The organism is Pseudomonas sp. 10S5 (genome assembly GCF_035019745.1).
Taxonomy (GTDB): Bacteria; Pseudomonadota; Gammaproteobacteria; order Pseudomonadales; family Pseudomonadaceae; genus Aquipseudomonas.
In genome coordinates this window covers 1-46,102 of the sequence record NZ_JASJVL010000029.1, presented here as the reverse complement: position 1 = coordinate 46,102, position 46,102 = coordinate 1, and the positions used below count along the sequence as shown (strand labels likewise).

The window sequence follows — 46,102 nt, the reverse complement described above, 5'->3', positions numbered from 1 at the left end:
AACTGCGTTGAATATTTACCCATGAAAAACACCCCGGTAGTTGGATGGGTGTCCAACATTTGGGGCGCAGTTCAGAAATTCATAACCCCTGTGGGAGCCCACTTATTCGCGAAAGCGATTTATCAGGCCAACTGATCTGCCGTTGCCGGCACAATCAAAATCCCCGCCCGCAAGCCGTTCTTGACCATGGGATTAGGGAAGATGATTCGTGCACCCTGCTCTTCAACCACCCAGTGGCTGTCGGCCAGGTCATGGGCTAATACAAAACCCTGCTCCAACTCCGAAAAATTCTCGACGTCCGCAGGCAAATTAAGCTGAAACGCATCGCTGTGCTTGATGATTTCCCGCGCAACACTAAAGAGCTGCAACCCCGTCAACGAGACATCTTCGAGCGCTGGCTCTGTGCCTTCGATCAGCTCTGTCAGGCATATTTTCAGCGACGTCAGATTGACCTGCTGGTTATGCCCAAACGGCCGAGCCTTGCCGAGTTCCAACGTGAAGGACTCAGCATCCAATTTCTCGTAGGTGTAAGCACTGAACACGATGGACGATTTGTTTTGCAGCAATACGGCCTGCATACCGGCAGCCTGTAAGCGCGCCAATTCACGGCGTGAATGCTGGCGGCCTTCTTTCCAGGGGTAGAGCGCGAATTGTTCGATCTTCGAACCGCGAATCGCCGTGTGCAGGTCGTAATGCAGACGATATCGGTTCGGCAGACTGAAAAAGCTGGCGGCCAGACGCTCCAGCTCAAACGCGCGAAGCGCCTCGACGCCGCTGACTTGTTGATGTCGACCGTTAAATAGCCTGTTTACATCCTGCTCAATGTAGCGTTCACCCCGCCGCATGGCTTCAGGGTTACCGAACAGAAACAGAATACGCGCCCGAGGCTTCATATCACCGCGAGCAATTTCCCGAAGCAATTGATCCAGCAGCTCAATGGGCGCAGTTTCATTGCCATGAATACCGGCAGACAGCAGCAAATCCATGCCGTTGTCCGACGCGTCGGGCGGACGAACTTCAAGCGCCCCCTCACTGAGCCAACGCATGCGCACGCCATCGACCGTCAGTTGAGTTTTTTCCGCTGGTTCGCGACCGGCCAGCGTCAGTTCCAGCAGCTTGCCGAGAGCGAGCATAGTCGTGCACCTAATTGAGCAACGTCAAAGACGATTGTTTCAGTCGTGATTGCAGTCAGCACCGTGAACGTGTTCTTCGCCGTCGCCGACGTCTGCCGGCTCCATTTCCAATTGCAGGCTCACCAAATTAGTTGCCAGCGGACGCAGCAAGAGATTGGCGTATTCCGCATCGCCTTCTTCAACGTCCACGCCGATCAATAACTGACCACGGCCATCGTGCTGAATCCACAGCTCCTTGCCCTGCCACAGAACCGCAACGCGGGTACACGTAGTTTCCAGCTGGGTGCCGTCAGTGTCTTCCAAGATTAACTGTAGGGTGTCGCTCATGATTCAAGTGCTCTTTAAAAGAATTGAAAGTCAATTGAGTTGAAAAGGATAGACCGAACCCAGTTTAAGCAGCTGAGTCAATTCATCCAGTGCAGTACGGCACTCGACTAATAATGTTGGATCAGCAAGGTCGCTTTCGCTCATGCGGTCGCGGTAATGCTTTTCGACCCAGTGGGTCAAGGTGTCGTAAAGCGGCGCGGTCATGATAACGCCTTGATTCACAGCTGCCAGTTCGGTTTCGTTCAGGGCGACGCGTAAACGTAAGCATGCCGGACCGCCACCGTTCTGCATGCTTTGCTTAAGGTCGAAGACCTTCACTTCAGCTACCGGGCCTTCATCGGCCAGCAGGCGCTGCAAATATTGCCAGACACGCTCGTTGCTGCGGCACTCTTCGGGAACGATGAGCAACATCGATCCATCGGCACGCGACAGCAACTGACTGTTAAACAGGTAAGACCTCACGGCATCTTCTACCGCGACTTCAGCCCGTGGCACACAGATCGCCTGAAAACGGCCGCCGCGACGGCTAAGTTTATCGTGCAGCTCAGCCAGCATGTGCTCGGTATTGAGGAACGCGTCCTGGTGATAGAACAACACTTGGCCGTTACCCACGGCAATCACGTCGTTATGAAACACACCCTGATCGATCATCGCGGGATTTTGCTGAGCAAAAACGACACCTTCCTCGCTCAAGCCATGCAAACGCACCACTGCCTGCGAAGCTTCAAGGGTTTGTCGCGCCGGGTATTTTTGCGGCACAGGATAACGAGTATCGAACGCACTGCGCCCGAACACGAAAAACTCGACGCCGGGTTGTCCGTAATCATGGCAAAAACGCGTATGGTTTGCCGCGCCTTCATCGCCGAACTGCGCCACGGCAGGTAGCGCCGCGTGGTGCGCAAAGTGCTGCACATTAGCGAACATTGAGCCCAGTAATCGACTCGTTGTCGGATGCTCGATGCTGCGGTGATATTTGCAATTAAGATTAGCGGCGGTGAAATGCACACGACCATCGGCGGTGTCGGCACTTGGACTGACCGTCGCAGCATTGGCTACCCACATGCTCGATGCCGAGCAGCTGGCGACTAGCAAAGGCATGGCGTTTTTAGCCGCTTTTTCGATCACTTGGGCGTCATCGCCGGTAAATCCCAGGGCGCGCAACCCGGCCAGGTCCGGACGTTCTTGAGGTGCTAGAACGCCTTGGGCATAACCCATTTCCATCAGCGCTTTCATCTTTGCCAAGCCCTGCAGCGCCGCTTCTTTGGGATTGGAAGACTGCTGGCAGTTACTTTGCGACGCGACATTGCCGTAGGACAAGCCGCCGTAGTTATGGGTCGGGCCCACTAAACCGTCAAAATTGACTTCATAGGATTTCATCGGCAAGGCTCCGTGAATTTGTTTTTATGGCGACGCCCCCCTGTGGAAGCAGGCTTGCCCACTCCACAGTTATGTTGCGCATTACGAGAGCTTAATGCCCGGCGTCAATGTCCCGGGCAAACTGATCCGCGACGCTTCCAGTGATGCCACCGGATAGGAGCAATAATCGGCGGCGTAGTAGGCGCTGGCGCGGTGATTGCCCGAGGCGCCAATCCCGCCAAACGGAGCGCTGCTAGCGGCGCCGGTCAATTGCTTGTTCCAATTGACAATGCCTGCCCGACTTTCCAGCCAAAACTGCTGATAACGCGCTTCGGAGTCGGACAACAAACCGGCGGCCAGGCCAAATTCAGTGTTGTTGGCTTCGGCGATGGCCGCCGCAAAATCAGCGTAGCGGATCACTTGTAACAGCGGCCCGAACAGCTCCTCATCCACACGGTCAGTTACGTCACTGACGTCGAGTATCCCCGGCGTGAGCAATGCGGCATTCGCCTGCGGCTGAGTCATTTCCAACAACGCCACCGCCCCATTGGCCAAAAGTAACTCTTGGGCATCAAGCAACGCTCGCGCCGCACCCAATGAAATGACCGAACCCATGAACGGCGCCGGTTGCTTATCGAACTCACCGACCTCGATAGTCGCGGTCACTGCCACCAACCGCGCAAGCAATGCATCGCCCCACGCACCTTCGGGTACCAGCAATCGACGGGCGCAGGTACAGCGTTGCCCGGCAGAGATGAAGGCAGACTGAATTATCGTGTACACGGCTGCTTCAATGTCTTCGACGTGATCAACGATCAGCGGGTTGTTGCCACCCATTTCCAGCGCGAGGATCTTGTCTGGGTGCCCGGAAAATTGTTGGTGCAACACATTACCGGTGCGACTGGAACCGGTGAAAAACAAGCCGTCGATACCAGGGTTCGCCGCCAACGCTACACCGGTTTCCCGAGCGCCTTGCAGCAAGTTCAGTACCCCCTCGGGCAAACCGGCTTCGATCCAGCACTTGACTGTCAGTTCGGCAACTTTTGGCGTTAGTTCGCTGGGTTTGAATAGCACCGTGTTGCCCGCCAATAACGCGGGCACGATATGGCCATTGGGCAGGTGCCCAGGAAAATTGTACGGGCCAAATACGGCGACCACGCCATGGGGCTTGTGCCGCAGCACGGCGGTGGCGTCGCCCAGCGGACCGCTCTTCTCACCAGTTCGCTCGCGATAGCTCTGCACCGAAATCGCGATCTTGTTGATCATGCTGGTGACTTCGGTGGCCGATTCCCACAGCGGTTTACCGGTCTCTTCACCAATGCAGCGAGACAAGGCGTCGGCATGGGTTTTCAGGCTCGCGGCAAACGCTTCCAGTATCACGATGCGTTCCTCCAGCGAGCGCTTGGCCCAAGCCGGGAAAGCGTGCCGCGCGGCCTTGATCGCAGTATCAACTTGCTCAGTGCTGGCGCCTTGCCCAGACCAAACAACTGCCTGAGTGACCGGGTTCAACGACTCGAAAGATTCACCGTGCCCGGCGTGCCAGGCACCCGCGATATACAGCGTGCTCATCACACAGCCTCCCTTGCAGCGGACAACGGTACTGCTCGCACTTGATCGCCCGCACTCAGTTGCAAGCGTTTTGCGGTCATAGGGTCCACCACCAGCGTGCCTGCAGCGAACCGCGCCGGGGCGGCAGTGATGCGGCAGTCTTCACGTTTGCGGTTATGAATCAGAAACGGCGTCGCATCCTCCCCCGGCGTACCGATGGCCAGGACCAATGCCTGGCTGTCGTGTACGGCCCGAATCTTCGCGGTTTCGCACTCCACAGCAGGCCCGGCGTCGAATATGTCGACATAACCCTGATAGCTGAAGCCCTCGCTCTTGAGCATCGCCAACGCCGGTTCGGTGTCGGTGTGTACGCGGCCAATGATGTTGCGTGCGTCTTCGGAGAGGAAGCAGGTGTAAAGCGGAAACTTAGGCATCAGTTCGGCGATGAACGCTTTGTTGCCCACGCCTGTCAGGTAGTCGGCCTGGCTGAATTCCATCTTGAAGAAGTGCCGTCCCAAGCTTTCCCAGAAAGGTGAACGCCCGGCCTCGTTGGACATACCACGCATCTCGGCAATGATCTTGTTGCCGAACAATTTAGGGAATTCAGCAATGAACAGCAGCCGCGCTTTAGCCAACAGTCGACCGTTAACACCGGTGCGGCTGTCGCTACGCAAAAACAACGAGCACAGCTCGGAATTTCCGGTCAGGTCGTTGGCAAGGAAGAGCGTAGGAATTTCGCGGTAGATATTCAACTCTTGAGACGCACTGACTGTCAGACCTACTCGATAGTTGTACCAGGGTTCACGCAGGCCGACGGCGCCCGCGATCGCAGAAATACCTACCACGTGGCCATCATCGTCCTCCATAACAAACAGGTAGTCGGCGTCGGCGCGCTCGGCTTCGCCACGGAAGGTTTTCTCGGCCCAATTGATTCGGTGCGCCAAGCGCTGTTCATTGGCGGGCAGCGTGGTCAAGCCGGGGCCAGTGGTGTGCGCCAACTCGATCAACTTTGGTAAGTCACTGCTGCGTACGGGACGAACGATCATGCTTTCTCCTCAACCGGACTCCCTTGGAAGCCCGCGATTCTCGCTAAACCTGCAAACCAGACACCAACGGCGCGCCTGTTACACCGCCACAATACGCACGCTGGCGCCTTCACCCACGCCCAGTGCTTCGGCGGCTTCCAGACTCAGGTTGACCGGTTTGCCCGGTGCCCAATCGAGCTCCAACAGCACCGCGCGATAGTCCTGCAACTGTCCGTTAGCAACCAGATAAAGGCGTCCGCCTTTGCTCGTGTCACCGGTTTTAACCGTGTCCAATTTCACCGGGACCAAACGGCTCTGAGCAATCGAACGGATGCCCGACACTCGCGCGTGCAAGGTCGGGCCACCATCGAAAATATCAATATAATGGTCGGTCTCGAAACCTTCGCGCATCAGGATGTCGAAAGTGATCTGCGCTCGCGGATGCACTTGGCCCATAGCCTCCTGCGCAGCGTCGGGCAGCAACGGAACGTAAATCGGGTAATGCGGCATCAATTCGGCGAGAAAGGTCCGGCTTTTCAAACCACATAGACGCTCAGCCTCGGCGTAGTTCAGATCGAAAAAGTTACGTCCAATAGCGTCCCAGAAAGGGGAATCGCCGTGCTCATCGCTGTAACCGACGATTTCGGTCACCACCGAATCGGCAAAGCGCTCCGGATGGCTGGCAACGAACAACAGGCGCCCGCGAGAATTGAGCTCAGACCAATGAGTGCCGACCAGTTCCGGGATCACATAGAAACTGGCGAGCAGGCTGTTGCCTGTCAGGTCGTGACATTGCGACAGCACGTGAATTTTGTTGTGGATCTTAAGTTCGCGAGATGCGTGAACAAACGTTTCGTTACGAAAGCTATAAAAGGGTTCCGAATAGCCTGCCGACGCAACGATCCCTGAGCACCCCACAAGACGCCCGGAGTCATTGTCTTCGAGCACAAAAAAATAGCTTTCCTCTCCGTTGAAACTGACTTCAGCCGCGAACGACGCTTCCGAAGCGGCGATCTTGTCGGTCAAACGGTCGGCATCGTCCGGTAGGGAAGTGACACCAATCGGGCTGTCTGCGGCTAGACGTTGTACCTCGCCTAGATCAGCCATTTGCGCGGGGCGCATCACCAGCATGGTGTCACTCCTTACCAAAAATACAGGTCGGCGTCGCCGACACAGAAAAAAACCGGCGTTGGCAAAATGACCAACTCCGAGGGGCGTCTCTAAAAATCAATCAGCAACTCATCACGAGTGTGTCAGCTTGGCGATAGCGCGTTCAAAACGGCTTAGACCTTCATCAATATCAACTTCAGTTATCACCAGGCTTGGCGCGAAACGGATTACATCCGGACCCGCTTGCAGGACCATTACGCCTTCTTTTTCGGCAGCGTTAAAGATGTCTTTGGCTTTGCCTTTCCAGGCATCACTGAGCACACACCCAATCAATAAACCCAAGCCGCGCACTTGAGTGAAGACGCCGTATTGCTTGCCGATCTGTTCCAGACGCGCCTGGAAAAGAGCGCGTTTGGCTTTGACGCCCGCCAGTATTTGCGGAGTGTTAACGATATCGATCACCGCTTCTGCCACGGCGCAGGCCAGCGGGTTGCCGCCATACGTTGTGCCGTGGGTGCCGACAGTCAGGTGATTGGCCAACATTTCTGTGGTCAACATCGCTGCAATCGGAAAACCACCGCCCAAGCTCTTGGCGCTGGTGAGGATGTCGGGGACCACGCCGTAGTGCATATAGGCAAACAGCTCGCCTGAACGGCCCATGCCGGTCTGCACTTCGTCGAATATCAACAGCGCTTTGTGTGCATCGCACAGATCGCGCGCGCCTTGCAGATAAGCCAACTCACCCGGAATAACGCCGCTTTCACCTTGTACCGGTTCCAGCACCACGGCGCAGGTTTTGTCGGAAATGGCGGCTTTCAGCGCATTCAGGTCATTGAACGGTACGTGAGTGATACCGACGATTTTCGGACCGAAGCCATCGGAATACTTGGACTGGCCGCCGACGTTCACGGTGAACAAGGTACGGCCATGGAAGCTGTTGAGCGCGGCGATAATTTCGTATTTTTCCGGGCCATACAGGTCGTGAGAAACCCGACGCGCCAGCTTGAAAGCGGCTTCGTTGGCCTCAGCGCCCGAGTTACAGAAAAACGCACGTTCGGCAAAAGTGGCGTCGACCAACTTCTTCGCTAACCGCAGGGCCGGTTCGTTGGTGAAGACGTTAGAAACGTGCCACAAGGTATTGGCTTGCTCTGTCAGTGCACTGACCAATGCCGGATGGGCGTGGCCAAGCACGTTTACCGCGATGCCGCCGGCGAAATCGACCAGCTCGCGACCCGATTGATCCCAGACGCGGGAACCCGCACCGCGCACAGGGATAAAACCCGCAGGCGAATAATTGGGGACCATTACCTGGTCAAAATCGGTGCGTTGCACCTGAGCATGCTCAACGGACATCGGAGTCTCCTGAAGAGGTACGTCTGCCTGAAACTGGCAAACGATGGGAGGATTGTAAGGACTGATGTAGGTCCGACCTTGCCGCCAAGCGACAACTTGTTACAGCGCCAAACCGTGTTTATCAGCGGCTTTCGGCAATGCGACATATAGCGTCGGAAAAAGGTAGTTTAAACGTATTCATGGATGGTCTGACAGGCAGCCTTCACGCAGATAATAGGGGTATCACCCTCGCTCAGACGGCACCGACGACAATTCAAATGGGCTGCTACTGCGGCGTTGGTTGCGATCTTCGCGGGGCGTGGCGCCGAAGAAATTACGGTAAGCGCTGGAGAAATGCGGCCCGGAGGAAAAGCCGCAAGACAAACCGATCTGGATAATCGATTTACTGGTCTGCATCAGCATCTGCCGCGCCTTGTTCAAGCGCAGCTCCAAGTAGTACTGGCTCGGTACGCGGTTTAGGTACTGCTTGAAAATCCGCTCCAATTGTCGACGCGACACGCAAACGTGCTGGGCGATTTCGTCGGTGGTCAGCGGCTCTTCGATATTGGCTTCCATCAGCAACACGGCTTGAGTCAGCTTCGGATGGCTGGAGCCCAAACGGTTTTGCAACGGAATACGTTGGCGTTCGCCACCTTCCCGAATACGTTCCACCACCAATTCTTCCGACACTGCACCAGCCAGTTCTGCGCCGTGATCACGTGCCAGTAACGCTAACAAAAGATCCAATACCGACAAGCCACCACACGCGGTCAACCTGTCACGGTCCCAATCGAACAGATGGCTAGTGGCAATCACTTTTGGAAAGCGCTCGGCGAAATCGTCCTGCCAACGCCAATGCACCGCCGCCCGGTAACCGTCGAGCAAACCCAGCTGAGCCAGCGGATAGACTCCGGCAGACAAGCCGCCGATCACACAACCGGAACGCACCAGTTGTTTGAGCGACGCGCTCAATGCAGAAGTCATCGATGCTGGCGGCTCATCCGCCAGCAGAAACAGTTTTTGGCAACCTTCCAGACGCCCAGTCCAAGGCTCACCTGGCAATTGCCAAGCACCTTCCACAGGCGGTTCGGCCTGTAAAAAAAGTAATTCGTAAACGACTTCTGGATGAACGCGCTGTGCAACACGCAAGGCTTCCTCAGCCAGTGCCAGGGTTAAGGCTTTGGTGCTGGGCCAAATAAGGAAACCAATTCGATGGGCAGTCATAGCGTGCAGTCCGAAACGTATGGCGGTTGTGGGTCGAGCATCAGTACGCTCGATCTCTATCGGGTGGAGCCAAGTAGTGCGGTGACGCGGAGCATGACGTGTTCTGGAGTGAAAGGCATCGTCAAAAACGTGTCGATTATTTCAAACTACCAGACAGGAACTGCTGAAGACGCTCCGACGCAGGTTTGCTTAGCACCTCGCGAGGGTCGCCGCGCTCTTCGACCAAGCCCTTGTGCAAGAAAATCAGCTGGTTTGACACTTCGCGGGCAAATCCCATTTCGTGAGTAACCACCACCATGGTTCGCCCTTCTTGTGCCAGCGCTTGCATCACCTTCAGCACATCCCCGACCAGCTCAGGGTCAAGCGCCGAGGTCGGCTCATCAAACAGCATGACCTCAGGCTCCATCGCCAACGCCCGAGCAATCGCCACGCGCTGCTGCTCGCCACCGGACATATGCCCCGGATACGCGTGCTTACGGTGTGAAACACCGACTTTGGCCAAGTAATGCTCGGCCTTTTCCACGGCGTCTCGTTTCGACAGGCCCAGCACATGAATCGGCGCTTCGATAATGTTTTCCAAGGCGGTCATATGCGACCACAAATTGAAGTGCTGGAACACCATCGACAACCGCGAACGCATGCGTTGCAGTTGTTTCGGGTCAGCCGCTTTCAAGCCGCCCTCCTTGTTCGCCACCAGTTTCAGCTCTTCGTTGTTCAGGACGATTTTGCCGGCATGGGGCTGTTCGAGCAGGTTGATGCAACGCAAAAACGTGCTTTTACCCGAACCGCTGGAACCGATGATACTGATCACATCGCCAGCCTTGGCCGTCAGGGTCACGCCCTTTAGCACTTCATGACTGCCATAGCGTTTGTGCAAGTCGTGGACTTCAAGCTTGTTCATTGTTGGATTCTCAAAAAACGGTTCGCGATGGTCGTCATGGTCACGCCTTGCGCGGGGCGAGGTAGCCCAGCCAGTGACGCTCGGCCAACTTGAACAACCGCACCAAAATGAAGGTCAGGCACAAGTAGAACGCGCCAGCGGTGATGTACGCCTCGAACGGTAAATAGAACTGGGCATTGACCGTACGCGCTGCGCCAGTGATGTCGATCAGGGTCACGATGGACGCCAGGCTGGTGGTTTGCAGCATCATGATGACTTCGTTGCTGTACTGCGGCAGCGCCCGACGCAATGCCGAAGGCAGCAAGATTCGCCGGTACATTTTAGAGCGAGACATGCCCATGGCCCTGGCCGCTTCTATTTCCCCCGCTGGGGTTGACTTAAGGCTGCCCGCAATGATTTCAGCGGTATAGGCGCTGGTATTGATTGCGAATGCCAGGCACGCACAAAACGTCGCGCTGGACAACAAGGGCCAGAGAAAGCTGTCGCGCACGGCCTGAAACTGAGCCAGGCCGTAATAAACCAAAAACAGCTGCACCAGCATCGGCGTACCGCGAATCACATAGGTGTACAGCCACGCCGGAACGTTGACCCATGGGTTTTTCGATACCCGCATCAACCCCAGTGGCAATGCCGCCAGCAGGCCGAACGCCAGGGAAATCCCCAGTAACTTGAGGGTAATCAGCAAACCACCCACGTACAGCGGCAAGCTCTCCCAGACGACGTTGTAATCGAAGATCATAGGTCAGCCGCCTTAATGCCCACTGAATAGCGTTTTTCTAGGTGGCGCAGCACCAGCAACGACACGCTAGTGATCACCAGGTACATCCCGGCCACCGCAAGATAGAAGGTAAACGGTTGGCGAGTTGCATCTGCGGCCTGCTTGGCTTTGAACATCATGTCCTGCAGACCGACCACTGAAATAAGGGCCGTGGCCTTGGTCAAGACCAACCAGTTATTAGTGAACCCAGGGATTGCCAGACGAATCATCTGCGGCACCATAATCCTGAAAAACACCTTGAAGCTACTCATCCCATAGGCCATGCCGGCCTCGGCCTGGCCCTTGGGGATCGCCATGAACGCGCCGCGAAAGGTTTCTGACAGATAGGCGCCGAAGATAAAACCCAAGGTGCCAACGCCGGCCGCGAGGGGGTTCAAATCGATGTAATCGTCGAAACCCAGCAGCGGTGCGACCCGGTTTAGCAAGTCTTGGCCGCCGTAGAAAATCAGCAGGATCAGCACCAGGTCGGGAATTCCGCGAATCACGGTGGAGTACAGATCACCCAGGCTGGCAAGCCAACGTACCGGCGATAACCGCAACGACACCCCAATCAATCCGAGAACGATCGCCAAAGCCATGGACGCCAAGGCAAGTTGCAGCGTGAGCCATGCGCCATCGAGGATGACAGCCCCGTAGCCGTTCAACATGATTCAGGTCCTCCAAGCTCGAAGATGAACAATGGCGCAGGCCGGCAATTCAGCCACCTACGCCATTGCAATGGGTTACGCGAAGGGATTACTCGCCGTAGATATCGAAGTTGAAGTACTTGTCTTGAATCTGCTTGTATTTGCCGTTGGCGCGAATAGCGACGATGGCCGCGTTGATTTTGTCCAGATCAGCCTTGTCACCCTTGCGCACGGCGATACCAATGCCATCACCGAAATATTTTGCATCGGTGAAAGCCGGACCGGCGAAGGCATAACCCTTGCCTGCATCGGTATTGAGGAAGCCGTCTTGCAGCAGAGTGGCGTCAGCCAGGGTGCCATCGAGACGACCGGAAGCAACGTCCAGGTAAATTTCGTTCTGTGAGCCGTAGGGCACAATTTCAGCGCCCAACGGCTTCAAGACTTCCTGAGCGAAACGGTCGTGAATCGAACCGCGCTGCACGCCGATCTTCTTGCCTTTGAGTTCGATCAGATCCGCGCTGACCACGGCGCCGTCTTTCATCACCAGACGTGCTGGCGTGTTGTAGTACTTATTACTGAAATCCACCGATTTCTTGCGGTCCTCAGTGATAGACATCGAGGACAGGATGGCGTCGATTTTGCGCACTTTCAGCGCCGGAATCAGGCCGTCGAACTCTTGCTCTACCCACGTGCACTTGACCTTCATTTCCTCACACAGCGCATTGCCAATGTCGTAATCAAAACCCACGATGCTGCCGTCCGGAGCCTTGGACGCAAACGGTGGATACGCCGCTTCGATGCCAATTTTCATCGGCTTTTCATCAGCAAACGCCGGCTGCACCAACACGGACAGCGCCAAAGCGCCGAGAAGCATGAGTTTTTTCATTATTAGGGCTCCATCGGCGTGAACCGACTTAAGACAGGGGTGAGCCAGCGGCTCAATAGGCAAAGGAAATGAGGACAGCGGCGCCTTGGGCGATTGAGGGGCATTTTAGCGGGAGGTCCGAAGTCGATATTTCTTCAATGCGACAACTAATTACAGATGCACTGAAAAACCACCCTGAAATATTGACAGCTCAGAAAATTCGTGAAAAGCAAAAAAACAGTTAACCTTCTGACACAGCAAAGAGCGCGCCGTTTAGTCAGCCAAGGCTCTAATTCAAGGGTTATAACGTTTATATAGGGTTTTACCTGTAGGAAGATACTGCTTAGGGAGAGAGAAACGCTCCCTGTGACCCCGAAGAAATACTCGGCGGTTACACATTCGGTTACCCGCAAACATCCGGGTAACAATCGATAAATATCCTGTGGACGTACTTGCTGCACAACCGTCCAGCGTCCAAGACTGGGCGACCTCTACGAGAAAAAACGCCCCGCTCAGTAGTCACCGGGCAGGGCGTTTTTTATATGCCTGGAATCAGGCGTTCATGGTCTTGTGCGTGTCGATCAGGTGTTGCACCACGCCTGGGTCCGCCAGGGTGGAAATATCACCCAGGGAATCGTATTCGCCGGTGGCAATTTTGCGCAGAATTCGGCGCATGATTTTGCCCGAGCGAGTTTTCGGCAAGCCCGGTGCCCACTGGATAAAATCTGGCGAAGCAATCGGACCGATTTCCTTACGCACCCAGTTCCTCAATTCCAGACGCAGCGCATCACTAGGCTCTTCGCCACCGTTGAGCGTGACGTATACGTAAATGCCCTGCCCTTTGAGGTCGTGCGGCACGCCAACAACTGCGGCTTCGGCCACTTTAGGGTGAGCAACCATGGCGCTTTCGATTTCGGCGGTGCCCATGCGGTGCCCGGAAACGTTAAGTACGTCATCCACACGCCCAGTGATCCAGTAATAGCCATCCTCGTCGCGGCGTGCGCCGTCGCCCGTGAAGTACATGCCACGGAAGGTTTTGAAATAAGTGTCGACGAAGCGGTCATGGTCGCCGAACAAGGTACGGGCCTGGCCTGGCCAAGAATCAAGAATCACCAGATTGCCTTCGGCCGCACCGTCAATCAGATTGCCTAGATTATCGACAAGCGCCGGCACTACGCCGAAGAACGGTCGCGTCGCGGAACCTGGCTTAAGGGCAGTTGCGCCTGGCAGTGGGCTGATCAAAACACCACCCGTTTCGGTTTGCCACCAGGTATCGACAATCGGGCAGCGCTCTTTGCCGACAGTTTTGTAATACCAGTTCCAGGCTTCCGGATTGATCGGTTCACCCACCGAACCCAACAGGCGCAGGCTTGAACCGTCCGCACCTTCCACTGCTTTGGAGCCCTCGGCCATCATGGCGCGAATGGCGGTCGGTGCGGTGTACAGGATATTAACCTTGTGCTTGTCGATGATTTTCGACACGCGGGTAATGTCCGGGTAGTTCGGCACACCTTCAAACAGCAACGTGGTCGCGCCGTTGGCCAAAGGGCCATAAACAATATAGCTGTGACCCGTGACCCAACCCACGTCAGCGGTGCACCAGTAAACTTCACCCGGACGGTAATCGAATACCCGCTCGTGGGTCATCGCTGCGTACACCAGGTACCCGCCCGTGGTGTGCTGCACGCCTTTCGGCTTACCGGTAGAGCCCGAGGTGTAGAGAATAAACAGTGCTTCTTCAGCACCCATTTCTTTCGGCGCGCAATGGCTCGACGCAACCTTCATCAGGTCTTCGTACCAGATGTCACGGTGTTGGTGCCATGCGATATCACCGCCGGTGCGCTTGCACACGATGATCTTCTGAACGCTGGCGGTTTCCGGGTTGGTCAACGCCAGATCGACGTTGCTTTTCAGCGCTGTGCGCTTGCCACCACGCAGACCTTCGTCAGCGGTGATCACGATTTTCGATTTGCAGTCGATGATGCGGCCGGCCAATGCCTCCGGGGAGAAGCCGCCGAAGACTACCGAGTGAATAGCGCCGATGCGGGTACACGCCAACATGGCGACTACAGCTTCAGGAATCATCGGCATATAGATAGTCACAACGTCGCCGCGATGCACATCTTGGCCACGCAGGGCATTGGCGAACTTACAGACTTCTTCATGCAGCTGGCGGTAGGTGATGTTGCGGTGTTCCGAAGGATCGTCGCCTTCCCAGATGATTGCGATCTGATCGCCGCGCTCAGCCAAATGACGGTCAAGGCAGTTGTAGGAAACGTTCAGGGTGCCGTCAGCGAACCATTTGATATCGACATGGTGATCGTCGAAAGAGGTTTGCTTGACTACGGTGAAGGGCTTGATCCAATCAAGACGTTGAGCTTGCTCGCGCCAGAAACCATCGGGATTGACCACCGATTGCTGGTACATGGCCTTGTAGGTCGCCTCGTCGGTCAGCGTTGTCGCTAAAACCTCAGGGCGAACAGGATATAGGGAAGCCGCACTCATCTTTGGTACCTCGGTGGACAGTTGTTTTTATATGGGTCCAGTTGTATCGCGTTCGACCCCAGATAAGCCATTCGACGATGGTCTTACCGGGGCAGCGCTACACATTATCTTACGCGCTCAGTCGGTCCATGACAGCGCGGCCGCCGCCCGCGCCGGCGGCCACAACGGGACCAATAATCAACCGATATTATCGTTTTCGGCGATTGTTGCAGATTTGATCAATAGCTTTATCAGAACCCCTCGTATATGAAGTGGCATAACCCGCATAGAATCAATCTCGCCAACCGGCAACTGATTAACATGTAACGCCCCCACAAAGGCTTGTTAATCCACTTGTACACTTCGTGACACGCCTGGCTTCACAAGGGCCAGGCTTACCCTCACGTTTAATATAGGAAATTTAGTGATGAACGCTGCACTGCTAGTTCTGGCCATGAGTGGTTTTTGCGCATCAGCCTTTGCCGCCGAAACACCTGACGCAACAGCAAGTTCAAACCTTTCTGTTGAACAATATACTTACGCCACACACTTGGACGTTGCGAAAGTTATTTCCATGAGCCCTGCCTCCGACGCCTGCACAGTAGTACCCGCGCGAATGGACTACCTGGACTCTGCCGGTAAAGAACATGTGATTGAATACCGCGCCATGGGCAATGGCTGCATGCAAGGTTAATTAATCTGCTGCACAGCTAATCAACGCCTCGTGGGAGTTATCCCAACGGGGCGTAGTTTTATCCACGCCCTGAAGAATAACCACTCGCCTATTAACTTGATTACCTCAGTTCTCCCTCTCCGTTTTTTTCAACCACTAATTGATAACTGCGCAACTTATTCGCAATCGTAGTATGAGACACGCCCAATCGCTTACCTAACTGCCGACTACTCGGATGTTGTGCGTACAACTGTTCCAGCACAGCCTTTTCAAAGCGTCCGACAATGTCATCCAATCCCCCCTCCAGTGAAAAGCCCGCCAATGGCTGACGTGCCCCGTAATCGGGAAGTCGGATATGCTCGGCCTTAACCGTCCCGCCTTCGCACAGGGAAACCGCCTGAAACAGCGCGTTTCCCAGCTGACGCACATTGCCTGGCCAGTGGTAATGACTCAAACGCTCCATCGCCGCCGGGGAAAATTTTGGCAATGGACAGCCAATTTGACGACTGGCCTGATCAAGGAAGTGATCCACCAGCGTTGGTAAACCGTCCAGGCATTCTCGCAGCGGTGGAATGTGGAGCGACAATACATTGAGCCGGTGATAAAGGTCCTGACGAAACTCACCTCTGGCGCACAGCTCTGAAAGGTCGACTTGGGTAGCGCAAATTACCCGCACGTCCAAGTAAACCTCTTCATCGCTGCCAACCCGATGAAAACAGCCGTCCTGCAGGAAGCGCAGTAACTTCGCTTGTAAGCGCGGGCTCATCTCGCCCACGCCATCAAGGAACAACGTGCCGCCTGTCGTCAATTCAAGTAAACCGAGCTTGCCCTCGGCCCGTGCCCCTTCGAATGCGCCAGGGCCGTAACCGAATAATTCGGTCTCGGCCATGGATTCCGGCAGCCCGGCGCAATTAAGCGCCATCAGCGGTGACTGCCCGCGCGGGCTGGCCAAGTGACAAGCGCGTGCCAACAACTCTTTACCCGTACCGGTTTCGCCCTCGATCAACAACGGCGCATCCAATGGCGCCATGCGCCGCGCTTCACGAACCACGGCAGCCATGAACTTTGAGCTTTGGAAAATACTGTCGAAGCCACGTAATTCCTGCTTACGCACGTGGTAAATCCGCTCGCCCACACGATCCGCCCGGTGCAGGGTCAACACCGCGCCCGCCATTGCTTCGCTGTCATCGTGCTGGGATTGCAACGGCGCGATATCAGCCAGAAACACATCGCCGCAGACTTTGACCCGCAAACCGTTAATCCGAGATTTGTTGGCCCGAACCAGCTCCGGCAAATCAAAATCTTCGGCATAACGGGACAGCGCAATGCCGGGCACTTCGTCGACCCGCACACCTAACAATTGCGCAGCCGCCCGGTTGGCCGCGACGATAGAGCCGCTCATGTCGATGGATAACACCGGAAACTCCAAGGCGCCGAGCAGGGCATTGAGTTCCATGTGCCGACGTTCACTGGGCATCAATCCGACGCGCTTGACCCCAAACACACCGGCAATAGCTTCGAATTTGGGGCGCAGGGTCTGGAACTGAAGATTGATCAGGTTCGGGCAAAGCAGATAAATCGCGTCGCCGCGCTCACCTCCGACTTCCCCGAGGGCAACGTTGACACCGTATTCGACCAATAAGTTGAGAATGTCGCGAAGGATGCCAATTCGGTTTTGGCAGTGCACTTTGATGCGCATGAGCAGTAAGATCCTCGAAGGGGCGGCTTTTTTTGTTTAGGCGCGTTTAATCGTCAAGATTATGTGACAGCTGGCCACTAAATCCCGCCTCGTCCACCGCCGCCTTACGGCACAATCAAGACCTATCGTAAACTTTTCGTTACGAAAAGACATTTTAGCTTGGCGTTATCTGCTGATTTCTTGCCACAGCGAGCCTTCAAACGCGTTATTTCTAGGGCATCCATAACAAGAAGCTTCCCCCGAGGAGAACGGCATGACGCAGACCTCGTACGTGGCCCGCGAGCCCGACGCAAACGGCTTTATCGACTACCCGCCAGCCGAGCATGCGGTGTGGAACACATTGATCACTCGGCAAATGAAAGTGATTGAAGGGCGTGCCTGCCAGGAATACTTCGACGGCATCGAGCAACTGGGTTTACCCCATGATCGTATTCCACAACTGGCCGAGGTCAATAGCGTGCTAGCTGCCACCACGGGCTGGCAGGTCGCTCGAGTTCCTGCATTGATCCCCTTCCAAAAGTTCTTCGAATTACTGGCGAACAAACAGTTTCCGGTAGCGACCTTTATTCGCAGTGAGCAGGAGCTTGATTACCTGCAAGAGCCTGACATTTTCCATGAAGTGTTTGGCCATTGCCCGCTGCTGACCAATCCGTGGTTTGCTGAATTCACCCACACCTATGGCAAGCTCGGGTTAAGCGCAACCAAAGAACAGCGTGTTTATCTGGCGCGCCTGTATTGGATGACCATTGAGTTCGGGCTGGTAGATACGCCACAGGGCCAACGCATCTATGGGGGCGGGATTCTGTCCTCGCCTAAGGAAACGGTTTACAGCCTGTCTTCAGCACCGGAACATCAGGTGTTCGACGCATTAGAGGCGATGCGCACACCTTACCGAATTGATATTTTGCAACCGCTGTACTTCGTGCTGCCGAGTATGAAACGCCTGTTCGACCTCGCCCACGAAGACATCATGGAGCTGGTTCGACTGGGTATGCAGCTCGGCCTGCACGCTCCAAAATTTCCACCAAAAATCAAAGCTGCCTGATCAGGAATATTTTATGAGTACGCTCAATCAAGCCCACTGCGAAGCCTGTCACGCCAACGCGCCGCAAGTCAGTGATGACGAATTGCCCGTTCTGATCAAGCAGATCCCGGATTGGAACATCGAAGTACGCGACGCAGTGATGCAGCTGGAAAAGGTCTACGTGTTCAAAAATTTCAAGTTCGCGCTTGCGTTCACCAACGCGGTCGGCGAAATTGCCGAAGCCGAGGGTCATCACCCTGGCTTGCTCACCGAATGGGGCAAAGTGACCGTGACGTGGTGGAGCCACTCGATCAAAGGGCTGCACCGCAACGATTTCATTATGGCCGCCCGCACTGACGAAGTGGCCAAAGGTGCCGAGGGCCGCAAGTAATGCATTTCAACGATATCCAGCGCGTACCAGGCGATCCGATCTTGGGTCTGATCGAGGCGTATGCGACTGATTCGAACCCGAACAAATTCGACCTTGGCGTGGGCGTCTATAAAGACGCTGCGGGCCTGACGCCGATTCTGCGCTCGGTCAAACTGGCCGAGCAGCGTCTGGTGGATCAGCAAACCACCAAGACCTATATCGGTGGCCACGGCCAGTCGAATTTCGGCACGCTAATCAGTGAACTGGTACTGGGCAAGGAATCGCCGTTGATCGCGCAAAAGCGTGTCGGCGCCACACAAACCCCAGGCGGTACCGGCGCCCTGCGTCTGTGTGCGGATTTCATCGCCCGTTGTTTGCCGGGGCGCGGTATCTGGTTGAGCGATCCGACCTGGCCGATCCACGAATCAATCTTTGACGCGGCAGGGCTAAACGTCAGTCATTACCCGTATGTGGGCAGCGACAACCGCTTGAACGTCGAGGCAATGCTTGCCACGTTAAATCAGGTGCCACGTGGCGATGTGGTACTGCTGCACGCCTGCTGCCATAACCCGACAGGTTTTGATCTATCCCAAGACGATTGGCGGCAAGTGCTGGAAATTGTGCGCAGCCGCAACTTAATCCCGTTGATTGATTTCGCCTACCAAGGCTTCGGCGACGGCCTGGAGCAGGATGCGTGGTCAGTGCGATTGTTTGCCGACGCATTGCCGGAACTGCTGATTACCAGTTCGTGCTCAAAGAACTTTGGCCTGTATCGCGAGCGCACTGGCGCATTGATTGTGTGCACTGACACCGCAGAAAAGCTCTTGGATGTGCGCAGTCAATTGTCGTCCACTGCCCGCAACTTATGGTCCAATCCGCCGGATCACGGCGCGGCCATCGTCGCTGAAATCCTTGGCGACCCTGAGCTGAAAGGCCTGTGGATGGAGGAAGTGGAAGAGATGCGCGCGCGTATTGCGCAGCTCCGTGCAGGTCTGGTTGAGGCCTTGACGCCGCTGGGCCTGGGCGAACGTTTTGCGCACATTGGCGTGCAACGCGGGATGTTTTCCTACACCGGACTGAACGACGCTCAGGTGGCCAGATTGCGCTATGAACACAGCGTGTATTTGGTAAGCGCTGGACGTGCCAACATTGCCGGCATCGACGCCTCGCGCCTCGGCCTGTTAGCCCAGGCAATCGCCGACGTCTGTCACGACTGACAGGGGTTTGACCGTGTCATCCATCGCGCCCTTCAAGGGCGCGATTGCGTTATGCAAGCAAGGCAGTCTGTCGCCAAATGGCAAAAGAGTGGCAGATAAAGTCTGATTGTCATTTCCAGTGCTGTATCCTGCCCAAGCTTTACATAAGCACGGATCTTTCCAGCACCTTCAATCAGATCTTGCGCGGAGCGACGTCGATGCACGAAATACCGAACTTCCCTTACCCAAGCCTGCACGAACCACAACAACCCCCAAAGGCCCAACAAGCACCCGGCCGACCAGCCGAGTTGAAAGCCAATCCGGTCAAAGCTAAAGAAAGCCAAAGCGCTAAAAGCCGAGACTGACGGCAGTTGTTCAGACCGTATGCCAAACCAGTGTTTTGCGCCTGTTTGTATACGGTCTGTTATGCCCCCCCCCCCGCATTCGTGCGTATGCCTGAACAAAAAGTGAACTCTGAAATGGCCCACCTCAGCGACCCCACTGCCAACGTCGTGATGGAAACCACAGAAAAAATGGTCGAAATCTGGTCCCGCCTCAGCACCGAAAAACAGACGGCTTTACTCCAGCGCTTCGGCACCAAAGAAACTGCGCTCGCCGCACTGGTTACGACCCACCTGCTTAACCCCGCTAAAATCTGATCTGCTCTTTTTTCCGCTGGCATAAACCGGCAGTAACATTTTCCGTATTTTTTTAAGCCAATCTCCAGCAATGCCGAAACCACCGCTATCATAAGCAGCCTTGATCGCGCCTAGAGCTGAAACGCTTCTCTGCAACACGTTGCGCGTCACCACTTTTCGCTGAAACCGTGGATTTTTACCATGCCAGACTCCTCGCCCACCGCCGCAGAACGCCCGATGGCGGTCACGCTGCAGGTCGTTTCCATTGTCCTGTTTACCTTCATCGGCTACTTGAACATTGGTATTCCGTTGGCCGTCCTGCCGAGCTATGTCAACACCGACCTAGGCTTTGGCGCCGTGACTGCCGGGCTGGTGATCAGTGTCCAATACTTGGCGACGCTGCTCAGCCGCCCTTACGCCGGCCGGATCATCGACAACCGAGGCAGCAAGAAAGCCGTGCTCTATGGCTTGGCGGGTTGTGGGCTCAGCGGTGTATTCATGCTGGTGTCAGCTTGGCTGCACAGCGCGCCGATGCTCAGCTTGATCTGCTTGTTCATCGGGCGATTGGTGCTGGGCAGCGCTGAAAGCCTGGTGGGTTCCGGGTCGATTGGCTGGGGGATTGGCAAGGTTGGCGCGCTCAACACCGCCAAAGTGATCTCGTGGAACGGCATCGCCAGTTATGGTGCATTGGCAATTGGCGCGCCGCTTGGGGTGGTGTTGGTCCAGCAATTTGGCTTATGGAGCATGGGGTTCAGCATTATTTTACTGGCGGCTTTGGGCCTGAAACTGGCCTGGAACAAAGAGCCTGCACCCATCGTCCACGGTGAGCGCTTGCCATTTATGCACGTACTCGGCCGCGTGCTGCCCCATGGCACTGGGTTGGCATTAGGTTCGATTGGCTTCGGCACCATAGCCACATTCATCACGTTGTATTACGCCAGCCACAGTTGGCCGAATGCAGTGTTGTGTTTGAGCCTGTTTGGCGCCTGCTTCATCGGCGCGCGCTTGCTGTTCGGAAAATTCATCAACCGACTTGGTGGCTTCCGCGTGGCGATTGCTTGTCTTTCGGTCGAGACGCTCGGTTTGGTGCTGTTATGGGTCGCACCCACACCGACACTGGCCCTGGCGGGCGCTGCACTCACCGGCTTCGGATTTTCCCTGGTGTTTCCGGCATTAGGTGTTGAGGCAGTGAACCTGGTACCCGCTTCCAGCCGGGGTGCAGCGGTGGGTGCGTACTCGCTGTTCATCGACCTGTCACTGGGCATCACCGGCCCGGTCGCCGGGGCCATCGCCTCGGGCTTCGGCTTTGCTTCAATCTTCCTCTTCGCAGCCTTGGCGGCGCTGACCGGATTAATCCTCAGCGTTTACCTGTACCGGCAGGCGGTGCATCTTCGGGATTATAAGCCGTAGGCGTTGCGTCCATCTGTAGGAGCCAACGTGTTGGCGATGCAACAGGCGGCGCGGAGAGTCCGTCGCTGCGCCTCGCCAACAAGAGGAACACCACTGGCAGCACCGACGGTAGCGACCGTCCCTAAAAATTCCCGCCCTCGGCATATTTCACCTTTTTACACGCCTCAGTATTTCCCGCTGCGCACATATCTCGAACCTTCATGTACGAGGCGCCACCGCCGATAGAATTAAACAAGACCGAGCTTGGCAACTATACCCATCCCAATCATTACCAATAGAAGTAACCCGCTGGTCCAGTGCAACATGACAAGTTGCAGTCTTAGGTCAGCTGGGAAATTTTTCAAATCCTCGGCACTGGCCCCTCCATCGCGGAGGTGGACACGAGGCATGGTCATCAATCCCATAATTGCACCCAGAAGATGCAACCGCCCCCATGGACCTGCATGCAATAAAAAAGCTCGAATGGTAATAGTGGGGCAATTTTTCAGATGGTTTAACATCAGTTCGACTCTGTTATATGCAAGATACAACGCTATGCCAATGCAAGTGAATACGCCTACAAAACCGATCAAACTTATGTAGAGATAACCGTTTTCACCAGTACTAAGGCTCATTTACTTTTCTCGTAAATGAGTTCGCCCGCTTTTTCACCCGCCATTCCGAGGCCAATGCCAGCTTCAAAAGAGTTAACGACTTCGCGATTGAACTGGAGTCGCAGAATGCCGTCCGTAAGATGTGCATAGCCTGACAACATAGATTGAGATGACAACACCCCAGCCGTATGCTTTACATTCCAGATGTCATAACGATTCGGGTTCATGACTTGCCGCTCTGTTCGTTGGAATGGCCGATCTGATAGTCGGGGCCAATCGCCTCATAGGTGAGCGTCATGTATCCGTGCATAGTCATAAACCCAATTCCTTTTTCGATAGCTATTTAGGCTACTGAAAAACGGACCGAAGGACTGTAGGACGCTTCTGAAAATGCAGGTTGCTGGCACATTTTTGTGGCGCTAAGTGACCTCCAGCTAAAAATCTACCTTCCCACGCCCAGCCTTGATACTGCCGCGTAGCGTCTTGCCTTCCAAACGGCGTTTCTTTGAACCCAGGGTCGGCTTGGTTGGGCGGCGTTTCTTCTCGACTTTGGTTGCGTTGATGATCAACTCAGTCAAACGTTCCAACGCATCGGCGCGGTTTTGCTCTTGGGTTCGGTATTGCTGGGCCTTGAGCACAATCACGCCTTCGCTGGTGATACGACTGTCGCGCAACGCGAGCAAGCGCTCCTTGTAGAACGGCGGCAAGGACGAGGCGTTGATGTCGAAGCGCAAATGCACCGCGCTCGATACCTTGTTGACGTTTTGCCCTCCGGCACCTTGGGCGCGGATGGCCGTCAACTCGATCTCGGCATCGGCGAGCTGCACGTTATTGGAAATCACCAGCATATGAGCATTACATGGTCCTGAAGCGTTCAACGATCTGCAACGAACGAAGTTAAAACGTGGCGCATTGTACACCGCCGCACTCCACCGATTTATTGCAACCGCCTACATGGACCTGCCTCTAGTTCCTGACCGAATGGATGGGAAACGGTCCACACTCACTTCAAACAAATAGCTGACTGTATTTTGGCGCGAAATAAGTTTTGTTCATTCGGAACTGCATTCGGTCCCCGGCTGCCCGTCAAACCTGCACGCTTCAGCGCCTGTAAGTGACTCATTGGCGTTACACCATTCGAAAAATTTATTGCGCATAAAACATTCATAAACTAGTTTTTCTATTGTCTGCTGACCAATCATGGTTAGCGCGATTTTCGGCGGGGACATTTGGAACCAAGCAATTAAAGGCGATAAATGTGCCCGCCGCTTTCAATCAGTCAGCTTTCCAGCACGCCCTCCGGCAGATGCGGTTTGCTTCACCTACCACGCCTGGCTGCCCCTGCTCGCAACGGGATGGATCCATGGACCAGATCAGCGCAATCGAACATTTTTTGCACGACCTGAAACATCACCCGGCCGTCGAATACACGTTTAAACCACAAGTGCTCATCGGCTACACCGACGCCTATTCAGCGCTCGTCAGTAACATCATCGAAACCGCCCTGGAAGACGACTCTTTTCGCTTTAGTGCAATGAATTTGGATACTTCGTCCACGGACTCGCTGATAAGCGCGATCATAGAAAACGATCTGTACATGCTGCTTTATGACGCATCGATCCAGCCTGACCTGCACTCCAATGGCCTTGGATTCATTCAGGAGTTGAAGACTGTTATGAACGAAAATCCGAAGAAGTGGTTGCCGTTCAAAGATTACGGCCGATTTTTCTAGTGAGGTTGTGACACAGCTGTATGCCCCTGTCGCCCATAAAAAAAACGCCAACCTCTCGGTTAGCGTTTTTTTACATCTGCTGCTAAAGCCAGACGATTACTGCGGTTTGCGACGACCAAAGCCTGGACGCTGGCCAGAGCCTGCTGGCGGACCGTTGCGTTTGCCCGAAGGCTTGCCGTTGTCTACCAGAACAATGCCCGCACGCTGCTGTTTAGGCTTGGCTGGGCGCTTGCTCACGTCACTTGGACGTTCTGCGACTGGCGTGCCGCGGCTGTCCGAACGCCCGTTGGCTGGACGCGGAGTGCGAGGTGAATCACCACGCGGCGCACGCGGCGAACGCTCGGCCGAATCACTGCGCGGAGTACGCGGAGCGCTGGCACCGTCTTCACGCGGTTTGCGTGCAGGACGTTCAGCACCTTCGCTGCGGCCACGCAACGGACGATTAGTCTCGCCGCCTGCACCGGAACGCCCGGTGGCAGGACGCGGAGCACGACCCGACGAGTCGGAACGCGGGCCTGACGGACGCGTGTCACGGTTGCCTTCCGAACGAGGACGGTCGCGCTCGCTACCGGTCACTTGCGGCTGACGTGGCGCACGCTCACCAGTCGGTGCCGGAGCGCCCGGGTTGGCCGGACGCAAGGTACGAACGCGCTCGCCTTTGCCCAATGGGCGCGACGATTGACGCTGAAGACGCTCCATCTTGTCTTTGGTCTTGGCGTTCATTTGCGGCTGAGCAACCGGCGTCAGGCCCACTTCGGCGCTGAGGGTGTCGACTTCGTACTGGCTCATTTCGCGCCAGCGACCCATCGGCAGGTCGGAGTTGAGGAACACTGGACCGTAACGCACACGCTTCAAGCGGCTGACCACCAGGCCCTGGGATTCCCAGAGACGGCGGACTTCGCGGTTACGACCTTCCATCACGACGCAGTGGTACCAATGGTTGAAGCCTTCACCGCCCGGCGCTTGCTGAATGTCGGTGAAACGCGCCGGTCCATCTTCCAGCACTACACCGGTCTTGAGGCGCAGCAGCATGTTGTCATCGACTTCGCCACGCACACGGACCGCGTATTCACGGTCCATCTCGAAAGACGGGTGCATCAGGCGGTTGGCCAATTCACCGTCAGTGGTGAACATCAGCAAACCGGTGGTGTTGATGTCCAGACGACCGATGTTGACCCAGCGGCCCTCTTTCGGGCGCGGCAAGCGATCAAACACCGTCGGGCGACCTTCTGGGTCGTCACGGGTGCAAATTTCACCGTCTGGTTTGTTGTACATGATGACGCGACGTACCGATTCGGCCGTCTCTTCGCGTTTTATCACGCGGCCATCAACGCTGATGGCGTCATGCAGGTCGACGCGTTGACCGAGGGTCGCGTCTTTGCCATTGACCTTGATTCGGCCTTGGCTGATCCAGTCTTCGACGTCACGTCGTGAACCTACGCCAATACGTGCCAGAACCTTTTGCAGTTTTTCGCCTGCTGGGCCGTCTTCTTTGCTGTCAAGCGTGTCTTTGTCACTCATCTGGGCACCTCCCGGTGTGTCGATAACAGGTCGCGCTGAGAAATGGCGCGAGCTGATTGCTGAATCTGAAGCCTATGGCGATGTATGAAATCGCAAAAGGTCGCGAATCATACGCGCAAGGCGCCTACTGCGCACCAAAGACTAGTGCAATTGCGTAGACCTACCTCTTTTTCCGCCGACCGGCGGCCTTCATCTGGATCAAACGCTTCGCAGAATCGGCCAGCACCGTGCGCCTGTCAGCCTTGTCGAGCTTTTTCCAAGCCTTGATTTCATGTTTGCTGCGGCCACACCCCACGCAGATGTCATCATCGAACTTGCAGACACTGATGCAGGGATTTTTGCTGCTCATGGAAGAGTCCTGAAAAAGTGGAGCCTTGGGCATAGGGTGGAGCGAACCTGTTCGCGAAGCAGGCAACTCGGTCTATCTGAGCACCCCGGTGCTGCAGGAATCTCCGCGAACAAGTTCGTCCTACCGAAAATTTGCGAACTCCCTATGAGGGGTCTTTACCGACTTCGTCTGGCTCAGCGAGATCAATCCGCAATAAATCATCAAAGTCTGTCTTGAGACCCAACTCCATGGAGTCAAGTTCGACCAATAAACTGCGGAAGCTGGTTTCGTCCCTTGGCGGCCCTGGTTCAGCGTCCGGGTCGAGGCTGGCGTCGGCCAGGGCTTGCAGGCTGGCGGGTACTGGAGCGTCGTCGAAATCGAGCATGGGCTCAGGTTCTAGTTCGCGTAGTGCAGCCAAAGGCGGCAAGTCATCAAGGTTTTTCAGGTTGAAATGATCGAGGAACGCCTTGGTCGTAGCAAACATCGCGGGCCTGCCCGGCACTTCGCGGTAGCCGACGATCCTGATCCATTCGCGATCCAACAGGGTTTTGACGATGTGGCTGTTAACCGCTACGCCCCGCACGTCTTCGATTTCGCCACGGGTAATCGGTTGACGATAAGCAATCAGCGCAATGGTTTCCAGCATCGCCCGGGAATAACGCTGCGGTCGTTCTTCCCACAAGCGCCCCACCCACGGCGAATATTGCGCACGGATTTGCAAGCGATAGCCGGACGCAACTTCCTTGAGTTCAAATGCGCGGCCTTCACAAGATTTTTCCAGCAGCTGCAGCGCTTTTTTAAATATCGGCGGCTCCGGACGCTCGCCGTCCTCAAACAGCTCAAAGAGGCGCTCCAGCGCTTGTGGTTTTCCAGAGGCCAGCAAAAAGGCTTCGAGCAGGGTGACTAGCTCGCGGGGGTCGGTCAAGTTCATGCTTTGGCTCTTTGCTCGGTTATTCGGCTCTTGCGCGGACGTGAATCGCCGCGAAGGCCTCGTTTTGCACTAGATCGACCAAGGATTCTTTAACCAGCTCCAGAATCGCCATGAAGGTCACGACTACACCGAGGCGCCCTTCTTCGGCCTTAAACAGTTCGGAAAACGGCACGAAACCACCGCCTTTGAGGCGTTCAAGCACATCGCTCATGCGTTCACGGGTCGACAGCGCCTCACGACTCACCTGGTGACTTTCAAACATATCGCCTCGGTGCAGCACTTGCGCCATGGACATCAATAACTCTTCAAGGCTGACGTCTGGCAGCAGTCGCCGGGCCCGGGCTTCGGGCGCGTCCAGTTTAGGCACAACAACATCACGCCCAACCCGGCTTAAACCATCAATGCCTTCAGCCGCCGCCTTGAAGCGCTCGTACTGTTGCAGACGCCGGATCAACTCGGCCCGAGGATCATCTTCTTCGGCTTCAATCTCCGCAGAACGCGGCAGCAGCATGCGCGATTTGATTTCGGCCAACATAGCGGCCATTACCAGATACTCCGCCGCCAACTCCAGGCGCACAGTTTTCATCAGCTCGACATACCCCATGTATTGCCGAGTGATTTCGGCCACGGGGATGTCGAGAATATTAATGTTCTGTTTGCGAATCAGGTATAGCAGCAAGTCTAGCGGACCTTCGAACGCATCAAGAAACACTTCCAGCGCGTCCGGCGGAATATAGAGGTCTTGCGGCATGTGCATCACCGCCTGGCCGTAGACCATGGCGAATGGCAACTCTTGCTGAGCGCCTGCCTGGTTGTCCAGGATTGCCGGTTCCACGTTAGCCGCCGCTGCCATTCAGGCTTCAACCTCGAACGGTCGCGGGTCGCCGCAGCCCACGCGGATTATTTGTGCTTCGCCGTCTGCCAAATTAATCACGGTAGACGCCGAGATGCCACCGATACCGCCGTCAATGATCAAGTCAACCTGATGCTCCAGCAGTTGACGCATTTCGTAGGGGTCGCTCAACGGGACGGTCTCGCCGGGCATGATCAAGCTCACGCTCATCAACGGCTCGCCCAGTTCCACTAACAATGCCTGAGCGATGGGGTGGCTAGGCACCCGCAGGCCAATTGTCCGGCGCTTAGGATGCAGGATCAACCGCGGTACTTCGCGGGTGGCATTAAGAATAAACGTGTACGGCCCCGGCGTATGGATTCTAAGCGCGCGAAACGCTGCTGTATCTACTTTAGCGTAAGTACCGAGCTGCGATAAATCACAGCACATCAACGTGAAGTTGTGCTTATCGTCCAATTGGCGCAAACGACGGATGCGCTCAATAGCGCTTTTATCGCCGATCTGACAACCCAGCGCGTAGGACGAGTCCGTGGGATACACCACCAAACCGCCCGCCTTGATGATCTCAGCTGCTTGCTTTATCAGACGCGCCTGCGGGTTTTCCGGGTGCACCTGGAAAAATTGACTCACGGTATCTTCCTGTTCAGACGGCAGTAGGCTGGTCATGTTTGAATCGACACCAAAGTGGCGGTAAATCCTCGGGCAACGGGCGATAAATGCCAATCTCGGACCACGCGCCAGGGGCATGAAAGTCACTACCGGCAGTTACCAGCAGACCAAACTCACGAGCCAAAATAGCCAGACCGCCGACCTGTATTGCAGGCTGCAGGCCGTTGACTACCTCAATAGCGTGACCGCCGGCCTGAAGATAGTTGGCGACCAGTTTACGGCGTTTACTACGGGTGAAATCATAGTGCCAAGGGTGGGCCAGACTGACCCATGCGTTGGCTTCGCGCAGGGTCGCGACGGTCTCCTCCAGCGTTGGCCAATGTTGCTTGACGTCGCCCAGTTTGCCAGCGCCCAGCCATTTACGAAATGCCTCGGCGCGATCCTTGACGAAACCGGCCCTTACCATAAAGTCTGCGAAGTGCGGTCGAGCGGGCGCATTGCCGCTATCACCGAACTCTTTCTGGATGGATCGAGCCCCTTCCAAGGCTCCAGGCATACCTTTGATCGCCAATTTTCGGCTTATTTCCTCCGCACGCAACCAGCGGCCATGGTGCAAACGCTCAATAGCCGCGATCAATACGGGGGCCTGTATGTCGAAATCGTAGCCTAAAACGTGAATGGTGGCACCGCCCCAAGTGCAGGACAATTCGACACCATTAACCAACTGCATCCCCAGCGCAAGCGCCGCATTACGGGCTTCTTCGAGTCCTTCGAGGGTATCGTGATCGGTCAGGGCGAGCATCCGCACACCGTTTTCATAAGCACGCGCAACAAGAACCGCAGGCGCTAATGCGCCATCGGAAGCGGTGCTGTGGCAGTGCAGGTCAACATTCATAGGTAGCGCTTTCGCAGTCATTGATGTTTGTTATTATGCCGCCACATCCTGCATCTGGCTGCCATTGTGAAACAATTCATCGACTTCATTCCGCTGCTGCTGTTTTTTATCGTGTACAAAATCGAACCTCGTGCCGTCGACATCCTTGGCCATAGCATCATGGTGGGTGGAATTTTCAGCGCCACAGCGATGTTGATCATCAGTTCGATCGTTGTGTATGGCATTTTGTTCATCACTCAGCGTCGGCTGGAAAAAAGCCAATGGCTCACACTGCTTGCTTGCCTGGTGTTTGGCAGCTTGACCTTGGCGTTCCATAGCGAGGCCGTCCTTAAGTGGAAGGCACCAGTGGTCAACTGGGTATTTGCTCTGGCATTTTTCGGCAGTCATTTCATCGGTGATCGTCCGCTGATCCAACGCATAATGGGCCACGCACTGACCTTGCCGCAGGCGATCTGGACTCGATTGAATATCGCCTGGATCATTTTCTTCGTGTTCTGCGGCGCAGCTAACCTGTATGTGGCGTTTACTTATCAGGATTACTGGGTCGACTTCAAAGTGTTCGGCAGTCTTGGCCTGACCTTACTGTTTCTACTGGGTCAAGGGATATTCCTCGCCCGCCACCTGCACGACGCGGACCCTTCAACGCCTGAAACCAAGGAATGAATATGCTCTACGCAATCGTTGCGACCGACGTCGCTAATTCGCTGGAAAAAAGGCTGACTGCAAGACCTGATCATTTGGCGCGCCTGATTGCACTAAAAGATGAAGGCCGAATGGTACTGGCCGGCCCGCACCCGGCTATAGATAGCAACGATCCTGGCAGTGCCGGTTTCTCCGGCAGCTTGATCGTCGCCGAGTTCGAATCCCTAACAGCAGCGCAAACCTGGGCCGACGCTGATCCTTATGTCGCCGCTGGCGTATATGCCAATGTGGTGGTCAAGCCGTTCAAGCAAGTATTGCCTTAAACCACAGCGCCGACGCCGCGTTTACCAAGCGGCGCCAACCGATCAATTCGGTATTGCTCACGATTGCGCTCAACCTGCCGATAACCCGCCGACACTCAAAAAAAATATAGGCGTTCAGATGCGTTCAGGTTCGATGTGCTTGTTGTTGGTTCTATTGAGCGTTGGCATTAACGCCCAGGCTGAAGAAACCTCTACCCCCGCAGGGTCCATAGTGTTACCGCTAAGTACGGGTAACCGGATCGCCGATTTGCAACAGCGCCTCACGGCGAGCGAGCAACAACGCGAAAAATTGAGCCAACAAATTCAAAACACAAACACCGAACCTGAGAGTTCACAACTGAGTCGCCTGCGTCTCGAAAACCAACGCCTCACGTTGCAACTCAAAGAATCGCTGGCAGCTGCGCCGCTGCGCATGTTCACTGAGCAACAGCAATGGTTCGTTACTGGCGGCGGTGTGGCTATGATTGCCCTTCTTTGCGGTATTTTTGCCAGCGGCTGGCGCAGACAACGTCGGCAGTGGCTAAATTGAGTGAGTCATGAGCGAACTGTTACTAATTGATGATGACGAGGAGCTCTGTGAGCTTCTAAGCAGTTGGCTAAGCCAGGAAGGTTTTCACGTACATTTTTGCCACGATGGCAGCAGCGCCCGACGCGCACTCGCGAAACTACCGCCACCAGCGGCCGTCGTATTAGACGTGATGCTCCCTGATGGCAGCGGTCTGGAGTTGCTTAAACAATTACGTACTGATCACCCTGATTTGCCCGTACTGATGCTGTCAGCCCGCGGCGAACCGTTGGACCGTATTCTCGGCCTTGAACTGGGCGCCGACGACTACCTGGCAAAACCTTGTGACCCCAGAGAATTGACGGCCCGATTGCGGGCAGTCCTGCGCCGCAGTCACCCCACAGCGGCGTCAAGCCAGCTCGAACTGGGGGATCTTTGCTTCAGCCCGGTGCGCGGCGTGGTAACTATCGACGAACATGAGTTCACCCTGACTGTTTCAGAGAGCCGGTTGCTTGAGGCGTTGTTGCGTCAACCCGGCGAGCCGCTGGACAAGCAAGAGCTCGCCCAGCTGGCACTGGGTCGTAAGTTAACGCTGTATGACCGTAGCTTGGACATGCACGTCAGCAACCTGCGCAAAAAAATCGGCCCCCACGCCGACGGCCGTCCGAGAATCGTAGCCCTGCGCAGTCGCGGTTATTACTACAGCGCTTGAAACCCCTGCCGTCTGTAGCAGGTCTCTCAGCAAACCGGATGAAAATTTGTGTATTTTTAGGTTTCAGGGTGTCAGAACTAAGGCCTTCGCAAACGAACTCTGTCCACCGATTTGGCGATAGGCAGATTTTGCTACAGAGGCTGCCGAAGGCTCCGAAAACTCAGAAGAGCCTTTGCCGGTAATCGGCTGTAAAAAATCTCGTTTACAGCACGACTCAAGGGCGCAGTGGTCTCTAAAAGATGATTTTGCATCTTTACCCAAGCTTTACTGTCGCCTGACCGCCGTTGACCTTGCTCTCCCTACACTGGCCTCAACCGGCCTCGAGTCGAAAACGAGACAAGGAGATTCACTATGCGTAAGACTTTAATCGCTCTGCTGCTTGCTGCTGCTCTGCCAACCATTGCGATGGCCATGCCTCCTGTAGAGGGTGGTGGTCACGATGATGAAATGCGTCACCACAGCCCCTACAGCCAACTGAACCTGACCCACGATCAACGCCAACAAATCGGGCGAATAATGTTAGAGCAACGGCATAGCCGCAAAGAAATCACCGAGCGTTATCTACAAATGCTGCCACCTGCTCAGCAGAAGAGCATGCAGGATGAGTTGGATGCCAAGCACCTCAAAGCCCAGAGCGACGTTCGGGTGCTGCTAAAGCCTGACCAGCAAAAACAGTTCGACGTGATCCAGCAACAGGAGGCTCAACGTCGGGCCGACCACACCGAATTCCAGGATTGGAAAGCGCAAAAGTCTCAGGAATCTAAATAGACACTGGCTTGGCCCGCCCGACACATGACAATGCGTCGGGTTTTATCGTCCTGAGGAATCTACGTGCGTTCATTGTTTTGGCGAGTTCTGGCGAGTTTCTGGTTAGCTATAGCCTTGGTAGCAGGGCTGTCGATTTTGCTCGGGCACATGCTTAATCAGGACGCTTGGATCCTTAGTCGGCACCCGGGAATTGCCAAGTTGGCGCAGAACTGGACAGAGCTGTATGACGAAAAGGGTCAAGAAACTGCGCAGGAATATCTGCAACAACGGAAACGGCGTTACCACATTGACGTTCAAGTGCTCAACGAAAGCGGTGAGGCGATGGTACGCGGCACATTCCCACCGCGTGCAGCAGCACTTGAAGCTCGCCAGCATAATGACCCCAAGCAATTGCCGTGGCGTCGTTTGACCACCGAGTACACCAGCACAAAAAGCGGCGAAACCTATTTGTTTATTTATCGCATCCCGCACCCGGAGCTGAACGCCTGGCACCGCAATAGCCTGATTTGGCCCCTTAGTGCCCTAGGTATTGCGCTGGTGGTACTGACACTTTTCAGTTTATTGGTCACGTTATCCATCACTCGTCCGCTCAGCCGATTGCGCGGCGCAGTGCATGATTTGGGACAGACCACTTATCAACAAAACAGCTTGGCGCAACTGGCAAACCGCCGCGACGAATTCGGCGTGTTGGCCACAGACTTCAACCGTATGGGCGCCCGCCTGCAAGCATTGATTGGCAGCCAGCGGCAACTACTGCGCGACGTCTCACACGAGTTACGCTCACCCTTGGCGCGCCTGCGCATCGCATTGGCCTTGGCTGAGCGCGCAGAACCAGCCGAGCGCGAGAAGCTCTGGCCGCGATTGGCTCGCGAATGCGACCGGCTGGAAGCATTGATCAGCGAAATATTGGTGCTGGCGCGTCTGGACGCCGATTTTGGAGAGGCCGAACCAGTCGACTTGGGCGAGATGCTGCACCATTTGCAAAGCGATGCACTGCTCAATGCCGCAGATCAGCAGATACAGGTTAGCGCTCGCAATGACGTTGAGCTGCAAGGTTGGCCGGACATGCTTGAGCGCGCACTGGACAACCTGTTACGTAACGCCCTGCGCTTTAATCCTGTGGGAGAAACTATCGAGCTTCTGGCACAGCGTGAGGGTGATAGGTTGCTCATCAGCGTGCGTGACCATGGCCCCGGAGTATCGTCCGAATTTTTACCGCAACTGGGCGAACCCTTCTACCGAGCTCCCGGTCAGACGACGCCTGGCTACGGCTTGGGCCTGGCCATCGCCAAACGCGCAGCAGAACGTCACGGCGGCAACCTAATACTGACCAACCACCCTGAAGGCGGCTTTGTGGCGAGTATCGATTTGCCGTTGGAACCTATTATTGCCGGTGTTTCTTCAGGCGCGCAGCAATCACAATACGTGTAGCAATCGCATTTGCTACAACGCACCCCACTGACTTACAAAATCAGCGGTATCGCGCTTAGGCGCGGTGCGCGGTTCGTTTTGCGGAGTACCCAGGTAGAGAAATGCAACGACCTCCTCGCCAGATTCCAACCCCAGTCCTTTTGCGACATGCGTTGAATAGGCCAACTCACCGGTGCGCCAGACAGCACCCACTCCCAGAGCGAACGCAGCATTCAGAATTGCGTGGGCAGCACAGGCTGCGGTGATCAGTTGTTCTTGCTTGGGCACTTTAAAGTGTTCCTGCAACCTGGCAATAACAACGACCACCAACGGCGCGCGTAGCGGGCTGAGGCGCGCTTTTTCCAAAACCTGAGCGTTCGGTTCAGCGCCACTGAGTTGCAGCGCCTGTGCCAGCAAATCCCCCATCTGCTGTCGGGCATGTCCTTCAACAGTCAAAAAACGAAACGGTCGCAACTGGCCGTGATCGGGTGCACGCAAAGCCGCAGCAAACAATAGTTCTCGCTGAGCGGCGTCGGGTGCCGGATCAATCAGCCGTGGGACTGATACGCGGTTTAGCAAAGCGTCGAGCGCCTCCATCGGGTTTCTCCTGAAAAAATGATCGGCCATTCTAGATGGCGGACGTAGCTTCTAACGAGCGAGCAGCGGATTTAATTACCACCTCTTATATCCGGGCGCGGTACTCGCCCGGAGTTGTGTCAAACCAACGACGAAAGGCACGGAAGAAGTTGCTGGGATCGGCAAAGCCAAGCAAATAGGCGATTTCCAACAGGGTCATTTGCGGCTGCGCCAGATATTGCTCGGCCAGTTCGCGGCGAGTGTCATCGAGCAATATCTGAAAGCTGGTGCCCTCCTCCTGTAACCGTCGCTGCAACGTGCGCTGGGACAAATGTAAACGATGCGCGACCATCTCACGCTTAGGCTCGCCTTGCGGCAGCAACCGACAAAGCGCTTGCCGAACCTGGTGAGTGACACGGCTTTCAGAAAACCGGGCCAAGTATTCACCGGCAAAACGATCATGCAATTGCGCCATGGCCTCATTGGCCGTAGGTAGTGGCGCCTCCATGTCGGCACGATCAAACACGAGAGCGTCGTAGGGAGCATTGAATGTCATCGGCGCATGGAATGCTTGCCTGTACGGCTCCATATTCTTGGGTGGGTCTCCCTGAATCAAAACCCGACGCGGTTGAAGCGTCCGCCCGGTGAGCCAACTGCAAAACGCCAAGGCCGACGCCATCGAAGCTTCTGCGCTTTGCCGGGTGGGCGGAAGGTGGTCGCCATGCACGGTCAAGATCAGCGCATAGCCTTCAGCCAGCAGACGAAAACTTAAGTCAGCACTTTCAGCAATGATTCGCTGGTACCTTACCAGCCGCGCAAATCCGTCCTTGAGCGTTTGACTCGACATCAGTGCATAACCCGCAACGCTGAAGGAGCCTGGACGCACGACTTTGGCCATGTTTAATCCAATCGCTGGATTACCTGACAGCGCAACCGCTCGCTGCCAAAGCCGGGTCAGCGAGTCCTGGGGAAAGCGTGCATCAGGGTTATCGAGCTCGGTGTAATCCAGCTCGAGCTCTTTGAACAGCGCACGGCAATCCAGACCATCCAGTTCCAATGACCTGACGATACCCGTGGCCCAACTGGCAGAAGTCGTTCTTTCGCTCATGATTTCTTATTCGAAGTAAGCCGCGCCCTGCAGCCAGTGCGGCCAAGGATACGCTTGAGCCTTAAACAAGTACCATGAGATGTTGCTGAGAAAGATACGTTTTTAGGGCCCCGCAGGCCTTCCACGGCGCGCTGGGCCAGCAAAGCGTCCTTGACGGCCACTGTCGGAAAACTTGCAACGCCTAGACTGGACCCTGTCCACTTCTAATAATGACAGGACCGACAATGAACACTCAGGCACGCTTCACCCACATGCAAGACGGCACTCAAGAAGACTGGATGGTTATTGCCAAGGACTTTGCCGCTTATGCCAAGCAACTTCCGGGACGAATCCTGACTCACCTTAGGCTGCTGGATGGAGACTTTGGCGGTTTCCCGGTCGACCGACTGACCCATTCACTGCAAACTGCCACCCGGGCATACCAAGATGGTCGCGATGAGGAATACGTTGTCTGCGCGCTGCTCCACGACATCGGCGATACGCTAGGTTCCTATAACCACCCGGACATCGCGGCGGCTATTCTCAAGCCCTTTGTCAGCGCGGAAAATCTGTGGATGGTCGAGAAGCACGGGATCTTTCAAGGCTATTATTTCTTCCACCACCTAGGCATGGATCGGCTGTTGCGCGAACAATTCAAAGATCACCCGCAGTACCAGCGGACCATCGAATTTTGCGCCAATTACGATGCCGCGGCCTTCGATCCGGACTATAAAACCCTGCCATTAAGCTTTTTCGAACCCATGCTGGAGCGGGTATTCGCCTTCCCCAAAAATTCGATCTATACATCCGCAGTCGAAGAAAACGCTGCATCGGCATAAGTTTAATCAGGCTAGCTGACTAATCTTGCACGCGATCGTTATGCCCAAGGTCGCGTTGCGGGTCGATTTGATCGCGAACGCGTTGCTTGAGCACTTTGGCATCGGGAAAGCCCCCATCGGCCTTGCGCTCCCAAATCTGCACACTGTTGCAGGTAATGCTGAACGCCCCATTTGTCGCCGGCTCCAGAGAAACCCTGCTCAGATCATCGGAAAAAGTACTGAGCAGCTCTTGAGCGAGCCAAGCAGCGCGCAGCAGCCAATGGCACTGCGTGCAATAGGTGATGACAATTTCAGATTTGGCAATGGGCATACGTAGCCTCAGCTGATTCTCGCTAACAAATTTTGGGCTGTGCGTTGGTGTTCTTCGTCACCGCCCTTGATTACTTCCTGCAGCAGTGCACGCGCATCGTCCAACTCGCCGTCATCAATCAGCACTTGCGCCTGGTTGAGTTTGCTCAGGGGCTCATCATTGGCGAGGTCCAGCAAATCAAACTCTTTGGAATCATTGATGAAGCCGTCAAGAAAATCGTCATCCAGCGAATCGTTATTGGATTGAATATTCGGTTCCGGCTCAGCGAAATCGCTAAGAAACAGCTCATTGGGTATTTCGAGAACCTCTGGAAACTCGGTCAGATTGGATGAAAACTCAGGTTCTATTTCCACTGCGTCATCCGTTACCGATTTACTGCGCATGGCGGGCGGGGGTTCGAACGGATCGACAAGATCCCAACCCGCATCCATCGACAAGTCATCCAGATTCAAATGAAATTCATCAACGGGCTGGGCGATTGGAACAGGTGTTTGAGGCTCAATGAAGCGAGAGTCCGATTGCGGGGCTGCCAGCCCCGGCTTCAACACGATCTCTGCTGGCACCTCGGGTAACGGTACTTCAGTCAGCTCGGGCTTGATGAAAAACTGAGGATAGCGCGCACGAACCTCTTGTACGGAATCGGCACTTACACCGTCATCGAGCAAGGCATGCTCTTCCAGAGCAAAACCATCGACGTCACCTTGCTCCGCCAACAACTCCAGAATTCTCAGCCGCAGATCAGTACGTTGCGGCTGCTTTAGCGATGCTTCACGCAAAATACCTAACGCCTCAGAGAACCGGCCATATGCGATATAAATGCTAGCCCCGTCCAATGCATCAGTTGCGACACCCGCAAGGCGCTGGTTTGAAGCGCTTGATGCAACGAGAGCAGGCGCGACGGGAACGACCGTTACTGCGGGCGACTCGACTACTCGCGCAGTCATGGGTGATGGCGTTGTCGGATCGGGTGTCACGTATGCCGCTTGCGCAGGCGGCAGACTTTGCAGTCGCTTGCGCCGGACAGCGTAAGCCAGCCCTAGCAGAAGAAGCAGCAATAACAAGGCGCCAATCAGCAAGGGGATGCTGATGAATGAATTATCTTCGGGGGCAGTCCTTGAAGGCGACGTCCCTACAACGGGCACAGCAGCACTCGGTGCAACCGGCTTGGCTTTGAGTTCAGCCAGCGCAGTTTGCAAGTCGTTTACTTGCTTGTCTTTACCGGTAATCTGATTCTGAAGGCCCTGCAGTTCAACTTTAAGATCTCCCACAGATTTAGTCAGTTGCTGGTTCTCAATGACATCGGCGGCCAACAGTTCAGCAGTTTTCTGTTCTGCACTGACAATGGGTTCCGATGCCGAGCTGTCGGCGGCCGGCAGTGCAGTAGAAGGCGAGACAGGCCCTTCGGGCGAGCGGGCTAACACCACCGTATCCGGCAGCAACAAGCTTTGTCCGATTTTCAGGCGCGTGCCGCTGCCGTTCGAAAACGCCTGAGGGTTAAGCGCTTGTATGCCGCGGGAAAGGTCATTTGCAGAGGATTTACTGCCTGAATCGTGAAACCGTCGGGCAATGGCGCCCAGATTGTCACCGCTAACGACTGTGTAGTGATTACCCTGCACTGCTTGCGGAGGCGCGACTGGCATGCGCGCTTCTACAGGGTTATTGCCTTTAGGCTCAATCCATCGGCCCCGTGATGCAGTCCGGCCCTGAGATGATTCGGGAGGATCGATCAACAGCGTGTAAGCGTGTACAAGATCGCCATTGGGACGTGCCAATCGCACCAGAAAAATCAAATAAGGTTCGATAACCGGCTTTCTCGACACCACGTGCACGACACCATGGCTGCCATTGATAACCGTCGTAAAGTGCAGATCATTCAAAAAGAACAGTCGGTCGACACCCGCTCGGCTAAAGGCATCTTGCGATGCAAGGCCTACATGGATGTCGTCGGCTGTAAGACCAGCGGTTTCAAGCAGTTCTATGTCGGCGTTAAAGGGTTGATCCAACGCCGAATGCAATGTGATCTCACCCAGCCCCAGGGCTGAGGCCAAGGCCGAATATAACAACGAAATGGCGGCAGCAGCCAAACACCAACGACGCACTAACCGCCGCGACGGACGATTAACCCATGCGAGCGCAACCTGAGAACTCTTCAGCATGAAAATCCCTATAGAAACCAACGCTCGCTTCGCGGCACACTCAACCTCTACACATAGATGGCGCAAGTGTGAAGGCAATTTCCGCGCAATACGCTCACGCGTGAAACAATGCCCAAGCTTATAAGAATCACCCCATCGGTGAATACTCGACGCTCAAGATTTCTCGAGGTTTGAGAGAATTTTTGCGTGAACTTGCATGCAAATGCGCAGTTCCTCCTCGTCAACACCCTCAAACAACTCTTTGCGCAACGCCGTAGCAATTGTTTCAATTTTTTCGATCAAGGGACGGGCCGTATCACTCAGCAGGATTTTTTTTGCTCGACGATCTTCAACCACAGCTTGGCGGCGAACCAGCCCTTGGGTTTCCAGGCTGTCCAGCAAGCGCGCGAGAGTCGGCCCTTCTACGCCGACACTTTGCGCCAGCTCGCGCTGAGTCGGCGGTTCATCAAAGCGTGCGAGGTGCAACAACACCAACCAGCGTGCTTGCGACAATCCAAGATCGGCCAAGCGTCGGTCAAGCTCGGCACGCCAGCCGCGGGACATGTGCGCCAATTGCATTCCGAAGCGATGTTGATCAGTTAAGGGCATAGAAAACTCATGATTAAAGGCTTGTACTAATTATTAGTCAGCTAACCATGACATTCGGATGGAGGCAAGTGGCCCGCTTGTAGCGAATCGTCGCAGGACTGGGTAACGCCTACAGTTCATCGTTGTTAAGTTCAGATAAGTTAGACTTCGAATTCAGATTGCAACGCGGCTCGTACGCAATACAACACGCCTTCCGGTACACGTCCGGTGAACTGTGCCGCCACGGCGGATACCGGAGGCAACTCCCCTTCGCCGTCAAGAAACGCGTCCTGCACTTCACTAAGCAAGTCCTCGGGAAGGTCCAATGCCTGTTCCAGCGACAACTGCTGTTTACCGATAGCCTCTGCCAACATCGTATAGACATTCTTTTCCGAGCATTGCAACTGACCAGCAATTTGCAGCGGGGTCATACCCGCCCGCGCCAGGCTAATCAGTTCATGACGCAGGTCAGCGACTACTCTCGGGGCCTCGGCTGCGCCCCCTAGCACTTCGAGAAACGCCTCACCGTAACGCTCCAATTTACGCGCACCTACGCCGCTGACTTGGGCCATTTCTGACATCGAACCAGGTTTGCTGCGAAGCATTTCAAGCAGCGTCGAATCCGGAAAAATCACGTAAGGAGGTACGCCATGCTCTTCGGCCAATTTGCGCCGCAAGGCACGAAGCGCTTCCCACTGTTCTCGCTCTTCGCCACGGACCAATTGGCTCGCCGGGCTGCCAGAACCGCTTTTCGGGGCGGTTTGTGGTTTCAGATCACGACGTAGTTCCAGCGTAACCTCGCCGCGCAACAGCGGCCGACAAGTGTCGCTCAAGCGCAGGCCGCCATAGCCTTCCAGGTCAATATCAGCTAACCCACGAGCCACCAACTGGCGAAACAGCGAACGCCACTCGCTTTCGGCGCGCGCCTTGCCAACGCCAAACACCGCCAAGTGCTGATGGCCAAAGCTTTTCACTTTGTCATTGTCGCGGCCCAGCAGCACGTCTACTAAATGACCGACTCCATAGCGCTGGCCGGTACGGTAGATCGCAGATAAAGCCTGGCGCGCCGGCTCGGTGGCATCCCAGGTTTGCACACCATCAACGCAGTTATCGCAGTGGCCGCAAGGTTTAGGCATGTCTTCGTCGAAATACGCCAATAACGTTTGGCGACGGCAGCGGGTTTCTTCACAGAGAGACAACATGGCGTCGAGTTTGTGTTGCTCAAGGCGTTTATGACGCTCGTCACCTTCAGAGTTTTGCAGCATCTGCTTGAGCATCAAAACATCTTGCAGACCGTAGGCCATCCAGGCATCGGCAGGTAAACCATCGCGACCTGAACGGCCGGTCTCCTGGTAATAGGCTTCCAGTGATTTGGGCAAGTCCATGTGTGCGACGAAACGCACGTTGGGCTTGTCGATGCCCATACCAAAGGCGATTGTGGCGACCATGATCAAGCCTTCCTCATTGAGGAAACGCTTTTGGTTAGCAGCGCGGATTTCATTGGGCAAGCCCGCGTGATAGGGCAACGCCGGGTATTTGTTTTCGCAAAGGAACGCCGCGACTTCATCGACCTTTTTACGCGACAGGCAATAAACGATACCGGCATCGCTGCGTCGCTCGGACAGGAACGCCAACAGTTGTTTGCGCGGCTGTTCCTTGGGCACGATGCGATAAAAGATATTTGGACGATCAAAGCTGGACAAGAACCGCTCAGCCTTCTGCAAATGCAGTCGTTCGACAATCTCTTCTCGGGTCCGTTTATCAGCCGTGGCAGTCAGCGCAATGCGCGGTACGTCCGGGAAGAGTTCAGCGAGTTGCCCCAGCTTCAGGTATTCGGGGCGAAAATCGTGGCCCCATTGCGATACGCAGTGGGCTTCGTCGATGGCGAACAAGGCAATTTGCAGATTCTGTAGAAACGCCAGCATCCGTGGCTGGACAAGCCGTTCAGGTGCCAGATAAAGCATCTTGATTTCGCCCAAACGAATTCGATTGGCCAAATCACGTTGCTGCTCGGCGTTTAGCGTGGAGTTCAGAGCTGCCGCCGAAACGCCCAATTCTTCAAGTGTTGCCACTTGATCATCCATCAACGCAATCAGCGGTGAAACCACCACGGCCAAACCGTTTCGCAACAGCCCAGGCACTTGGAAACACAAGGACTTGCCGCCACCGGTGGGCATTAATACCAAGGCATCGCCGCCGTTAGCAACGCGCTCAATAATGGCACCCTGACGACCACGGAAACTGTCGTAGCCGAAGATGTCTTTAAGTACGCGTTGAGCCTGTTCGAGCATAAAAACCCCACAAATCGCAGAAACAATCCTGCTACAGCCGGTTGCGACCCTTGGCAGCATCGCAAAGCGCGGGATTATACCCGAGGGTTTCCAAGCTAGGGACGGCAGCCACATCAGCGGTTGAAATTAACCCTGTTACCGCTTCTAACACCTGACTTGCTGGCGCGCAGGCCGTACACAGCCTAGAATTCAGCATCGTTTATTCCCAAGGTAGTCTTTCAATGTCCTTCGCTGAGCAACTAACCCGCCTGCAAGTTTTCCTCGACGCCGACGAGCTGCACGACGAAGCGTTGGACTACGTGGCCGCCCACGGCTACCTGACCGCGCTGTCGATCTGTGCTGAAGCGGTGCCGAGCCGTGAATGGATCGACACACTGTTCTCTGAGGTGCCGCATTACACCGACGACGCTCAGCGCGAAGAAATCGAAACCACGTTGATTCAGTTGCAAGCGCACATCGCGCGCCAGCTGGCTTCGGACGAAGAGTTCGAGCTGCCCTGTGACTTGGATCTGGGCGATGACCCCGACGATTCCGAGCTGCGCGGCTGGTGTATCGGATTCATGGAAGGCGTGTTTCTGCGCGAAAACGCCTGGTTTGAAAGCGCTGAAGAAGAAGTCAGCGAAATGCTGCTACCCATAATGGTCGGATCGGGCTTGTTCGATGAACAACCCGAGTTTGAGGACATTGCAAAAGATTCGAACCTGATGGACGACATGATCGTGCAAATTCCAGAGGCACTCACTGCGCTGTACCTGCTATGTCAGGCACCAGACGAGAAGCCTGCTCCAGCGATCCTCAAACCTCGCCATCACTGATAAAACAAAGCTCGCCAGTTCAAATTGGCTCTACAGGAGATGCACCCCTCTGTAGAACCAATTTGTGGCGAAGCCGCAGATCGAATCACGACAGATCCGTGGGATAGAATTCATTCTCGAAGCAAACGGCGCGGTGTGCCAGACACACCGCGCCGTTAACGTTTTCCCGCCTTAACTCACACCGTATCCACTTTCAACGAATGGTCAGTGATCATCCCGGTAATGATCGAGGCTGCGTCATGGCCGCCTGCAACCATTCCGCCCGCCCCAGGCGTAACGCCGTAGTGGCTTGCCAGATCGACCCCGGCCAAGTCGATGGTTTGAGTGGGGGCCTGGCCAACGATGGAATTGATCTCAATGGTGGTGACTACACTTGCGCCGGCGCCACTGACTTTAAAGTGCAAGTAGTCATCCAGTGAGGCCGCGCTCGAATTTTCACCCTGCAACAGTTGTGACAAATCAAGCTTATCGACGCCGATACTGAAGTCCGTCACCAAGTCATGGCCAAAGTTTCCTTGCTCCCATTTGAAGGTGTCGTTGCCGCTGCCACCCGTCAACGTGTTGTTACCCAGTCCACCGATCAATATGTCATCACCGCCCCCACCGTTGAGAATATCGTCGCCCAACCCGCCATTGATGATGTTGCTGCCACTGTCCCCTATCAGCGTGTCGTTGAAGTGCGAGCCTATAAGGTTGTCGATGTTGGCCAGCGTGTCAGTCCCGGCACCGAGGGTGTTCTGCGCAGTTATTATGCTCAAGTCAACGTGTACCCCCGCTGTAGCGTTAGCGTAGCTGGCAGTGTTGTTGCCAGCGCCGCCGTCGAGCAAATCGTTACCCGGTCCGCTGATTAAAATATCATTGCCGTTGTCACCAAACAGCTCGCTATTGCCGCTACCCGCCTGAAGCACGTCATTGCCATCACCACCATGTAGATGAACGCTGCCCGGGCCACCGATCAAAACGTCATTATGGTTGGTGCCTTGCAACGTGTTGCCCGCCTGGTAATGAAGGGTCACATCGGCAACGCTGGTTCCACCGTGGCCGTCATTGGCGGTGTAGGTGCCGTGCGAATCGGACGTTAGGTCTTGCGCGCCGGAGTAATTAACCGTCATCTGCAGTTGATAGCTTTCAGCTGCCGTTGCGCTTGCAGCAGAACCGCTGGTGTTAACGATGTTGGTCACATGCAAGTGATACACACCATCGTCAGTGGCCGTGAAGGAATGACCATTGGCAACCGTGGAGAACACACCATTGATGTCCTGCCACTGCATTGAAACGTGAGTTTCATCCTGGGAATTATGCAGGGTCACAGTTTCGCCTTTGTGCAAGGTCACGTTGTAGAGATCTTGTGCGTTAGCGGCCACAGCATTGGCCGCACCTAAATAGCCGTTAAGCACCACCAACGCGGTAAGCGCACCTGCGCTGTTAAAGAAGTCACTACGCTCTACGGTTTTCAACTCATTAGCGCTGCTGTTGCTGGTACCACCAAAATTAATGGGATTGGCGTTAAGCGCGGTGAAATCGGCGCCTTTTGCCGCCCAACCTGTTGTGAAGGTAGTGGGCGATGCCGTCAGCTTATCGCCATTGGGATCAGTGTCGTTGGCCAGCAGCAACGCTGCAGGCACCGTGATGGTAGGCGACAAAATGTTAGTGATGACGTTATCAGCCACCGCCACGGGAGGGGCATTAGGGTTAACGTTAACCAGCAGATTGGCACCTGCCAGGTCGCCATCGTTGTCGCTCGCCACAAAGCCAAACGTTTCCGTCAGTGCCGTAGTGCCAACTTTTGGAGGGGTATAAGTATATTCGCCGTTGTCCATGTCAACGACCAAGGTGCCTCCATTGTGACTAGCGACCGTAATGCTATTGGTGGTTGTGTCGAACGTGCCGTGGCTGGCACCCACCACGCTAACCCCCCCTTGTCCATGGTTGGCTTTGGAATCGTAGGAATAGGATGTCCCATCGACGACGATCGTTTTGATAAACCCGCCGTCCGCGCCAAAGGTACCTCCGGTCATCAGGCTACCGGTAATGGGCACGCCCTGCACCGTGCCGCTCAGCACCGCATCGAGTGCGCTCAGGTCGGTGACCAGCACCGCATTGGTGTCGGTGTGAGTACTACCGTCATATGCCAAAGGGTCGAGGTAAGTGTTGCTGATGCCTGAGCCGAGGCCAATTGCGTAGGCCTTGATGTCGTTGGCGTCAAGGAAGGCCTTCCAACTGATTTCATCGGCAGTGCCAATGTTTTCGTTATGGGTCGGGTTACCGTCAGACAGAAAGTAGGCAACATTTTGCGCTCCAACTATTGCACCGTCGGTAGCGAACGCTTGCTTGGCCACCGCGACCGCTGCGTCGTAGTTAGTTTCGCCACCGGCAGTCAGCGTGCTGATGATCGCTTTAGCTGTGGCGATATCAACCCAAACTGGTGTTTTATCGGTGGCACCGTTGCTAAAGGTCACAATCTGAACCCTTACATCGCCCAGCTCCTGATACCTGTCGAACAACGCGCTGATCGCCTGCTTCTCCAAGGCCAGACGAGACAAGCCAGAGACGCCCGACGCATCGGCCATGCTGCCGGATACATCAATCACTAGCAGCAGGTTTGAATCAACACCCACTACTGGCGAAGTGCGCTCACTACAAACCACCGTTGGTACGTCGTCAACAATGTTGATCGTTAAGGAATTAGTCGCCGTATTGCCCGAGGCATCCGTGGCTCTATAGGTGAAGATGTCGTGCTCGACGTTTGCCCCATCGTTAGCAATGGGTGACGTTTTCGGTGCCGAAGTCAGCGTGTAGGTATAGGTGCCATCGCCGTTGAGGTGAATCTCTCCATATTGACTCACCAAGGTTCCGTTATTGCTGCCCACCAAGCTGTAGTTGACTGTGCCCGCAGCGCCTGACACCGAACCCACCAAGGTGCCCGAAGCAGTTTCCGCAGGCGAATCGGGCATGCTGCCAACCACCGTGCCAGGCGCGAGGTCGTGGCCACTTTGGGTCAAATCCAAAGCATTTTCAAACACGGTGACGCCTTGAGCGCAAACGGCTTTAAGGCAGGAGTCAGTCACATTAATGGAGATAGTCGTGGTACTGACATCACCGTCCGCATCGCGAATTGAATAAGTGAACACATCATGTGCGCCTGAACGACCCACCGAGTCAGGATTGCTGTGATAGGTCGCATTGCCTGATGCGTCCAATACTAACGTGCCGTAAATCCCGACTACGGAGGCGCCCAAGCTTCCGTATGCGGCCTGTGAAGTATCACCACCGGCCCGCACGCCCACCACTGCGCCTCCCGCGCCAGGACCGTCAGCTCCGATGACGTCATTGGTCAACACGTTGCCGTGCACCGTGCCGCCCTCCACTACGCCGACTTTATCAGCATGCGCAGTGGGCACATCGTCAACCACATTGACATCAATCACACCCGAAGCCGAACTGCCTTCACCGTCGTTGGCGACCACCGTAAAGTGTTCGCTGATACTGTTGGCGCCGTCACCGTCAGCTTGCAATGCGTTGTGTTGGAGGGTGTAGCTGTAACTGACCACGCCGGTTTCGGCGTTATACCCGGTGACTGTCAACAAACTGCCGATCACCGTCGAAACAGACGCTGGGAAGCCTTGAATCTCGCCGCCGCTAATAACGTCAATCCCACCTACGTTAAGGCTTTGCAAGCCGTCCGGAGCATGCACCACGAATTCACCGTGCTGAGTCAGCGCCGCCGAATTAGGGCTGGAACCGTTACTGAGGTTTTTCTCATAGACAGTCAGCTCGCCGCCACAAACTTCCAGACCGTTGAGCGTTACCGGGTCATCGTTGTTGTGAACCTGCAACACCAGATTTGCCTGGCTGGTGTCGCCGTCCGCATCCTTGAGGGTGTAGGTGAACGTATCAGTGCCATTGCCTCCATCATGCAG

Annotated in this window: 47 protein-coding genes; 16 read left to right on the top strand and 31 right to left on the bottom strand. The window is 55.3% G+C overall.

Annotation, left to right across the window (positions count from 1 at the left end):
• Positions 1-122: 122 nt before the first annotated feature.
• From astE to acs, 13 genes are all read right to left on the bottom strand, one after another.
• Positions 123-1,133, bottom strand: a complete 1,011-nt coding sequence (astE, locus tag QN378_RS22470) for a succinylglutamate desuccinylase (RefSeq protein ID WP_322204674.1) — start codon at positions 1,131-1,133, stop codon at positions 123-125.
• Between the two features lie 39 nt (positions 1,134-1,172).
• Positions 1,173-1,460 (bottom strand): topoisomerase II, encoded by a 288-nt coding sequence (locus tag QN378_RS22465; protein WP_322204675.1) that lies wholly within the window; start codon positions 1,458-1,460, stop codon positions 1,173-1,175.
• Positions 1,461-1,490: 30 nt separating this feature from the next.
• The gene (gene astB, locus QN378_RS22460) at positions 1,491-2,837 is read right to left on the bottom strand and encodes an N-succinylarginine dihydrolase (protein ID WP_323551046.1); all 1,347 of its coding nucleotides are present in this window, start codon (positions 2,835-2,837) and stop codon (positions 1,491-1,493) included.
• A gap of 81 nt (positions 2,838-2,918) precedes the next feature.
• Positions 2,919-4,388, bottom strand: coding sequence for a succinylglutamate-semialdehyde dehydrogenase (gene astD / locus QN378_RS22455; RefSeq protein ID WP_322204677.1), 1,470 nt, complete (start codon positions 4,386-4,388; stop codon positions 2,919-2,921).
• A complete protein-coding gene (gene astA / locus QN378_RS22450) occupies positions 4,385-5,410 on the bottom strand; it encodes an arginine N-succinyltransferase (RefSeq protein ID WP_323551047.1) in 1,026 nt (341 codons plus the stop codon). The genes astD and astA overlap by 4 nt, the downstream gene beginning before the upstream one ends.
• A gap of 78 nt (positions 5,411-5,488) precedes the next feature.
• Positions 5,489-6,520, bottom strand: coding sequence for an arginine/ornithine succinyltransferase subunit alpha (gene aruF / locus QN378_RS22445; RefSeq protein WP_322204679.1), 1,032 nt, complete (start codon positions 6,518-6,520; stop codon positions 5,489-5,491).
• Between the two features lie 111 nt (positions 6,521-6,631).
• Positions 6,632-7,852 (bottom strand): aspartate aminotransferase family protein, encoded by a 1,221-nt coding sequence (locus QN378_RS22440; RefSeq protein WP_322204680.1) that lies wholly within the window; start codon positions 7,850-7,852, stop codon positions 6,632-6,634.
• Positions 7,853-8,074: 222 nt separating this feature from the next.
• Positions 8,075-9,055 (bottom strand): transcriptional regulator ArgR, encoded by a 981-nt coding sequence (gene argR, locus QN378_RS22435; protein ID WP_322204681.1) that lies wholly within the window; start codon positions 9,053-9,055, stop codon positions 8,075-8,077.
• 136 nt (positions 9,056-9,191) lie between these two features.
• Positions 9,192-9,956, bottom strand: coding sequence for an ABC transporter ATP-binding protein (locus QN378_RS22430; protein WP_322204682.1), 765 nt, complete (start codon positions 9,954-9,956; stop codon positions 9,192-9,194).
• A 40-nt stretch (positions 9,957-9,996) separates the two neighbouring features.
• Entirely contained in the window at positions 9,997-10,695 is a 699-nt protein-coding gene (locus QN378_RS22425) for an ABC transporter permease (protein WP_322204683.1), read from the bottom strand.
• Positions 10,692-11,381, bottom strand: coding sequence for an ABC transporter permease (locus tag QN378_RS22420; protein ID WP_322204684.1), 690 nt, complete (start codon positions 11,379-11,381; stop codon positions 10,692-10,694). Before QN378_RS22420 ends, QN378_RS22425 begins: the two co-directional genes overlap by 4 nt.
• An 88-nt stretch (positions 11,382-11,469) precedes the next feature.
• Positions 11,470-12,246 (bottom strand): ABC transporter substrate-binding protein, encoded by a 777-nt coding sequence (locus QN378_RS22415; RefSeq protein WP_322204685.1) that lies wholly within the window; start codon positions 12,244-12,246, stop codon positions 11,470-11,472.
• Between the two features lie 531 nt (positions 12,247-12,777).
• Positions 12,778-14,730, bottom strand: a complete 1,953-nt coding sequence (acs, locus tag QN378_RS22410) for an acetate--CoA ligase (RefSeq protein ID WP_322204686.1) — start codon at positions 14,728-14,730, stop codon at positions 12,778-12,780.
• Between the two features lie 406 nt (positions 14,731-15,136).
• Between acs and QN378_RS22405 the strand changes: the two genes are divergently transcribed.
• On the top strand, positions 15,137-15,403 hold the full coding sequence (locus QN378_RS22405; protein WP_323550953.1) for a DUF2790 domain-containing protein: 267 nt from the start codon (positions 15,137-15,139) through the stop codon (positions 15,401-15,403).
• Positions 15,404-15,503: 100 nt separating this feature from the next.
• Here QN378_RS22405 and QN378_RS22400 read toward each other — a convergent pair whose 3' ends face one another.
• Positions 15,504-17,081: a sigma-54-dependent transcriptional regulator gene (locus QN378_RS22400; RefSeq protein WP_322204688.1), complete on the bottom strand. Its 1,578-nt coding sequence runs from the start codon at positions 17,079-17,081 to the stop codon at positions 15,504-15,506.
• Positions 17,082-17,334: 253 nt separating this feature from the next.
• Between QN378_RS22400 and phhA the strand changes: the two genes are divergently transcribed.
• From phhA to QN378_RS22375, 5 genes are all read left to right on the top strand, one after another.
• The gene (gene phhA / locus QN378_RS22395) at positions 17,335-18,126 is read left to right on the top strand and encodes a phenylalanine 4-monooxygenase (RefSeq protein WP_323550954.1); all 792 of its coding nucleotides are present in this window, start codon (positions 17,335-17,337) and stop codon (positions 18,124-18,126) included.
• A 13-nt stretch (positions 18,127-18,139) separates the two neighbouring features.
• Positions 18,140-18,496: a 4a-hydroxytetrahydrobiopterin dehydratase gene (locus QN378_RS22390; protein WP_322204690.1), complete on the top strand. Its 357-nt coding sequence runs from the start codon at positions 18,140-18,142 to the stop codon at positions 18,494-18,496.
• Positions 18,496-19,692 carry an amino acid aminotransferase gene (locus QN378_RS22385; RefSeq protein WP_323550955.1) on the top strand — a complete coding sequence of 399 codons (1,197 nt, stop codon included), beginning with the start codon at positions 18,496-18,498 and terminating at the stop codon, positions 19,690-19,692. Before QN378_RS22390 ends, QN378_RS22385 begins: the two co-directional genes overlap by 1 nt.
• 197 nt (positions 19,693-19,889) lie before the next feature.
• Complete coding sequence (locus tag QN378_RS22380) at positions 19,890-20,036, top strand: hypothetical protein (RefSeq protein WP_322204692.1); 147 nt, start codon at positions 19,890-19,892, stop codon at positions 20,034-20,036.
• Positions 20,037-20,150: 114 nt separating this feature from the next.
• Entirely contained in the window at positions 20,151-20,330 is a 180-nt protein-coding gene (locus tag QN378_RS22375) for a hypothetical protein (protein ID WP_322206895.1), read from the top strand.
• On the opposite strand, the gene QN378_RS22370 is transcribed toward QN378_RS22375, so the two are convergent.
• The gene (locus QN378_RS22370; RefSeq protein WP_323550960.1) at positions 20,250-20,480 is read right to left on the bottom strand and encodes a hypothetical protein; all 231 of its coding nucleotides are present in this window, start codon (positions 20,478-20,480) and stop codon (positions 20,250-20,252) included. The genes QN378_RS22375 and QN378_RS22370 overlap by 81 nt on opposite strands.
• Before the next feature lie 30 nt (positions 20,481-20,510).
• On the opposite strand from QN378_RS22370, the gene QN378_RS22365 reads away from it, so the two are divergent.
• Positions 20,511-21,719, top strand: a complete 1,209-nt coding sequence (locus tag QN378_RS22365; protein WP_322204693.1) for an MFS transporter — start codon at positions 20,511-20,513, stop codon at positions 21,717-21,719.
• 227 nt (positions 21,720-21,946) lie between these two features.
• Here QN378_RS22365 and QN378_RS22360 read toward each other — a convergent pair whose 3' ends face one another.
• The 3 genes from QN378_RS22360 to arfB form a co-directional block, all read right to left on the bottom strand.
• Positions 21,947-22,333 (bottom strand): hypothetical protein, encoded by a 387-nt coding sequence (locus tag QN378_RS22360; protein WP_323550956.1) that lies wholly within the window; start codon positions 22,331-22,333, stop codon positions 21,947-21,949.
• Positions 22,330-22,539, bottom strand: a complete 210-nt coding sequence (locus QN378_RS22355) for a hypothetical protein (protein WP_322204694.1) — start codon at positions 22,537-22,539, stop codon at positions 22,330-22,332. The genes QN378_RS22360 and QN378_RS22355 overlap by 4 nt, the downstream gene beginning before the upstream one ends.
• Before the next feature lie 207 nt (positions 22,540-22,746).
• Entirely contained in the window at positions 22,747-23,160 is a 414-nt protein-coding gene (gene arfB, locus QN378_RS22350) for an alternative ribosome rescue aminoacyl-tRNA hydrolase ArfB (RefSeq protein ID WP_322204695.1), read from the bottom strand.
• A 515-nt stretch (positions 23,161-23,675) separates the two neighbouring features.
• Between arfB and QN378_RS22345 the strand changes: the two genes are divergently transcribed.
• Positions 23,676-24,044 (top strand): hypothetical protein, encoded by a 369-nt coding sequence (locus tag QN378_RS22345; RefSeq protein ID WP_322204696.1) that lies wholly within the window; start codon positions 23,676-23,678, stop codon positions 24,042-24,044.
• A 96-nt stretch (positions 24,045-24,140) separates the two neighbouring features.
• On the opposite strand, the gene rluB is transcribed toward QN378_RS22345, so the two are convergent.
• The 6 genes from rluB to QN378_RS22315 all read right to left on the bottom strand — a co-directional run bounded on the left by rluB (position 24,141) and on the right by QN378_RS22315 (position 29,181).
• Positions 24,141-25,565, bottom strand: coding sequence for a 23S rRNA pseudouridine(2605) synthase RluB (gene rluB, locus QN378_RS22340; RefSeq protein WP_323550957.1), 1,425 nt, complete (start codon positions 25,563-25,565; stop codon positions 24,141-24,143).
• 160 nt (positions 25,566-25,725) lie between these two features.
• Positions 25,726-25,914: a DUF1289 domain-containing protein gene (locus QN378_RS22335; RefSeq protein WP_322204698.1), complete on the bottom strand. Its 189-nt coding sequence runs from the start codon at positions 25,912-25,914 to the stop codon at positions 25,726-25,728.
• A 142-nt stretch (positions 25,915-26,056) separates the two neighbouring features.
• Positions 26,057-26,824, bottom strand: coding sequence for an SMC-Scp complex subunit ScpB (scpB, locus tag QN378_RS22330; protein WP_322204699.1), 768 nt, complete (start codon positions 26,822-26,824; stop codon positions 26,057-26,059).
• 19 nt (positions 26,825-26,843) lie between these two features.
• Positions 26,844-27,542, bottom strand: coding sequence for a ScpA family protein (locus QN378_RS22325; RefSeq protein WP_322206896.1), 699 nt, complete (start codon positions 27,540-27,542; stop codon positions 26,844-26,846).
• Between the two features lie 135 nt (positions 27,543-27,677).
• Entirely contained in the window at positions 27,678-28,307 is a 630-nt protein-coding gene (locus tag QN378_RS22320) for an L-threonylcarbamoyladenylate synthase (RefSeq protein ID WP_322204700.1), read from the bottom strand.
• Positions 28,308-28,320: 13 nt separating this feature from the next.
• Entirely contained in the window at positions 28,321-29,181 is an 861-nt protein-coding gene (locus QN378_RS22315) for a PHP domain-containing protein (protein ID WP_323550958.1), read from the bottom strand.
• Positions 29,182-29,247: 66 nt separating this feature from the next.
• Here QN378_RS22315 and QN378_RS22310 point away from each other — a divergent pair, with 66 nt between their 5' ends.
• From QN378_RS22310 to QN378_RS22285, 6 genes are all read left to right on the top strand, one after another.
• Positions 29,248-29,844: a septation protein A gene (locus tag QN378_RS22310; protein WP_322204702.1), complete on the top strand. Its 597-nt coding sequence runs from the start codon at positions 29,248-29,250 to the stop codon at positions 29,842-29,844.
• Positions 29,845-29,846: 2 nt separating this feature from the next.
• Positions 29,847-30,146, top strand: a complete 300-nt coding sequence (locus QN378_RS22305; RefSeq protein WP_322204703.1) for a YciI family protein — start codon at positions 29,847-29,849, stop codon at positions 30,144-30,146.
• Positions 30,147-30,264: 118 nt separating this feature from the next.
• Positions 30,265-30,675, top strand: coding sequence for a translation initiation factor 2 (locus QN378_RS22300; protein ID WP_322206897.1), 411 nt, complete (start codon positions 30,265-30,267; stop codon positions 30,673-30,675).
• Between the two features lie 7 nt (positions 30,676-30,682).
• On the top strand, positions 30,683-31,363 hold the full coding sequence (locus QN378_RS22295) for a response regulator transcription factor (protein WP_322204704.1): 681 nt from the start codon (positions 30,683-30,685) through the stop codon (positions 31,361-31,363).
• A 351-nt stretch (positions 31,364-31,714) separates the two neighbouring features.
• Complete coding sequence (locus tag QN378_RS22290) at positions 31,715-32,131, top strand: LTXXQ domain protein (protein ID WP_322204705.1); 417 nt, start codon at positions 31,715-31,717, stop codon at positions 32,129-32,131.
• 63 nt (positions 32,132-32,194) lie between these two features.
• Positions 32,195-33,562, top strand: a complete 1,368-nt coding sequence (locus QN378_RS22285; RefSeq protein ID WP_322204706.1) for a HAMP domain-containing sensor histidine kinase — start codon at positions 32,195-32,197, stop codon at positions 33,560-33,562.
• Positions 33,563-33,574: 12 nt separating this feature from the next.
• Here the strand turns inward: QN378_RS22285 and QN378_RS22280 are convergent, their stop codons facing one another.
• A complete protein-coding gene (locus tag QN378_RS22280; RefSeq protein ID WP_322204707.1) occupies positions 33,575-34,138 on the bottom strand; it encodes a nitroreductase family protein in 564 nt (187 codons plus the stop codon).
• 85 nt (positions 34,139-34,223) lie between these two features.
• Complete coding sequence (locus tag QN378_RS22275; protein WP_322204708.1) at positions 34,224-35,225, bottom strand: AraC family transcriptional regulator; 1,002 nt, start codon at positions 35,223-35,225, stop codon at positions 34,224-34,226.
• A gap of 224 nt (positions 35,226-35,449) precedes the next feature.
• Here QN378_RS22275 and QN378_RS22270 point away from each other — a divergent pair, with 224 nt between their 5' ends.
• Positions 35,450-36,043, top strand: a complete 594-nt coding sequence (locus QN378_RS22270) for an HD domain-containing protein (RefSeq protein WP_322204709.1) — start codon at positions 35,450-35,452, stop codon at positions 36,041-36,043.
• A 19-nt stretch (positions 36,044-36,062) separates the two neighbouring features.
• Here QN378_RS22270 and QN378_RS22265 read toward each other — a convergent pair whose 3' ends face one another.
• From QN378_RS22265 to recQ, 4 genes are all read right to left on the bottom strand, one after another.
• Positions 36,063-36,353 (bottom strand): SelT/SelW/SelH family protein, encoded by a 291-nt coding sequence (locus QN378_RS22265; RefSeq protein WP_322204710.1) that lies wholly within the window; start codon positions 36,351-36,353, stop codon positions 36,063-36,065.
• 8 nt (positions 36,354-36,361) lie between these two features.
• A complete protein-coding gene (locus QN378_RS22260; protein ID WP_322204711.1) occupies positions 36,362-38,509 on the bottom strand; it encodes a FimV/HubP family polar landmark protein in 2,148 nt (715 codons plus the stop codon).
• A gap of 153 nt (positions 38,510-38,662) precedes the next feature.
• A complete protein-coding gene (locus tag QN378_RS22255) occupies positions 38,663-39,097 on the bottom strand; it encodes a MarR family transcriptional regulator (protein ID WP_322204712.1) in 435 nt (144 codons plus the stop codon).
• Between the two features lie 140 nt (positions 39,098-39,237).
• A complete protein-coding gene (gene recQ, locus QN378_RS22250; RefSeq protein WP_322204713.1) occupies positions 39,238-41,367 on the bottom strand; it encodes a DNA helicase RecQ in 2,130 nt (709 codons plus the stop codon).
• Positions 41,368-41,588: 221 nt separating this feature from the next.
• Here recQ and QN378_RS22245 point away from each other — a divergent pair, with 221 nt between their 5' ends.
• Entirely contained in the window at positions 41,589-42,182 is a 594-nt protein-coding gene (locus QN378_RS22245; protein WP_322204714.1) for a YecA family protein, read from the top strand.
• Between the two features lie 176 nt (positions 42,183-42,358).
• Here QN378_RS22245 and QN378_RS22240 read toward each other — a convergent pair.
• Positions 42,359-46,102: Ig-like domain-containing protein (locus tag QN378_RS22240; RefSeq protein ID WP_323551082.1), on the bottom strand; the 3,744-nt coding region annotated here is incomplete at its 5' end.

Coding starts and splice junctions, on each gene's coding strand:
- recQ (WP_322204713.1), bottom strand. CDS start 41,367: ATGCTCGAACAGGCTCAACGCGTACTTAAAGACATCTTCGGCTACGAC.
- QN378_RS22280 (WP_322204707.1), bottom strand. CDS start 34,138: ATGGAGGCGCTCGACGCTTTGCTAAACCGCGTATCAGTCCCACGGCTG.
- QN378_RS22295 (WP_322204704.1), top strand. CDS start 30,683: ATGAGCGAACTGTTACTAATTGATGATGACGAGGAGCTCTGTGAGCTT.
- astE (WP_322204674.1), bottom strand. CDS start 1,133: ATGCTCGCTCTCGGCAAGCTGCTGGAACTGACGCTGGCCGGTCGCGAA.
- QN378_RS22355 (WP_322204694.1), bottom strand. CDS start 22,539: ATGAACCCGAATCGTTATGACATCTGGAATGTAAAGCATACGGCTGGG.
- QN378_RS22380 (WP_322204692.1), top strand. CDS start 19,890: ATGCACGAAATACCGAACTTCCCTTACCCAAGCCTGCACGAACCACAA.
- argR (WP_322204681.1), bottom strand. CDS start 9,055: ATGACTGCCCATCGAATTGGTTTCCTTATTTGGCCCAGCACCAAAGCC.
- aruF (WP_322204679.1), bottom strand. CDS start 6,520: ATGCTGGTGATGCGCCCCGCGCAAATGGCTGATCTAGGCGAGGTACAA.
- QN378_RS22465 (WP_322204675.1), bottom strand. CDS start 1,460: ATGAGCGACACCCTACAGTTAATCTTGGAAGACACTGACGGCACCCAG.
- QN378_RS22300 (WP_322206897.1), top strand. CDS start 30,265: ATGCGTTCAGGTTCGATGTGCTTGTTGTTGGTTCTATTGAGCGTTGGC.
- QN378_RS22290 (WP_322204705.1), top strand. CDS start 31,715: ATGCGTAAGACTTTAATCGCTCTGCTGCTTGCTGCTGCTCTGCCAACC.
- phhA (WP_323550954.1), top strand. CDS start 17,335: ATGACGCAGACCTCGTACGTGGCCCGCGAGCCCGACGCAAACGGCTTT.
- acs (WP_322204686.1), bottom strand. CDS start 14,730: ATGAGTGCGGCTTCCCTATATCCTGTTCGCCCTGAGGTTTTAGCGACA.
- QN378_RS22275 (WP_322204708.1), bottom strand. CDS start 35,225: ATGAGCGAAAGAACGACTTCTGCCAGTTGGGCCACGGGTATCGTCAGG.
- QN378_RS22390 (WP_322204690.1), top strand. CDS start 18,140: ATGAGTACGCTCAATCAAGCCCACTGCGAAGCCTGTCACGCCAACGCG.
- scpB (WP_322204699.1), bottom strand. CDS start 26,824: ATGAACTTGACCGACCCCCGCGAGCTAGTCACCCTGCTCGAAGCCTTT.
- arfB (WP_322204695.1), bottom strand. CDS start 23,160: ATGCTGGTGATTTCCAATAACGTGCAGCTCGCCGATGCCGAGATCGAG.
- QN378_RS22265 (WP_322204710.1), bottom strand. CDS start 36,353: ATGCCCATTGCCAAATCTGAAATTGTCATCACCTATTGCACGCAGTGC.
- QN378_RS22415 (WP_322204685.1), bottom strand. CDS start 12,246: ATGAAAAAACTCATGCTTCTCGGCGCTTTGGCGCTGTCCGTGTTGGTG.
- QN378_RS22385 (WP_323550955.1), top strand. CDS start 18,496: ATGCATTTCAACGATATCCAGCGCGTACCAGGCGATCCGATCTTGGGT.
- QN378_RS22335 (WP_322204698.1), bottom strand. CDS start 25,914: ATGAGCAGCAAAAATCCCTGCATCAGTGTCTGCAAGTTCGATGATGAC.
- QN378_RS22345 (WP_322204696.1), top strand. CDS start 23,676: ATGGACCAGATCAGCGCAATCGAACATTTTTTGCACGACCTGAAACAT.
- QN378_RS22420 (WP_322204684.1), bottom strand. CDS start 11,381: ATGTTGAACGGCTACGGGGCTGTCATCCTCGATGGCGCATGGCTCACG.
- QN378_RS22270 (WP_322204709.1), top strand. CDS start 35,450: ATGAACACTCAGGCACGCTTCACCCACATGCAAGACGGCACTCAAGAA.
- QN378_RS22360 (WP_323550956.1), bottom strand. CDS start 22,333: ATGAGCCTTAGTACTGGTGAAAACGGTTATCTCTACATAAGTTTGATC.
- rluB (WP_323550957.1), bottom strand. CDS start 25,565: ATGAGTGACAAAGACACGCTTGACAGCAAAGAAGACGGCCCAGCAGGC.
- QN378_RS22425 (WP_322204683.1), bottom strand. CDS start 10,695: ATGATCTTCGATTACAACGTCGTCTGGGAGAGCTTGCCGCTGTACGTG.
- QN378_RS22400 (WP_322204688.1), bottom strand. CDS start 17,081: ATGCGCATCAAAGTGCACTGCCAAAACCGAATTGGCATCCTTCGCGAC.
- QN378_RS22260 (WP_322204711.1), bottom strand. CDS start 38,509: ATGCTGAAGAGTTCTCAGGTTGCGCTCGCATGGGTTAATCGTCCGTCG.
- QN378_RS22365 (WP_322204693.1), top strand. CDS start 20,511: ATGCCAGACTCCTCGCCCACCGCCGCAGAACGCCCGATGGCGGTCACG.
- QN378_RS22255 (WP_322204712.1), bottom strand. CDS start 39,097: ATGCCCTTAACTGATCAACATCGCTTCGGAATGCAATTGGCGCACATG.
- QN378_RS22430 (WP_322204682.1), bottom strand. CDS start 9,956: ATGAACAAGCTTGAAGTCCACGACTTGCACAAACGCTATGGCAGTCAT.
- QN378_RS22440 (WP_322204680.1), bottom strand. CDS start 7,852: ATGTCCGTTGAGCATGCTCAGGTGCAACGCACCGATTTTGACCAGGTA.
- QN378_RS22375 (WP_322206895.1), top strand. CDS start 20,151: ATGGCCCACCTCAGCGACCCCACTGCCAACGTCGTGATGGAAACCACA.
- astA (WP_323551047.1), bottom strand. CDS start 5,410: ATGATCGTTCGTCCCGTACGCAGCAGTGACTTACCAAAGTTGATCGAG.
- QN378_RS22315 (WP_323550958.1), bottom strand. CDS start 29,181: ATGAATGTTGACCTGCACTGCCACAGCACCGCTTCCGATGGCGCATTA.
- QN378_RS22405 (WP_323550953.1), top strand. CDS start 15,137: ATGAACGCTGCACTGCTAGTTCTGGCCATGAGTGGTTTTTGCGCATCA.
- QN378_RS22245 (WP_322204714.1), top strand. CDS start 41,589: ATGTCCTTCGCTGAGCAACTAACCCGCCTGCAAGTTTTCCTCGACGCC.
- astB (WP_323551046.1), bottom strand. CDS start 2,837: ATGAAATCCTATGAAGTCAATTTTGACGGTTTAGTGGGCCCGACCCAT.
- QN378_RS22305 (WP_322204703.1), top strand. CDS start 29,847: ATGCTCTACGCAATCGTTGCGACCGACGTCGCTAATTCGCTGGAAAAA.